The organism is Litoribacillus peritrichatus (genome assembly GCF_039537985.1).
GTDB lineage: Bacteria > Pseudomonadota > Gammaproteobacteria > Pseudomonadales > Litoribrevibacteraceae > Litoribacillus > Litoribacillus peritrichatus.
The window spans coordinates 57,672-103,287 of sequence record NZ_BAABBN010000006.1 but is presented as its reverse complement, the minus strand read 5'-3'; the positions used below and the strand labels follow the sequence as shown (position 1 = coordinate 103,287).

At 48.7% G+C, this 45,616-nt stretch carries 45 protein-coding genes (1 of these 45 running past the window's edge); 24 read left to right on the top strand and 21 right to left on the bottom strand.

Annotated elements, in window-relative coordinates:
- Positions 1–145 precede the first annotated feature (145 nt).
- Positions 146–2,968, bottom strand: a complete 2,823-nt coding sequence (gene uvrA, locus ABD744_RS09670; protein ID WP_344797944.1) for an excinuclease ABC subunit UvrA — start codon at positions 2,966–2,968, stop codon at positions 146–148.
- 100 nt (positions 2,969–3,068) lie between these two features.
- On the bottom strand, positions 3,069–3,749 hold the full coding sequence (locus ABD744_RS09665; RefSeq protein ID WP_344797942.1) for a LuxR C-terminal-related transcriptional regulator: 681 nt from the start codon (positions 3,747–3,749) through the stop codon (positions 3,069–3,071).
- Between the two features lie 189 nt (positions 3,750–3,938).
- Here ABD744_RS09665 and ABD744_RS09660 point away from each other — a divergent pair, with 189 nt between their 5' ends.
- From ABD744_RS09660 to mobA, 3 genes are all read left to right on the top strand, one after another.
- The gene (locus ABD744_RS09660; RefSeq protein WP_344797940.1) at positions 3,939–5,315 is read left to right on the top strand and encodes an MFS transporter; all 1,377 of its coding nucleotides are present in this window, start codon (positions 3,939–3,941) and stop codon (positions 5,313–5,315) included.
- 80 nt (positions 5,316–5,395) lie between these two features.
- A complete protein-coding gene (locus ABD744_RS09655) occupies positions 5,396–6,034 on the top strand; it encodes a single-stranded DNA-binding protein (RefSeq protein WP_344797938.1) in 639 nt (212 codons plus the stop codon).
- Between the two features lie 176 nt (positions 6,035–6,210).
- Positions 6,211–6,759 carry a molybdenum cofactor guanylyltransferase MobA gene (mobA, locus tag ABD744_RS09650; RefSeq protein WP_344797936.1) on the top strand — a complete coding sequence of 183 codons (549 nt, stop codon included), beginning with the start codon at positions 6,211–6,213 and terminating at the stop codon, positions 6,757–6,759.
- 8 nt (positions 6,760–6,767) lie between these two features.
- Here mobA and moaA read toward each other — a convergent pair whose 3' ends face one another.
- On the bottom strand, positions 6,768–7,751 hold the full coding sequence (gene moaA, locus ABD744_RS09645; RefSeq protein ID WP_344797935.1) for a GTP 3',8-cyclase MoaA: 984 nt from the start codon (positions 7,749–7,751) through the stop codon (positions 6,768–6,770).
- A gap of 227 nt (positions 7,752–7,978) precedes the next feature.
- Here moaA and ABD744_RS09640 point away from each other — a divergent pair, with 227 nt between their 5' ends.
- The 3 genes from ABD744_RS09640 (at position 7,979) to ABD744_RS09630 (ending at position 10,036) form a co-directional block, all read left to right on the top strand.
- Complete coding sequence (locus ABD744_RS09640; RefSeq protein ID WP_344797934.1) at positions 7,979–8,887, top strand: SDR family oxidoreductase; 909 nt, start codon at positions 7,979–7,981, stop codon at positions 8,885–8,887.
- 12 nt (positions 8,888–8,899) lie between these two features.
- On the top strand, positions 8,900–9,382 hold the full coding sequence (gene moaC, locus ABD744_RS09635) for a cyclic pyranopterin monophosphate synthase MoaC (protein ID WP_344797932.1): 483 nt from the start codon (positions 8,900–8,902) through the stop codon (positions 9,380–9,382).
- Between the two features lie 141 nt (positions 9,383–9,523).
- Positions 9,524–10,036, top strand: coding sequence for a hypothetical protein (locus tag ABD744_RS09630; RefSeq protein ID WP_344797930.1), 513 nt, complete (start codon positions 9,524–9,526; stop codon positions 10,034–10,036).
- A 21-nt stretch (positions 10,037–10,057) separates the two neighbouring features.
- Here the strand turns inward: ABD744_RS09630 and ABD744_RS09625 are convergent, their stop codons facing one another.
- On the bottom strand, positions 10,058–11,332 hold the full coding sequence (locus tag ABD744_RS09625) for an HD-GYP domain-containing protein (protein WP_344797928.1): 1,275 nt from the start codon (positions 11,330–11,332) through the stop codon (positions 10,058–10,060).
- 215 nt (positions 11,333–11,547) lie between these two features.
- Between ABD744_RS09625 and ABD744_RS09620 the strand changes: the two genes are divergently transcribed.
- Positions 11,548–13,050, top strand: coding sequence for an amidase (locus ABD744_RS09620; RefSeq protein ID WP_344797926.1), 1,503 nt, complete (start codon positions 11,548–11,550; stop codon positions 13,048–13,050).
- 81 nt (positions 13,051–13,131) lie between these two features.
- Here the strand turns inward: ABD744_RS09620 and trxA are convergent, their stop codons facing one another.
- Both trxA and ABD744_RS09610 read right to left on the bottom strand, forming a co-directional pair.
- On the bottom strand, positions 13,132–14,019 hold the full coding sequence (gene trxA / locus ABD744_RS09615; protein ID WP_344797924.1) for a thioredoxin: 888 nt from the start codon (positions 14,017–14,019) through the stop codon (positions 13,132–13,134).
- 169 nt (positions 14,020–14,188) lie between these two features.
- Positions 14,189–14,980, bottom strand: a complete 792-nt coding sequence (locus tag ABD744_RS09610) for a hypothetical protein (RefSeq protein WP_344797922.1) — start codon at positions 14,978–14,980, stop codon at positions 14,189–14,191.
- 183 nt (positions 14,981–15,163) lie between these two features.
- Here ABD744_RS09610 and ABD744_RS09605 point away from each other — a divergent pair, with 183 nt between their 5' ends.
- Positions 15,164–16,333, top strand: coding sequence for a MalY/PatB family protein (locus ABD744_RS09605; protein WP_344797920.1), 1,170 nt, complete (start codon positions 15,164–15,166; stop codon positions 16,331–16,333).
- Between the two features lie 38 nt (positions 16,334–16,371).
- Positions 16,372–17,253, top strand: coding sequence for a cation diffusion facilitator family transporter (locus tag ABD744_RS09600; protein ID WP_344797918.1), 882 nt, complete (start codon positions 16,372–16,374; stop codon positions 17,251–17,253).
- Between the two features lie 51 nt (positions 17,254–17,304).
- Here ABD744_RS09600 and mtnA read toward each other — a convergent pair whose 3' ends face one another.
- Entirely contained in the window at positions 17,305–18,366 is a 1,062-nt protein-coding gene (gene mtnA, locus ABD744_RS09595) for an S-methyl-5-thioribose-1-phosphate isomerase (RefSeq protein ID WP_344797916.1), read from the bottom strand.
- 53 nt (positions 18,367–18,419) lie between these two features.
- Positions 18,420–19,178, bottom strand: a complete 759-nt coding sequence (locus ABD744_RS09590; protein ID WP_344797914.1) for an S-methyl-5'-thioinosine phosphorylase — start codon at positions 19,176–19,178, stop codon at positions 18,420–18,422.
- 292 nt (positions 19,179–19,470) lie between these two features.
- Between ABD744_RS09590 and ABD744_RS09585 the strand changes: the two genes are divergently transcribed.
- Positions 19,471–21,402 (top strand): response regulator, encoded by a 1,932-nt coding sequence (locus tag ABD744_RS09585; RefSeq protein WP_344797912.1) that lies wholly within the window; start codon positions 19,471–19,473, stop codon positions 21,400–21,402.
- Positions 21,403–21,432: 30 nt separating this feature from the next.
- Here ABD744_RS09585 and ABD744_RS09580 read toward each other — a convergent pair whose 3' ends face one another.
- Positions 21,433–22,524 carry a hypothetical protein gene (locus tag ABD744_RS09580; RefSeq protein ID WP_344797910.1) on the bottom strand — a complete coding sequence of 364 codons (1,092 nt, stop codon included), beginning with the start codon at positions 22,522–22,524 and terminating at the stop codon, positions 21,433–21,435.
- A 214-nt stretch (positions 22,525–22,738) separates the two neighbouring features.
- On the opposite strand from ABD744_RS09580, the gene ABD744_RS09575 reads away from it, so the two are divergent.
- From ABD744_RS09575 to ABD744_RS09560, 4 genes are all read left to right on the top strand, one after another.
- A complete protein-coding gene (locus ABD744_RS09575) occupies positions 22,739–23,215 on the top strand; it encodes a hypothetical protein (RefSeq protein WP_344797908.1) in 477 nt (158 codons plus the stop codon).
- Positions 23,216–23,416: 201 nt separating this feature from the next.
- A complete protein-coding gene (locus ABD744_RS09570; protein WP_344797906.1) occupies positions 23,417–23,785 on the top strand; it encodes a response regulator in 369 nt (122 codons plus the stop codon).
- A 47-nt stretch (positions 23,786–23,832) separates the two neighbouring features.
- Positions 23,833–24,447: a histidine kinase gene (locus ABD744_RS09565; RefSeq protein WP_344797904.1), complete on the top strand. Its 615-nt coding sequence runs from the start codon at positions 23,833–23,835 to the stop codon at positions 24,445–24,447.
- Positions 24,448–24,449: 2 nt separating this feature from the next.
- Positions 24,450–25,427 (top strand): sensor domain-containing diguanylate cyclase, encoded by a 978-nt coding sequence (locus tag ABD744_RS09560; protein WP_344797902.1) that lies wholly within the window; start codon positions 24,450–24,452, stop codon positions 25,425–25,427.
- A gap of 76 nt (positions 25,428–25,503) precedes the next feature.
- Here the strand turns inward: ABD744_RS09560 and ABD744_RS09555 are convergent, their stop codons facing one another.
- The 10 genes from ABD744_RS09555 to zwf all read right to left on the bottom strand — a co-directional run bounded on the left by ABD744_RS09555 (position 25,504) and on the right by zwf (position 36,368).
- Positions 25,504–26,784 (bottom strand): permease, encoded by a 1,281-nt coding sequence (locus tag ABD744_RS09555; RefSeq protein WP_344797900.1) that lies wholly within the window; start codon positions 26,782–26,784, stop codon positions 25,504–25,506.
- The gene (locus ABD744_RS09550; RefSeq protein WP_344797898.1) at positions 26,777–27,199 is read right to left on the bottom strand and encodes a MerR family transcriptional regulator; all 423 of its coding nucleotides are present in this window, start codon (positions 27,197–27,199) and stop codon (positions 26,777–26,779) included. Before ABD744_RS09550 ends, ABD744_RS09555 begins: the two co-directional genes overlap by 8 nt.
- Positions 27,200–27,450: 251 nt before the next feature.
- Complete coding sequence (locus ABD744_RS09545; RefSeq protein ID WP_344797896.1) at positions 27,451–27,882, bottom strand: acyl-CoA thioesterase; 432 nt, start codon at positions 27,880–27,882, stop codon at positions 27,451–27,453.
- A gap of 61 nt (positions 27,883–27,943) precedes the next feature.
- Complete coding sequence (locus ABD744_RS09540) at positions 27,944–28,705, bottom strand: SDR family oxidoreductase (protein ID WP_344797894.1); 762 nt, start codon at positions 28,703–28,705, stop codon at positions 27,944–27,946.
- A 145-nt stretch (positions 28,706–28,850) separates the two neighbouring features.
- Positions 28,851–30,698, bottom strand: coding sequence for an anaerobic ribonucleoside-triphosphate reductase (gene nrdD, locus ABD744_RS09535; RefSeq protein ID WP_344797892.1), 1,848 nt, complete (start codon positions 30,696–30,698; stop codon positions 28,851–28,853).
- Positions 30,685–31,320: an anaerobic ribonucleoside-triphosphate reductase activating protein gene (gene nrdG, locus ABD744_RS09530; RefSeq protein ID WP_344797890.1), complete on the bottom strand. Its 636-nt coding sequence runs from the start codon at positions 31,318–31,320 to the stop codon at positions 30,685–30,687. Before nrdG ends, nrdD begins: the two co-directional genes overlap by 14 nt.
- Before the next feature lie 333 nt (positions 31,321–31,653).
- Positions 31,654–32,289 carry a bifunctional 4-hydroxy-2-oxoglutarate aldolase/2-dehydro-3-deoxy-phosphogluconate aldolase gene (locus ABD744_RS09525; protein ID WP_344797888.1) on the bottom strand — a complete coding sequence of 212 codons (636 nt, stop codon included), beginning with the start codon at positions 32,287–32,289 and terminating at the stop codon, positions 31,654–31,656.
- 22 nt (positions 32,290–32,311) lie between these two features.
- A complete protein-coding gene (edd, locus tag ABD744_RS09520) occupies positions 32,312–34,162 on the bottom strand; it encodes a phosphogluconate dehydratase (RefSeq protein ID WP_344797886.1) in 1,851 nt (616 codons plus the stop codon).
- A 14-nt stretch (positions 34,163–34,176) separates the two neighbouring features.
- Complete coding sequence (gene pgl, locus ABD744_RS09515) at positions 34,177–34,875, bottom strand: 6-phosphogluconolactonase (RefSeq protein ID WP_344797884.1); 699 nt, start codon at positions 34,873–34,875, stop codon at positions 34,177–34,179.
- Positions 34,876–34,901: 26 nt separating this feature from the next.
- Positions 34,902–36,368, bottom strand: coding sequence for a glucose-6-phosphate dehydrogenase (zwf, locus tag ABD744_RS09510; RefSeq protein ID WP_344797882.1), 1,467 nt, complete (start codon positions 36,366–36,368; stop codon positions 34,902–34,904).
- Between the two features lie 424 nt (positions 36,369–36,792).
- Between zwf and ABD744_RS09505 the strand changes: the two genes are divergently transcribed.
- The 3 genes from ABD744_RS09505 (at position 36,793) to ABD744_RS09495 (ending at position 38,979) form a co-directional block, all read left to right on the top strand.
- Complete coding sequence (locus ABD744_RS09505) at positions 36,793–37,206, top strand: hypothetical protein (protein WP_344797880.1); 414 nt, start codon at positions 36,793–36,795, stop codon at positions 37,204–37,206.
- A gap of 24 nt (positions 37,207–37,230) precedes the next feature.
- Positions 37,231–38,007, top strand: coding sequence for a PhnD/SsuA/transferrin family substrate-binding protein (locus tag ABD744_RS09500; RefSeq protein ID WP_344797878.1), 777 nt, complete (start codon positions 37,231–37,233; stop codon positions 38,005–38,007).
- Positions 38,008–38,160: 153 nt separating this feature from the next.
- Entirely contained in the window at positions 38,161–38,979 is an 819-nt protein-coding gene (locus ABD744_RS09495) for a flagellin N-terminal helical domain-containing protein (protein ID WP_344797876.1), read from the top strand.
- Between the two features lie 45 nt (positions 38,980–39,024).
- Here the strand turns inward: ABD744_RS09495 and ABD744_RS09490 are convergent, their stop codons facing one another.
- Positions 39,025–39,930 carry a LysR family transcriptional regulator gene (locus tag ABD744_RS09490; RefSeq protein ID WP_344797874.1) on the bottom strand — a complete coding sequence of 302 codons (906 nt, stop codon included), beginning with the start codon at positions 39,928–39,930 and terminating at the stop codon, positions 39,025–39,027.
- A 152-nt stretch (positions 39,931–40,082) separates the two neighbouring features.
- On the opposite strand from ABD744_RS09490, the gene ABD744_RS09485 reads away from it, so the two are divergent.
- The 3 genes from ABD744_RS09485 to ABD744_RS09475 are packed head-to-tail and all read left to right on the top strand — an operon-like array spanning position 40,083 to position 41,728.
- A complete protein-coding gene (locus ABD744_RS09485) occupies positions 40,083–40,640 on the top strand; it encodes a DJ-1/PfpI family protein (RefSeq protein WP_344797872.1) in 558 nt (185 codons plus the stop codon).
- A gap of 39 nt (positions 40,641–40,679) precedes the next feature.
- Positions 40,680–41,030, top strand: a complete 351-nt coding sequence (locus tag ABD744_RS09480; RefSeq protein ID WP_344797870.1) for a CidA/LrgA family protein — start codon at positions 40,680–40,682, stop codon at positions 41,028–41,030.
- Positions 41,027–41,728, top strand: a complete 702-nt coding sequence (locus ABD744_RS09475; protein ID WP_344797868.1) for an LrgB family protein — start codon at positions 41,027–41,029, stop codon at positions 41,726–41,728. The genes ABD744_RS09480 and ABD744_RS09475 overlap by 4 nt, the downstream gene beginning before the upstream one ends.
- Before the next feature lie 85 nt (positions 41,729–41,813).
- On the opposite strand, the gene ABD744_RS09470 is transcribed toward ABD744_RS09475, so the two are convergent.
- Complete coding sequence (locus ABD744_RS09470; RefSeq protein WP_344797866.1) at positions 41,814–42,134, bottom strand: DUF551 domain-containing protein; 321 nt, start codon at positions 42,132–42,134, stop codon at positions 41,814–41,816.
- 110 nt (positions 42,135–42,244) lie between these two features.
- On the opposite strand from ABD744_RS09470, the gene ABD744_RS09465 reads away from it, so the two are divergent.
- From ABD744_RS09465 to ABD744_RS09450, 4 genes are all read left to right on the top strand, one after another.
- Complete coding sequence (locus tag ABD744_RS09465; RefSeq protein WP_344797864.1) at positions 42,245–42,451, top strand: LrgB family protein; 207 nt, start codon at positions 42,245–42,247, stop codon at positions 42,449–42,451.
- 767 nt (positions 42,452–43,218) lie between these two features.
- A complete protein-coding gene (locus tag ABD744_RS09460) occupies positions 43,219–44,064 on the top strand; it encodes a helix-turn-helix transcriptional regulator (RefSeq protein ID WP_344797862.1) in 846 nt (281 codons plus the stop codon).
- 104 nt (positions 44,065–44,168) lie between these two features.
- A complete protein-coding gene (locus ABD744_RS09455; protein WP_344797860.1) occupies positions 44,169–44,729 on the top strand; it encodes a YbhB/YbcL family Raf kinase inhibitor-like protein in 561 nt (186 codons plus the stop codon).
- Positions 44,730–45,375: 646 nt separating this feature from the next.
- Positions 45,376–45,616: the start of a LysR family transcriptional regulator gene (locus tag ABD744_RS09450; RefSeq protein WP_344797858.1), read on the top strand. 671 nt of this gene lie beyond the right edge of the window; only the first 241 of its 912 coding nucleotides appear in the window; the start codon lies at positions 45,376–45,378; its stop codon lies off the right edge, out of view.

The window sequence follows — 45,616 nt, the reverse complement described above, 5'->3', positions numbered from 1 at the left end:
CTCGCAACTCGCAACTCGCAACTCGCAACTCGCAACTCGCAACTCGCAACTCGCAACTCGCAACTCGCAACTCGCAACTCGCAACTCGCAACTCAATGGCATAATAAAGTCATAAAAAAAGCGACCTAAGCCGCTTTTGATTTTGTTACTTGTTGAGCATGGGTTTGAGGTAGTGTCCGGTGTGAGACTGTGTAATTTCTGCAACCTCTTCCGGGGTGCCTTCTGCGATGATCATTCCGCCTCCTTTACCGCCTTCAGGCCCAAGGTCTACAATCCAGTCAGCGGTTTTAATGACGTCTAGGTTGTGTTCGATCACAACAACCGTATTGCCTTTATCGCGAAGTTTGTGGAGTACCGTAAGTAGTTGCTGAATATCGTGGAAATGAAGCCCGGTTGTCGGTTCATCCAGAATGTAGAGCGTGTTTCCGCTGTCGCGTTTGGATAGCTCTTTTGAAAGTTTGACTCGCTGTGCTTCACCGCCGGACAGGGTAATGGCGCTTTGCCCTAGCTTGATATAGCCTAAGCCAACATCGAGCAAGGTTTGAAGTTTTCGGGCGATGGCCGGAATGGCATCGAAGAACTCGCGCGCATCCTCAACTGTCATATCCAGAACCTGGTGAATGTTCTTACCTTTATAGGTGATTTCAAGCGTTTCTCGGTTGTAACGTTTGCCTTTGCAAACATCGCAGGGGACATAGATGTCTGGCAGAAAATGCATTTCTACTTTGATAACGCCGTCACCCTGACAGGCTTCACATCGACCGCCTTTCACGTTAAAGCTGAATCGGCCCGGTTTATAACCTCGTGAGCGTGCTTCTTGAGTGCCTGAAAAAAGCTCGCGTACGCCTGTGAAGATGCCTGTGTAAGTTGCAGGGTTGGATCTTGGGGTTCGTCCAATCGGGCTTTGGTCGATATCAATTACTTTATCCAGGTGGTCAACGCCGTTAATATTCGCATAGGGCACGGTTGTGGACTTATGTGCTCCGTTCAGCAGATGAGCCATGATCGGATAAAGTGTTGCGTTTACCAGTGTGGATTTCCCTGAGCCGGAAACGCCAGTAACACAGGTCATCAGGCCAATGGGTAATTTAAGGTTGACGTCTTTTAGATTATTTCCTGCGGCGCCATTCAATTCTAACCACTTATCTTGGTGTTGATGTCTGCTGCAAGGGACTTGGATGGACTTAACCCCAGACATATACTGGCCGGTTAATGAGGCTTCATTATTAAAGACTTCTTCCGGTGTGCCTTGTGCAATTACTTGGCCTCCATGAACTCCGGCACCGGGGCCAATATCAATAACATAATCGGCTGTTTTGATGGCGTCTTCATCGTGTTCAACCACAATGACGGTATTACCTAAATCCCGTAGCCTACGAAGTGTTGCCAGCAGGCGGTCATTGTCTCGTTGATGCAGGCCGATAGATGGCTCGTCGAGAATGTACATAACCCCCACCAGGCCTGCGCCAATTTGACTGGCTAACCGGATTCGTTGCGCCTCACCGCCTGATAAGGTATCGGCACTGCGATCTAGTGTCAGGTATTCAAGGCCAACATTGACCAGGAAATGCAGACGATCACCGATCTCTTTAATGATCTTGTCTGCAATTTGAGCCTTAGCCCCGTCTAAGATAATACTTTCAAACAGATTCTTTGCATCGCCTACAGATAAGTGGGTGACTTTTGGCAGAGTCTGTTGGCCGATGTAAACATGACGAGAAGATTCTTTGAGTCGTGCACCGTGACAGCTCGGGCAACGCTGAATACTTAAATAATTAGAAAGCTCCTCTCTGACCAAGGGGCTTTCTGTTTCTCGGTACCTTCGCTCCAGATTGGGAAGTACACCTTCAAACGATTGCTCTTTATGGTAGACGTCTCCTTTCGCGGTTACGTGTTTAAAAGGGACCTTTTCCTTTCCGGAACCGTTGAGGATGATCGTTTGATGTGCCTTACTTAATGACTTCCAGGGCGCGTCTAAACTGAAGCCGAAATGTGTGGCCAAAGAATCAAGCAGCTGGAAATAGTAGAGGCTGCGCTTATCCCAGCCTTTGATGGCGCCGGTGGATAAGGTGAGGTTTTCGTCGGTGATGATCTTGCTGTTATCAAAGAATTGTTTTGTGCCGAGGCCATCGCAGGTTTCACAGGCACCCGCCGGGTTGTTGAATGAAAAAGACCTGGGCTCCAGCTCTGCAATGGAGTAACCGCAGGTCGGACATGCGTGGTTGGCTGAAAACGTGATGTCGTTCTGATCACCGTCCATGAATGATACTAAAGCCACGCCTTCAGAAAGTTCGATGGTGGTTTCCAATGACTCCGCCAACCGGGTTTCGATGTCGTCTTTGACTTTAAGGCGATCAATTACCACATCAATGGAATGTTTCTTGTTTTTATCCAGTGAAGGCAGTTCATCCAGCTCATAAATGCGACCGTCCAGTCGAACACGGATAAAGCCTTTTGCCTGAAGGTCTTCGAACAGGTGGAGATGTTCACCTTTTCGGTTTCGAACGATGGGTGCCAGTAGCATGATTTTGCTGTCTTTTGGCAGCTCCATGATTTGATCAACCATTTGGCTGATGGTTTGCGCTTGCAAAGGTTGATCATGGGTTGGACATCTTGCTTCGCCGACACGAGCGAAAAGCAATCTCAAATAATCGTAAATCTCAGTGACTGTCCCTACGGTGGAGCGGGGATTGTGCGACGTTGATTTTTGCTCAATTGAAATGGCGGGAGACAGGCCTTCAATACTGTCGGTATCGGGTTTCTCCATCATGGAGAGAAATTGGCGGGCGTAGGTAGACAGGCTTTCTACGTAGCGACGCTGTCCTTCCGCGTAGAGGGTGTCAAAAGCGAGCGATGATTTACCTGAACCCGATAGACCAGTGATCACCACCAATTGATCGCGAGGGATATCGAGGTCAATATTTTTAAGGTTGTGGGTTCTTGCGCCGCGTACTGAAATCTTGTCCATTTATGCCTCTAGCCCTTACAATCGAACGAACCATTATAGGGCTTGGAGGCTGGAGTTAAAGCAGCAATTTTCTATCGCTTTTTAAAATCCGTTAGTAAAATTACGCAGCGTTTGAGCGATCAATAACAACGCTGTCCAGATTATCATTGGCCCAGTTAATCGCTTGAACTCGGTTGGATGCACCAATCTTCTTGAATAAGTTGTACATGTGGGTCTTAACCGTGTGCATGCTGACGTTCAGTTTGTCCGCAATTTGCGAGTTGGTGGCACCGGTTGCTGTTAATTTCAGAATTTGTAACTCGCGCTTGGTGAGGAGCTTGCTTGAGTCTTCTGCAGTGCGGTAAGCGGTACGGGTCTGCTGAAGATATTGCTTTAGTAGCTTACGAGGAATCCAAATGTCGCCGGTTAATAGGGCGTTAATGCCTTTGTAAACCTGACTTTGCGGTTGGTGAGCGTAGAAAATACCTGCAATGGTCGGGTGATCAATCAGTTTTTCAAATTTGGAGTCGGAAAGCACATTGATGAAGGCGACCGAAGTTGAAGAGTTACGCTGATAAAGTTCATTCAGAAAGCGAACGGCTTGCTCTGGTCTGATGTCTCTTGCATCCAAAAGAAACAACGACGATTTATCAGTGGATATGCGTTTTACGGCTTCAGCCTGACTGCACAACTGGGCTGTGATCTGTTGTTCGTTGGTCAAATAATTGATAATGACAGAGTTTTGAAGGTTCTGTTGACCAACTAATAAAATAGTTTGTGATTCCGCTACGACATTAGACATACATTAGGCACCTTGTTCCTTGGGCAAAAACTGGTAAATCCCTAATAACCCAGTTCAATTCCCTCTATTAAGCCATAAAAAAATAGCAGGTTCTTGAGGTATGTCTTATTTCCTACGTAGCATGAAGATATTGTCGTAAGCGCAAAGGTGATAAACTTGCGCTCGATCACAAAAGAGGATGGATACCGAATGAATTCTAGTGAGCGAGTCAGTACTTTTTCTCTGGCATTGCTTTATACGTTTCGCATGCTGGGCCTGTTTATGGTGCTACCAGTACTTTCTTTGTATATGTCTCCAGAAAGTACCGGGCGAACGATTGAAGGCGCAACCCCTTTGCTGATTGGTTTGGCGATCGGCGGATATGGTTTGACTCAGGCCATTATGCAGATTCCTTTTGGCACCCTTTCTGATCGCTTCGGGCGTAAATTCATGATTACCATTGGTTACCTGTTATTTATTGCAGGTAGCCTGATTGCGGCCATGAGTGACCACATTTATGGCGTGGTGCTGGGAAGAGCATTACAAGGTTGTGGTGCGGTAGCGGCTTGTATTATGGCGCTGCTCGGTGATTTAACGTCAGAGCAGACTCGGACCCGATCCATGGCAATGGTTGGGGCCAGCATCGGGATGTCCTTTGCGGTTGCCATTGTATTAGGGCCGATTGTTGATTCGTATTGGGGACTTAACGGGATTTTTTGGCTGACAGCCGTGTTGGGTGTCGTGGGGTTGGTTATTTTATGGGGAGTGGTACCTAACCCGCCGGTGGTGTTGCATTCTTTGGAAACACTTTCCACCCGAGGTGGTTTGAAAAAAAGTCTGATGAATGGCCAGTTGCAACGGGTTTATTGGGGTGTTTTGATTTTACACGCGTTACTGACTGCGCTGTTTATTATTTTGCCAGCTCGAATCATAGACGTGTTTGGGATCGAAGCATCAATGACAGGTTGGGTGTACCTTCCGGTTGTGGTGCTCGGTTTTCTACTGGCTGTGCCGTTTATTTTGGTGGCGGAAGTAAAGCGTCAAATGAAATGGATGATGGTTTTGTCCGTGGCATTGATGCTGTTGGTGGTAGCTGTTTTGCTGACTGAAGTGCATTCCGTGTATGCGATGATAGCTCTGCTTTTGGTTTTCTTTACTGCCTTTAATTTAATGGAGGCCACCTTGCCTTCACTGGTCGCAAAGTTGGCATCGGCAGGTACCCGTGGCAGTGCGATGGGGCTATTTTCTTCTCATCAGTTCTTTGGTGCTTTTTTAGGCGGTTGGCTCGGTGGCTTAGCGTTGCAACACGGTGGAGATCAATACTTATTGATGGGCTGTATTAGCCTGTTGGTTGTTTGGCTGTTACTGGTGAGCAGCATGAAAAAACCCAGCTTTCTGAAAGGGGTAACCATTTCGTTATTGGAAGGAACCGACTGTCAGGAAAAGATTCTGGGTCTAAAAAGCTTGAGTGGCGTACAGGAAGTGTTTCACTATGAACAAAAGCAAACTTTATACATAAAATACGACCCTGACCTGACGAATGAAGGGATAATTCAGAAAACTTTAGGGAGTCCTGGCTTGGCCTAAGTGCTGGCTAAGGCTACAATGGGCGACTTTATTTTTTCATTATACGAACCTTGCTATAATAAGATTTTCTGGAGAGATTCATGGCACGAGGAATTAACAAAGTCATCCTGGTTGGTAACCTTGGGCAAGACCCAGAAACCAGATACACCGCGAACAACAGTGCTGTGACCAATATTACGATTGCTACCAGTGAATCCTGGACAGACAAGCAAACGGGTCAGAAGCAAGAACGTACTGAATGGCACCGGGTTGTGATTTTTAACAAGCTGGGTGAAATTGCCGGTCAATACCTTCGTAAAGGGTCAAAAGTCTACATTGAAGGTGCATTGCGTACCCGTAAATGGCAGGACCAACAAGGCCAGGATCGTTACACGACTGAGATTGTTGCCAGTGAAATGCAAATGCTGGACAGCCGTGGTGCCGGTGATCAAATGGGCGGCGGCCAGCCTATGGGTGGTTATCAGCAGCAAGCGCCTGCAGCGGCACCGATGAATCAGAATATGAATCAACAAGGTGGCATGCAGCAAAATCAAGCGCCGGCCATGCAGCCTACGCCGCAACCCGCGCCAGCCCCAGTAAGCCAGCCTTACCAGGCAACGCCTCAGCAAACACAGCCAATGCAGAACCAGCCTCGTCAAAATCCTGCGCCACAATCTACACCCGCGCCAGCGCCGGCTGTTGGTGGTTTTGATGATTTCGATGATGACATTCCGTTCTAAAAAATACCATCAAACGCCCATGGCGTGTGTGATGTATAGAACCCAAAACCCTCTGTCATAGAGGGTTTTTTGGTTTTGGGAACTTGAGTGTTAAGTCTTAAGGCGGCGGAAGTGTTTGATCGTTGATAACACAGAGTATAATGCCGCCCAAATAGTTCAAAGGCATGTAAATTACAATGGATATAACAGGGTTGATTCTGGCTGGTGGACAAGGCAGTCGGATGGGAGGCGTTGATAAGGGGTTGGTGCATTGGCAACAACGGCCTTTGGTGTCGTATTGTTTAGCAGCACTTAAGCCGCTTTGTACAACACTGCTTATCAGCTGCAATCGGAATCAAGATCAGTACGCCTTGATGTCGGGTAACATTGTTTCTGATCAAAATCCGGATTTTCAAGGGCCATTAAGTGGTTTAGTCAGTGCCTTTCCATTGGTTCAGTCTGAGTGGTTGATGGTGGCTCCGTGCGACACGCCGAAAATTACTTCTGAGTTGATGGCTTTATTAACATCGCAGGCGAGTGACGCCGGAATTTACGCTTTGAAGGGAGAGCGTAAAGACCATCCTTTGCATTGCCTGATTCATCGCACTGCATTTTCGAGTATTGAAATGGCGTTTAACGAAGGCAAGCGCAGTGTTTATCGCGTCTTCAATGACCTTAGTGTGGAGTGGGTAGATGTACCGGAAGAAAGCCTGATGGCCAACATCAACGCGCTTACCGATGCTTAGCCGACGACTTAACCGCCAGTGGTGTTCATAAAGCGAAGGATTTGAGGTTCATCGTGCACATCAAACTCGTGACTCTTAGGTTTGATTTTCATGGCATCGATAATGATTTGTTGTAGTTCCTGGTCGCTGCAGCCATCACGCATGGGCGTTTTCAGATCCACCGAATGTTCATTGCCCAAACACAGTAAGAGTCGACCTTCCACCGTGACCCGAACCCGGTTGCAGTCGCCACAAAAGTTGTGACTGTGCGGCGATATGAAGCCGACCCGGGATTCACTGCCTGCTAGCTTGTAATATTTGGTTGGGCCACCTGTTTTGTAGGTGTCCGGGATGAGCTGGTATTGGCCTTCAATGATTGCCCGTACCTCATCACTGGAACACAGGCTTTCGCCCCGGTTGTGCTCGGTAATGACGCCCAACGGCATTTCTTCAATGAAACAAATATCAATGGCTTTCTGTTTGGCAAACGCCACCAGATCCAGAATTTCATCGTCATTACGACCTTTGATGATCACGCTGTTGAGCTTGATTTGATCAAAGCTCGCATTTTTCGCTGCGTCAATACCGCTCAATACCTGCTCTAACTTGCCGAAACGGGTGAGCTGGGTAAAGCGATCGGAGTTGAGACTGTCGAGACTGATGTTGAGGCGCTTTAAACCTGCGTCTCTTAAGTCCTGAGCCATGGTTGTTAATTGGCTGCCGTTGGTGGTGGTCACCAATTCTTTTAAGCCGGGAAGAGCGCCAAGTTTTTGGAACAGGGACAGAACATTTTGCCGAATTAAAGGTTCACCGCCGGTTAGGCGAATTTTGGTAACGCCCAGGTCAACGAATGCTTTGGAAATGCGTTCGATTTCTTCCAGCGAAAGTACCGACTTTTTCGGGAGGAAGGTCATTTCTTCGGCCATGCAATAAACACAACGGAAGTCACAACGATCGGTTACCGATATCCGAACGTAGTCAACGTGCCTGCCAAATTGGTCTATCAATGCCATAAACTTATCCTGTCTGAAATAACCGAACCTGATCAAATTCGTCGTACGCTTTACTGTTCTATATTGCGTAATTGCGTAACGGAAAGCTATTTTGAATATCTTACCAGAATATTAGGTGAGCCAGGTCAAGAAATTGTAAGATAGGTGATTACTGGCATTTTAAGGTTGCTTTGTTGATAGTTTTGCCTGTAAATAACATTATCTGTTAAGGGGTGAGGTTTTCATTAATGAAATTAATGGTGGTGGGTTCCGAAAGTCAGGTCGGACATGAATTGGTCGGGCTTCTGGAAAGTTCAGAAACAGAGTTTGTTGCCTTTGACTCGGATGATCAGCTGTTCATTGATCACCGGGATATCATGCAATTACTCGAAGAACATGCCCCTGATTTTGTGGTCAACACCACGCTTTATCCTTTTGTTGACAGAGCCGAAGCCGAAGTCGAGCGCTGTCGTTTGAAAAACCTTGAAATCCCAAGGGCGCTGGCCAAGGCGTGTCAGCAGTTGGATATACCAATGTTGCACCTGACTTCGCCATACGTGTTTGATGGGGATAAAGTTGGCCCTTATACGGAGAAAGATGCGCCTAATCCGGTCAATCTTTATGGCGAAATTCATCAGGCGTCCGAAGATGTCGTGGCCTCAACGCTCGAAAAACACGTCATAATTCGCTTAGGTTTGGTGTTCAGTGCGGGTGAAGATAACTTTGTTGGTCGTTTGTTGGCTCATGGCGGGCAGGATGAACGGATGGAAGTTATCGGTCAGCAATTGGCTTGCCCAACGTCCGCAGTAACGGCGGCACAGGTGGTGTTGGCAATATGTAAGCAGCTGTCTTGTAATATTAACCCCTGGGGCGTTTACCATTACTCCGATGTGGAAGCGGTAACCCGACGGGAGTTTTTAGAAGCGGTGGTGCAAGAAGCCGAACGTCATCCGGAACTTCAGGCTCGGCACGTAGATCAGGTCAGTAGCTCGCAACATAAAGGGTCCGCCAAACGACCGATGAATGCAGTGCTTAACTGCCAGAAGCTGCTGTATACCTTTGGCATCAAGCAGAAGTCGTGGCGGGTGGAGCTGTCCAAGGTTGTGGCGAAGTTGGCGGAAGCCCGGTTTTTGCCAGATTCAGAGTTGAAAAAATAAGTAGGAATCAGAATGAGTCAATTTACCCATATCGATGATAAGGGCAACGCAGTGATGGTCGATGTTTCTGAGAAGCAAGCGACTACCCGTACGTCACAAGCGGAAGGTTTTGTTTATATGAACGACAAAACTTTGGCTATGGTGGCGGAAGGCAGCCATAAAAAAGGGGATGTTTTGGCGGTTGCCCGCATCGCCGGTATTCAGGCAGCGAAGAAAACGCCGGATCTCATTCCTTTATGCCACCCTTTGATGTTGAGTTCAGTGAAAGTGAATTTTGACATTCAGCCAGAAGCTGGCCGCGTCCGGGTTTTGGCGGAGTGTAAACTGACCGGACAAACCGGTGTTGAAATGGAAGCGCTGACCGCAGCGTCTGTGGCGTGTCTGACGGTTTACGATATGTGTAAAGCGGTCGATAAAATGATGCGCATCGAGGGGATTCGGGTACTTTCCAAGAGCGGTGGTAAATCGGGTGACTGGCAAGTTGAAGACAACTGAGTGGGTCGCTTCATCGATTCGCTAAAATAATGAGTAAAGATGGCTGTAATTTTGCTTTGTATATGACTAAGGTTAATTAATTGGCTAAAAACTGTTCAGTTTGGCCAATTGCCGCCGATAAACTTCTTAAGGGGGTGGCTTATGTACGAAGTAGTTACAGACCGCACTCAGCAGCCAGTAATCTCGATTCTGGAGGCGGAGTTAGAGACCATTTATCATATTGGTTTAACACCGAACAGCGTTTCGGTGTCGTGTCCTATGGATGGTAATGCGGCCATGTCGGCCGAGCATCAGCGCCAGCAATATGACCTTTTACGGCAGTTTTTGACGAGTTCTGAAAAAGGCTTCTTCCTTGAAATGCGCTTTTCCCATGATGAATTTGCCTTTGTTGATGCGTTGACCCGCTGGCTGGCACGAATCCCAAGTATTGATTTGGCGTCGTTCCCTGATTTATCAGAGCTGGTGGTGCGAGAATTCAGACAGGGTGAATCCATTGAAATGTTGCCAATGACCGCCATCAAATCTTATTCAGAGCGATGGTCAAAATCCCTTTGGCAAACCATTCAGGCGTATAAAGTAATGACGCGCGATTTGCATGAGAACTATCAGTCGGCACTTAAAGAGTGGTCGCAAGCTGCAAAGGCACTGGACTGACCAACGCCTTTGTATCGCGGTTTACAGCCAGTCGAATTGTGATAAGTGAGGGTAAGCTTTCGGTTGACGGTAATCCATGATGTCCACGTCGTAACTACCATTGGTTAACGCTTTTTTGATCTCATAGAGCGAACCTTCTTCGGTGGAAGGGTTGTGCGCCAGGTTAATGATCTTTTCGGGTTGTGGCCGTTTGTATTCATCACGTACCAGCAGCACCTTCGGCTTCAGTTTGTAGTCCGGGTTGTTCGATAAGACCACACCCACCTCACCATTGTTCATTTCTACGATACTGCCGGTGGGAATGATGCCGACCATGAGAATGAAGTGTTGCAGTAAGTCCCCGTCAAATTGAGATCCGCGATTATCAAACAGAATCTTTAAGGCTTCGGCCGGGGTGGAGGCCTTTTTATAACAACGGGCACTGGAAATCGCATCGTAAGAATCGACGATGGTGATGATTCGGGTGTACAGTGAAATATGTTCAGGTCGCAGCTGACTGGGGTAGCCGGTGCCGTCCAGGCGCTCATGATGATGGTGTGCGACAGAGATGACGGCCGGATCAAGGCCGCTTTGTTCCGAAAGTAAGCGGCTGCCTTCTTCTGAATGGGTCTTCATGACCTCGTATTCTTCGGCGGTTAATCGACCTGGCTTATTCAGAATTTCATTGGGAATGACCATCTTGCCGACATCGTGCAGCATGCCGCACATACCCAGCAGTTTCAGTTCTTCTTCCGGCAGGCCCAGATGACGGCCGAACGCCATGGCCAAAATGGCGACGCGCAGACAGTGCTCGGCGGTGTATTCATCCCGGTCTTTGATGCGGGTCAGCCAAAGTAAGGCATTGGGGTTGGTGACCACGCTTTTCACGAATCCGTTGACGGTGTCTTGGATAGGCTCGACATCAATGTCTTCGGTTTCTTTGACCCGATTCAGGATTTGATGAATTTCAATGTCGGCTTTGTTGTAGAGTTCAACGGCTTCAGGAAAGGCTTGGGTAATGGGCGTGATAATCGGTTTATTAACTCGGGCTTCCCGTTCTTTTTGTTCGCCTAAGTGATGTTTTTGATAGGAGAACCAATAGTGCTCTTCGACTTCGATAATCACAAACTGGCAGACGGCACGGAGTTGTTGAAGTTCTCGGTCGGTGGTGATGCGAAACCCTTGAAACATAAAGGGGGTTTCGAGCCAGGGCCGATCCAATTTCTTAACTTGCATGCCAATCTCAAGTTGCGAAACCTCAAGCTTCACCTCAATGAGGTTGGTACCGTGGTACTGTTTCTTGTGATGCTCTGTCATAAACCAAGTATACAAACTAAATTATGTTTTTATTTATTTTCCAGTATAGCAACGGTTGAAATGATAACACTATGTCAAATTGCATTATTCCGCCTTGGCGAGACGCCCAAGGCCGCCATGCGAGCTTGCTTTATGCTATGAAATGCTCAGATTTTGATAGATGATGAATAAAAGCTCATGTATAAATAAGAACAAAACTTGCGGAGAGAGATGGCATGGTAGCCTTACCTGAATACGATAATATGGACGCCGTTGCGTTGTCAGAGGCGATTTCAAACAAAGAGCTTTCGATCAATGATGTGGTGGATGCAGCTGTCGCCCGGATGGAACAGAGAAACCCTCAGATCAATGCGGTGGTCACCCCCATGGTGGATCGTTGGCGACGAGACTTTGAAAAGCTCAATCCCCAAAGCCCTTTGTACGGGGTGCCCTTCTTGTTGAAGGATCTGGTGGCCGCCTATGAAGGTGTGCCGTTCAGTTGCGGCAGTCGAGCCTTGGCGGATTATATCCCGGAGCATAATTCGGAAATGGTGAATCGATTCCAACAGGCGGGTCTGATTCATTTAGGAAAAACGAATACCCCGGAATTCGGGTTGATGGGGGTGACTGAGCCGGAGTTGTTCGGACCAAGTCGTAACCCCTGGAATACCGATCACACCCCTGGCGGGTCAAGTGGTGGCAGTGGCGCGGCTGTGGCAGCCCGCATTGTGCCAGTGGCATCCGCAGGTGATGGTGGCGGTTCCATTCGAATTCCTGCCTCGTGTTGTGGTTTGTTTGGGTTGAAGCCTTCCAGAGGACGAACACCAACGGGGCCGGATCAGGGGCAACTGTGGCAAGGGGCGGCCGTTGAGCATGTGTTGTCTCGCAGTGTACGTGACAGTGCTTTGATGTTGGATTTAACCGCCGGGCCGGATCACGGCGCGCACTTCCCGATGGAAAAACCAGGGCAGTCTTACTTGGCTATGACTAAGGTTGCGCCTCGTCGTCTGACAATCGCTTTCAGTACAGAGAACCCAACCGGAGGGACTGTAAACCCGGAGTGTAAGCGGGCGGTTGAGAAAACCGCGAAGTTGTTGGAGTCGTTAGGGCACATCGTAGAAGAAGCCACCCCCGAGTACGACGCTACTCAGTTGTATCAAAGTTATCTGGCGATGAACCTGGGTGAAACGGCGGCCGCCATCGGTCATATTGAGCAACAACTGGGGCGTGCCTTAAAGCCGGGTAAAGACATCGAAATTATGACGGCGTTGTTGGTGAAACTGGGCGAAACCTATTCGGCAAAAGAGTTCGCACAAACTCTGCATGCGTGGAATATCTATGCTCGGACCATGGGTGAGTTTCATAAAAAATACGACCTCTATCTTACGCCGACAATGGCTGACTTGCCTGCCAAAGTGGGAGAGTTAATGCCGTCCTCGATCGAAAAAATTGTTCTGCGTGGCTTGTACAAATTACCGATAGCGACTTTGCTCAAGCGCAGCGGCATCTTTGAAAAACTCGCTTTTCGCCAACTGGAAAAATTGCCGTTTACCCAGCTGGCCAACCTGACGGGTCAACCTGCGATGTCTGTGCCTGTGCACTGGGCAGATAATGGTTTACCGGTGGGGGTTCAGTTTATGGCCCCAATGGCGGATGAGGTGACCTTATTTCAATTGGCCGCACAGCTGGAGTCTGAATTGAATTGGCAGGCGCACAAGCCGGCTTGGCTGGACAGTTAGTTCGGGCAAGGAAGGTGGCGTTCGATCCACATCGCCCGCTGAAAGGCAGGCGATGCGCTGGTGGTTACCTTACTTCGGTGATCAGTACAATAAGGTATAAAGTTTGCGCTGGTAACGGGCTTTCAACGGGTCGGCATTATCCAGTGCAGACAGCATGTCGGTCATGGTTTTTTTGACTTCGCCGTCTTCTGCGTTTAAATCCGTGCGCAAGCAACCGAGCGTCAGCTCAAGGGCTTCTTCGTTGCGATTGGCTTGCTGATACTGAACGGCCAGTTCGATAATCAGCTTGGCGTCATCGGGGGTTGCGGCAAGCTTTTCTTCCAAAATCTGAATTTCCGGAGAGTCGGCTGCGTCAGCCGCGAGTTCCAGTTTGGCTTTAACCTTGTTGTATTGGTTGTCCTGGTCTTGTAACGGAATGGCGTCGACTACCGCCTGGGCGGCCTCCAGGTTTTTCAGTTCGATCAACACATCGGCAAAGGTCAAGGCAATGTCGGAACGTTTAGGTTCTGCAAGGTAGGCGGCGTTCAGCAGCGTGGAGGCTTCATGGAGGTTGCCTTCCTGGATTTTCTCCAGGGCGTCTTTGTAGGCAATTTCGTATTCTTTGGGTAAGTGCTTTTCAAGAATCTGACGAATTTCGGATTCCGGCTGAGCGCCCATAAAACCATCAACCGGTTGGCCATCTTTGAGTAAGGCAATGGTCGGCAGAGAGCGAACGCCAAACTGAGCGGCGATGGATTGCTGCTCATCACAGTTCACTTTGGCCAATAAAAACTGGCCGTTATATTCGTTGGCAAGCTTCTCAAGAATTGGCATTAATGCCTTGCAAGGCGCGCACCAGTCTGCCCAAAAATCAACGACCACCAGCCGCTTCATGGACTCGTCGATCAGCGCCTGTTGAAAATTTTCAGGGGTGATGTCGATGATGTTTTCAGTAATCGCAGGTGTAAGTGGGCTGTCCGCTTCAATCATGAATGTATTCTCAATGGATTTAACTTTTGTATATCAATGTATTAATAATGGGGGCTGTCCGCGAGGATTTCAATTGGAGAGTTGCTGAAACCTACATGAGAGGGCGATTCCACAGCGCTGAACACCAAAAAGCCCTCATTAAGAGGGCTTTTTGGTGGTGTTGGGTGACTTACGCCGAAGCGTCTAAGTTCGTTCCAACACGCTGTTCCGCATTTTGTTGATCCACAAAGCTACTGACTAAGGTGTTTCTTGTTTGGTTTTCAGTGGCGTCTTCCTCTGTTTCAAGGAAGTTAGTATTCACTGTCGTGTTATCCGACGCTTCATCAGATGCGTTTGCAAACTGTTCAAATGCAAAATCAGCGATTTCGTTATTTTGTCGGGTTTCTACAAGACTAACAGCGGTTTCCCGGGCACCTTCGGTGGTATCTGAATTCTGAGTGGCTGAATTTTGAGCAACGGCGGTCGCTATGTTCTGCGTATTGCCCTGATTGCCCACAGTGGTTGTGGCGTCTTCTTCCTGACCGTTAGCGCGCTGAGTTGCGCTGATGAATTGTTCCGCTTGATCCTGTTGCTGCCTTTGGTCTACCTGATTGAACAGCTGTTCTCTGGATAGGGTCGCAGAAACTTCCTGATCATTTGGCCCGGACAGGGTGACAGTAACGGAGTTTTCAGATCGATCACCAGTGGTCTCGTTGCCTTCGTCGGGGGTCACCGTAATGTTGGAGTTTTGCTCAGTGGCATCGGTTAACGGATCATCACGACGGTTTAATTCATCTTGTGGTTCGGTTGAGGATTGAGAGGCGTTTCTGGGCGCAGATTCATCGGTAGCTTCTGGTGCCCGTGTCGCAATGTTGTCCTGATCCGGGTTTCGGGTGGTATTGGACACGCGCTCTTCTTCGCCTACGTTAAGAGGCTGAACGATGGGGTTGATACCGGTTGTCGTTGTATTGATGGAGGTCATCTACGCCGCTACCTTTTATCTGTGTGTACAATAAATATACAGTAAGAATGTCCGGATTTAAAGTTTCAGACGTCGTTAACTACAGAACGAAATGTACTAAAAATGAAACTTTTATAATGAAAAATTACGTGCAGAGTAAATCTGCATTATGCTGGGCGTTGTGTATCGGTTAGGAACAGGAAAATGAGTCAGAGATCAGAAAATCAGGTGTCCGTGGCGGACTTTGATACGCCAGTGGATCGACAAAAAACATCGAGTTTGAAGTGGGATAGGTATCAGGGAAAAGACATTTTACCGATGTGGGTCGCTGATACAGACTTTAAGGTGGCCGCTGAAATTACTCAGGCACTTAAGGCAAGAGCGGATCACGGTGTCTTTGGTTACACCTTAGTTCCTGATGAACTGAAAGACCTGATTATTCAGCGAATGAGCGATCTGTACCACTGGACTGTTGCCCGCGAAGACATTGTCTTTATACCGGGTTTGGTGTGTGGCCTGAATGTGGCATCCAGAGCGTATGCCGGTGAAGGAAAATCGGTTGGTATCCCCACGCCGATTTATCCGCCGTTTGTTTCAGCGGTGGAAAATGCCTGCGCCGAGTCCTGCTTCGTGCCTTTTGTGGAAGAGTCTGGTCGGTGGATGATTGATTGGTCTGCACTGGAAGCGAAGGCGGCTGACATTGATTTGCTGATGCTGTGCAACCCGCATAATCCGGGCGGCACGGTTTACCGGCGGAATGAACTGGAACGATTAGCGTCGTTGGCTGAGCAACACGACTGGATCATGTGTTCGGATGAAATTCATTGTGATTTGATTCTGGATGAGTTGGAACATATCCCATTTGCGTCTGTGTCTGAGGTGGCCCGTGAGCGCAGCTGTACGTTAATGGCACCCAGTAAAACCTGGAATATCGCTGGCCTTGGCTGTTCGTTTGCGATCATAGAAGATCCGCAGTTGAGACGCCGGTTCAGAAAAACCATGCAAGGAATTGTGCCGGAAATCAATCTGATGTCGATCGAGGCGGCTAAGGCGGCTTACCAATACGGCCAACCTTGGTTGAATGCTCAAATTGAGTACTTAATTGGAAATCGGGACTATATTGAGGCGCAGGTGGAGGATATTCCCGGGCTTTCGATGTTGCATACGGAAGCCACGTACTTGGCTTGGATAGATGCCTCTCAATTAGGGCTAGAGAATCCGGCGCGCTACTTTGAAAAATTCGGTGTTGGCTTATCGGCGGGCAGTGATTTTGGCGCCCCCCAGTTTGTGCGTTTGAACTTTGGCTGTACCCGGGCTTTATTGACGTGTGCCCTTCAGCGAATACGGCAGGCCGTTGATTCTCTTCCTGAATGACTCACAACAGGCCGTAATGACAGGAGATGACAGCGCCAATGAATGATTACGCTCGATGGACGATGCTGGCCGGTTGGGCTGCCACCGGTACCGCAGTCTTCTTGATTTTGATTAAGGTGGCGGCGGTGATGATGACGGGCTCCGCCAGTGTGTTGGCATCGCTGACCGATTCTTTGCTGGATTTGGCGGCCTCGCTGGCCAATTTGTTTGCTTTGAGACTGGCGATTCAACCCGCTGATAAAGAGCATCGCTACGGCCATGGCAAAGCGGAAGGCTTGGCTGGCTTGGCTCAGAGTGCCTTTATCTCTGGTTCCTGTGTGTTGTTGGTGATTCATGCGGTGGATCGGATCATTCATCCAAAACCAGTGACAGCGCCGGAGATTGGTATTGCGGTGATGGCCGTATCGATCTTGGCAACCGTTGCTTTGGTTGCTTTTCAATTGTGGGTGGCAAGAAAGACCGGCAGTTTGGCGGTGAAGGCCGATTCGTTACATTACCGAAGCGACATTTTAATGAATGCTTCGATTTTACTGGCGTTGCTGCTGGCCTGGCATGGTCACCATAACTGGGACGGTTTTTTTGCGTTGGGGATTGCGTTTTACATACTTTACAGCGCTTGGGAAATTGCGAAGGAAGCGGTCAAATCTTTAATGGATCATGCGTTGTCGGACGAAGAGCACCAGAAAATCCGTCAAACGGTCGAATCCCATAACGATGTGTTTGGCCTTCATGACTTACGCACCCGGCAGGCGGGCCCTACTAAGTTTATTCAGTTCCACCTAGAGCTGGACGACCTGATTCCGTTATTTCAGGCGCATAAAATTTCGGATCAGGTAGAGGCGATGCTAAGGATTGATTATCCCGATGCGGATATTTTGATTCACCAAGACCCGACGAGTGTCGTCAATAAACCCCAATAAACCTGCGCTTGACGGTTTGCTGGTGGGTCTTGGCTTCTAGGCTTCTTGGCCTCATGCTTCGAAATGCGCTTTCAGCTTTTCCTTGTTTGGCGCTAAGATCACGCCTCGTTCGGTCACGATGGCATCAATCAGTTCGGCGGGCGTGACATCAAACGAGGGGTTAGTGGCGACAACCTCACTTGGCGCAATTTGATGCTCTTTATAACGGGTGACTTCTTCCGGCGGTCGCTGCTCAATAGGGATGTCGGCGCCGGACTGGATGGATAAGTCGAAGGTCGAACTGGGGGCGGCCACCATCACTTTACAACCGTGGTATTTGGCGAGAATGGCCAGGTTATAGGTGCCGATTTTATTCGCCGCCGACCCGTCTGCGGTGATCCGGTCTGCGCCGACAATGACCCAATCCACCTCATTGGTTTTCATGGTATGGCCTGCGGCTCCTTCGGTGACTAACGTGGTGGGAATGTTTTCCTGAGTCAGCTCCCAGCTGGTCAGCCGAGCGCCTTGTAACCATGGGCGTGTTTCCCCGGCGTAAACGTGTTCAATTTTATTTTGTTTGAAGGCGGTCCGGATGACCCCCAACGCTGTGCCATGCCCTCCTGTGGCTAAAGCGCCTGCATTGCAGTGTGTGTAGACCCGGCTCTGCACGGGCAGTAAGCTGGCGCCATGTTCGCCAATTTGATGGCAAAACATGATGTCTTGCTGGTGGATTTGAATGGCTTGCTGCGCGAGTGTTTCGATCGAGTTTTTAGCCAAAGCGGCTTTCATTTTGTCCAGCGCCCAAAACAGGTTAATGGCCGTGGGACGGCTGTCAGCGAGGGTTTGGATGTCGGCCAAGATGGCTTGATGATCCCCTTGTTCCAATGAGGATCGATGCTGAAGCGCGGACAGCACTACGCCATAGGCGGCGGTGATGCCGATGGCGGGCGCGCCGCGTACAATCATCTCTCGAATGGCGGCTGCAACTGACACGGCATCGGTGAATGTCAGCCATTCGCTTGCTAATGGCAGAATCCGTTGATCCAACAGTTCAAGGGTGTGATTGGTCCAGCGAATCGGACTGAATTCCGAAGGCTGGAATGTATGGGTATGGTTTGACTGTGTTGATGACATCAAAGGCTCTCGCTGAATGTTTGCTGCGTTATCTATGGGCTGGTGCACTCGGTTCAGGCGTGCAGTGCGCTGACGGTGTGGGTAATTAAGGTGGTGACTTGCTGCATCCCTTTATCCACCACAGCGCGAATGTCTTCCATTGTAATTTCTTGGTCGGCTTTGCCGGCGGCCGGATTTACCACCAGACAAACGCTGGCGTAACGGATGCCCAGTTCTTTGGCCAGTGCCGTCTCGGGCATGGCGGTCATGCCGACCAAATCACAACCGTCGCGTTCGTATTTGGCAATTTCAGCGGCGGTTTCTAGCCGAGGCCCCTGAGTGACGGCGTAGGTGCCGGAATCCGCGATCGGTAATTGCAGGGCTTTGCCTTGGCTTATGAGTGCGTTTCGGATTTCTTCGTTGAAGGGTTGGCTGAAATCAATGTGTTGAACGCTCAGCAGCGGGTCATTGTTTTCCTGTTGAGAATAGGTGTGTGCCCGTCCCCATGTGTAATCAATCAACTGATCTGGAATGCTTAGGCAGCCGGTTGGGGCTTTATCTGTGATGCCGCCGACGGCATTCACGGCAATGATGTCTGTGATGCCCAGCTGGTGAAGGGCATGAATGTTCGCCTGGTAGTTGATTTGGTGAGGCGGTAAATTGTGTGGTTGGCCGTGACGGGCGAGAAAGTGCACTGCGCCGGATGCGAGCGTTAACTTTTCGATTTTTCCGGAAGGCTTGCCATAAGGCGTGTCGAGTTCAATGGATTCTGAGTGGGTGGCTCCGGGAAATTGATTCAGGCCTGTGCCCCCAATAATAGCGATGGACTTCAACGTAATACTCCGTGTTTTGAAAGGTCATTGGTGAAGAGTATACCTGATGTGCAGAGCGCTGCCTTCCCTCTATCAGGTGGTTGATTTTCTATTTGTGTTGCCATAATGGCGTTAACATCAGGCTCAAAATGCTCATTGATAACCATAATACCCAAGGGGCACGCGGACTCCGCGTTTTCGCCTGATTTTGCCTTGTTCGTCCTGCTTCGATGATGAAACCCAGTCGCCTGCTATGGGTGGATAAATCACTGCTATACTGAATCCGCGCATCTCTCTATCTGAAGGAACAAGCATGGTGTCTAGAGTCCTGGCCATTGAAGGCAGTAAAGCGTTTCGTTTGGTGTTGAAAGGTTTGTTTACCAATGCCGGCATGGAAGTCACAATTCTGGAAAATTCGGACGCTCTGGAAGATTGTTTAGAAAACACCTCGTTTGATTTTGTGTGTTTGGGGCTACACATTCCCGGAAGCCTTGATGGCCTGGAAGTGTGTCGAATGTTGAGGGATCGGCCGGGATATCGATACACCCCGATTGTTTTATTAACGTCGGAAGCCGGTCAGGCCACTCAAACCGAGGCCTTCAGTTCGGGTTTTACCGATATATTTCATCGTCAGGAATTGGATGATCTGGATGCCTACCTGAAAAGGCATCAGGAAATGTCCCGCTCGGTGGAGGGGCGGGTACTGTATATCGAGGATTCTGTCAGTCAGCAAATGTCGATGGTGGCATTTCTGGGTCACTCCGGGTTAACCATTGATGCCTTTGATAATGCAGACGAAGGTTGGAAAGCGTTTCAGGCGCAAGATTATGACATTGTGCTGACCGACATTGTTCTGCCGGGTACGATGTCCGGTTTGCATTTAGTGCATCGGATTCGCCGGCTGGAGGGCCCGAAAGGTGATACCCCGATTTTAGCCATCACCGGTTATGATGACCCTTCCCGCCGGGTTGAGTTATTGCAACGGGGCGTGAACGATTACGTTTCTAAACCTGTGGTGCCGCAAGAGGTTTTGGTTCGGGTCAGAACCTTGCTTAAAAATCGGTATTTGGTGAAACAACTGCAGGAGCAGAATCAGCAAATCGAAGCGCAAAGCCGCAATCAGCTATCTTTTTTAGCGAGCATCAGCCATGACGTTCGGACGCCTTTAAATGGCATCTTGGGCATCATGGAATTGATTCGTTCGGCGAAACTGGATCAACAGCAGTTGCATTGGTTGCAAATCGCCATGCAGTCGGGCGAGCATTTGGTGTCCATCATTGATGATGTGCTGGATCTGTCCAGGGCGGAAGTGGGTGAGTTTGTGATTGAACAGCAGCCTGTACTGCCGTTGCAGGTGCTGCAAAATGTTGCGTCCAATCTGAAGCCTCAGGCCGACAGCAAATCCATCAAACTGAACGTGTCGGTGTCTGCGTCGTGCCCGGACGTGGTGGAAGCCGATGGCAGACGTTTCTATCAGGTGGTAACAAACTTAATGAGCAATGCGGTTAAGTTTACGGACAACGGGGCTGTTGACGTTCATCTTGACTTCATCGAAAGTGCGGATGCCAGCGCTGACGGTATGCTGATCGGGACAGTGGTGGACACCGGTGTTGGTATTCCGGACGTTTTATGCGATGCCGTTTTTCAAAAATTCAGGCAGGTGGATGCGGTGGCTCGGAGTAAAGGCGGCAGTGGTCTTGGTTTAGCCATTGTTCGCACCATTGTCGAATCCTGGGGCGGTTCATTAGGCGTGGAATCTGAGGTCGGTAAAGGCTCTCGGTTCTGGTTCAACTTGCCGGTTAATGTGCTGGAAAACGACCCCTTGATGGGGGAAGCACACCTGGAAACGCCCTCATTTAAGCCCGAGGATCTGAAAATTTTATTGGTGGAAGACAATCGGATAAATCAGTTGGTGGCCGGTGGCCTACTGGCTAAATTATCGTTACAGCACGATTTGGCCGAAGACGGACAACAAGCCTTGGATATGTTGGCTCAAAAAGACTACAACCTGATTTTAATGGATTGTCAGATGCCAGTGATGGACGGCTACGAAGCGGCGGCCTACATTAGACATTCTGACCAGTCTTTCCAGCACATCTACATCATTGCGTTAACGGCTTCAGCAATGATTACCGAGGAACGAAAGTGTTACCGGGTGGGCATGAATGACTTCATCGCAAAACCAGTACAACTCGATTCTCTGGTTAAGGCTTTGAATAAAGCGCATGGCGCTATTGGTGCTTAGCGCCATGATGGATCGGCGGTTGGTTGCGAGTTAACTGGCTCGAAGCTGAACAGAGTCGATTGCATCACTGACGTTGCCGGAGGGCTGGGTTTTGGGCAACACGGTTTCTGCCAGAGGTGCTTGCTGATTGTCCAGCTGGTTTTTCAAATAAGAGACTTGCTCTTCCAGCCCCTGAATGTGTTTGATCAGTTGTTTTACAATGCTTTCCACGTCGTTTTTTGACGCCAGTTTTTGTGTGGCATGCTGGACATCTTGTTTGGTCGCTTGTGCATCCGTGATGTCGGAGATGTCGCTCCGTGTAGCAAGCTGGGTCATCAGGAGTTCAATCTTGGTTTGATGGGTGTCGAGTTGTGTGGACAAGATATTCTGTAAGGCTTTGACGGATGCTTCTTTGGCAATGGGGAAGAGATCTTCCTTGTGAGCCAGGAGGTCGACTTTTTCGGTCAGCAACGGGATTTTATCGAGCAGCGCCAGGTCTTCGGTACGCGCCAAGGTTTCCAGTTGCTGGCTGGTGGCCAGGCGATCTAAATCTGCCCGTTTAACAAGGTTTTGTAATTGTTCCGCTTTGGCCAATCCGGCTAATTCCTGAGACGTTGCAAGCGGCGTTAAATCTTCGGACTTGGCTAATGGCGCTAAATCTCTGCGATCGGCTTTATGGGCCAGTTTTTCACGGTGTTCTTTCAATTGGTAATCAATGCTCTCATTGAACTGAACCATTTTGGTGGCAAGGGCATTGATGTGACCGACTTTGGCGTTGTGTTTGACATCTTTGTGGGTCGCAACCCCGGTAATTCGCAATACTTGATCACGACGGGTGTCGGCGGCCTCTTCGAGGGACGTTTGCACTTTATGGAGGGCTTGTTGTGAGGTTTGTACACCCTGCTGCAGTTGCTGTTGTGTGCGTTCTACCAAGTGATTGGCGGAGTTCTTCAGTTTTCGGTCAACTTCGCTGCCTCGTTCGATCAGTTCGGCGGTGGTCAGTTGGCTTTTTTCTAGCATTTTTTTCTTACTTTGTTTTCTTTTGTCATTGAGATAAATGGCGATACCGAGGGCGGTGGTGGCCGTTTTAAACAGCAATGACGGTTGTTCCTGGGCTGGATCTTTGGCGTGCGTGGTTGGCATGGTATTGCTCCAAACATAGTAATTTACATGCTTAGAAGGGTATTTCGCCCGGTAATCAACCGGGCGAACAGGCAATACCCAATCAAGTCAGAATGAATTTGATTGAATGTAAACTTCTACCTTAGAGAAAGGTTTTAGAGTATTCATTCAATTATTCCGTTTTTTATAACTTTCTGTGATACTCTCAAAAAATTTACGGGATCAGGGTTATCGAATGAAAAAGCAAATGATTGCGGGGGCTGTATTGGCCTCATGTGTTGTGCTGCCAATGACTGTCGCTGCGGAAACAAAACCGTTGGATGCAATGGAAAGTGATCTGTTTAAATGTTTTGCAATGACCGACGAGCAAAAACGCCTGGTATGTTATGACGATATCTCACGTAATCTTGCTGAAGCTAAACCTGAAAAAAAGGAATTAGCTGAAAAGCGAGCGGTGGCGGATTTTGGTTTAACGCATCAAACCCAGTCGTTTGATGAGCTGGAGTTGCAGGCCGTCAAGGTGGAGAAGAATCCGTCGGGTGACTGGGTGATTACCATGGAAAACGGTCAGGTTTGGGAACAGACCAAAGAGCAGGATTACCGTTTCCGTTCCAATCAGCCGAAAGTCAGAATCTTTAAGCTGTTGTTCGGGTCTTACGCGATGACGGAAGAAGGTCGAACCAAAAAATTACGTGTTAAGCGCATTAATTGATGAATTGGAAAGGCTGTAATCATTACAGCCTTTTTCTTATCCGCTGAAAAACTGTCCTAAATTAGTAATTCTCCCTATTGCCCGCCTTGAAAAACAGCAGGTTAACGACTTTACTTGTTGGAGTAATCTTCAGAAGATTTTCTGAGGTTTAGATGATGATCTACGTTTTTATTTGATTCACCTGACAGAAAAGTTGGAATTATGTCAACACCGGTTCTTATTTGTGATGATTCAAGTTTTGCCAGAAAACAGATGGCAAGAGCGTTGCCCAAAGAGTGGGACATTGAATTGTCGTTTGCTGGTAATGGTCAAGAAGCGCTGGAAGCAATTCATGAGGGTAAAGCCGATATTCTTTTTCTTGATCTTACTATGCCTATTTTGGATGGTTACGGGGTGTTGGAAGCCATACGGGCTCAAGACCTGCCGACCATGGTGATTGTGGTCTCAGGGGACATACAGCCGGAGGCCCGCGAGCGGGTAAGAGGCCTGGGCGCGTTAGAGTTCATTAAAAAACCCATAACCACCGACAAGATCAACGAAATTTTAACCGCCTATGGCATCATCGCGTAGTGCACCTTGTGCTATTTGAAATGACTCAGCTCTAAAACGAGGTATTTGTGAGCGATAATGAATTAGTTCTTGATGAAGAACTTAGAGATGTTTATCAAGAAGTCACCAATGTCGCCATGGGGCAGGCAGCAGACAGCCTTGCACGTTTGCTGAATGTATTTGTGGTGTTGCCCATTCCGAATGTGAATATTCTGGAAGCCGGTGAGTTGCAAATGGCGTTGCAGTCGGCGTCGGACAACGAATCCGTTTCGGCCGTTTGTCAGGGGTTTATTGGCAAAGGCGTGGCGGGTGAAGCCTTGCTCATTTTTAATGATTCCAGCTTTCAGGACATTGCCAAGCTGATGAAGTATGAAGGCGAAATCGATGACGCCGTTCAGCTTGAACTTGAAATGGACATTGCCAGTATTTTGATTGGTGCTTTTTTAAATGGTTTGGCCGAACAGTTGGATATGTCTTTCAGCCAGGGCCACCCCGTTGTTTTGGGTCAGCATTGTGACATATCGGAGTTGATTTCTTCGAACTCCGCACGTTGGTCGAAAGTACTGACTTTAGAAATCAATTACACCATTAAGGATTACAATATTAATTGTGATCTGTTGTTGCTGTTTTCCGATGACTCAATCGATCGGTTGAATGAAATTGCTTCGTATTTATTGGAATAATTATGCCGTCTGAAACAAAACTCGATATCTCAGAATTCCATTGGATGATGGACATGCTCCAAACCATTGATGTGGGTTTGGTGGTACTGAATGATAAATACGAAATTGATATCTGGAACAGTTTCATGGAGAACCATTCCGGTCTGGAGCCTACTGCGGTGAAAGGAAAAATCATGTTTGATTTATTCCCTGAAATCCCGCGAGACTGGTTTTGCCATAAAATTGATTCGGTCTTTCAGTTACACAGCCGTGCTTTTACCACCTGGGAGCAGCGGCCTTATGTCTTTAAATTTAAGAATTACCGGCCCATCACCGGCACAGCGGATTTCATGTTTCAGAACATCACCATCATTCCCTTGGTTTCACTGAGTGGCACGGTGGATCATGTTTGTATTCTGGTGTATGACGTCACGGATGCCGCGACCAACAAAGCGCAGCTCGAACAAGCGAATGCCAAACTGGAAATGTTAAGCCGAACGGATCGTCTGACCAACTTGTACAACCGTGGTTATTGGGAAGAGTGCTTGGAAGCCGAATATAAGCGTTGCTTACGCAGCCGAAACACCAGTTGTCTGATTATGTTTGATATCGATCACTTTAAGAAAGTGAACGATACTTACGGTCATCAGGCGGGGGATGAAGTCATCCGGGTGACGGCTCAGGCGGTACGTGATAATTTGAGAGCAACCGATATTGCTGGCCGATACGGAGGTGAAGAGTTTGGCATTATTCTGGTCGATACGGACTCCATGGACGCTCACGCGTTTGCTGAACGTTTGAGGACCCATATTGAATCGATGACGGTCATGCATGAAGGCGTTGAGATTAAATACACCATCAGTATCGGTATTGCTGAAATGGGTTCAACACTGAAAACCTATACCGAGTGGTTAGAAAATTCTGATAAGGCTTTGTATCACTGTAAAAGGAATGGCCGCAATTGCTCGACCATTTATCAACCGGGCATGGAAGGCGAATAACGCCTTCCGGTTTTTGGCTTTGGTCGAGTACCGCAACAGATGAAATGTGTTGCGATACTCTTCCGCGATCAGCTCATTAGCTTCCCGCCATCATGTTCATCACCCAGCCAATAAATAACACCTGGGGAACCGTGATCAACGGTAAGAACAAGGCAATTTTCCAGCTTTTCATGGTGTCTTTGATCACCATAATTTCGGTGTAATCGGTGGATGCGCCGGCCATTAGGAAGGTAAAGCCGTTCCCTGGTGCACTGGCCCGGTTGACCAAATCGGCGGCAATCGGGGTTGACCCTTCGGAACAGACTTCAATCACAGTGGCCGCCAGTAAGGTCAGGAATAGCCCTCCGACGCTTGCGCCGAACCAGGTCTCGAAAATTTCGAGCGGTACAAACGCTCTTAACAACGCGACCAGCACCACACCAAACATAATCCAGCGGATGACCATGCGTGCCCCTTTTAAACCGTCCAGTAACATGGCACCGGTGGCTGCGGGCGAATAGTCGGCTTCTTTGGTTAAGGTTTTGAGTGTGCTACTTAACTTAAAGTCTTCCGGCAAATCCATCATGTTTGGATTCATAGGCAGACGACCGGTTTTCTCGAAATGATCAAACAAGTGGCCGCTGATCCAGGCGATGACCATAGAGAATACAATAAAGGACAGTGTCCAGGGGATGCCAATCAAACCGAACAGAATGAGGGTCAGGGTAAATGAGTTCCAAGGGCTGGCGATCAAAAAGGCCATGACTTGTCCCAGGCTGGCACCCCGTTCATAGAGTTTCATGGCGACCATTAATATGCCGTGATTACAAAGATCAAGTAACACGCCGGCAAGGGTTGCCCGGAAGATGCCTCGCTTGGTATGGCCAGGCCCTAATGCGGAAACAACGACTTCTCTGGGGATTCGGTTCAACCAACCCACCAATACGATGCCCAGCAATACGCCCCACCACATGGCATTCATCATTTCAAAGGAGGTAGAGGCCATAGTGTCGAGCCAGCTGATTTGAGTACTGTCGGTCAACAAATAGAGGCTGTAGAGACTCAGAACTACGGCACTGGAAACCCATAAAATCCAGTCGATGTTCTTGTTATCGTCGGTATCACAACAACTGGAAGCGGTATTGCCTGAGGTGCCGTGATCATGAGTCTGACCTTCCGAGCCACAACAGGAACCGCTCGCTTTGGCAGTGTCTTTTTTCGAAGCGGGAGCGCAACATGATGATGCCGTCGTTGTTGATGTTTCCGACGCAGCGCAGCAGCTATCCGTAGCTGCGGTCATAGCAGCACTGTTCTTCTCCTGCGAAGCATTGATTTGTTTCGCTGTTGTCTGGTCAGACGAATTGCAGCAATCACTCATGGCAGCATCCTTCTTCACTGAATCCTTCGATTAAATGACAAATGTGATCCCCGGTGGGAATGCAATTGGGCTGTGTTTCCCAGCGTTTCATGGTTTTTTGCATGGTGTCATAGGTTTGTTGCATTTGAGCAAGCTTATCGGCCACTTCCTGCATTCGTTGCGTCATGATTTCACGCACCTGCGGGCAAGGAGATTCCCCGTGACCTGCCTGGTCAAAAATGGTTTGAATGTCGGGTAACGAAAACCCAAGGGATTTGGCTTGAATAATAAAATTCAAACGGTGTTCGTCGGTGGCAGAAAAACGCTTGTAGCCATTATTAGGATCACGTTTGGGCTCAAGAAGCCCGGTACGAACATAATGTCGGATCGTGTCTGCGGTCACTCCGGTTCGTTTGGCCAGTTCTGATACGGTCATGAGAAACCCCTCTCTCTGTGTTTAGCTTATACCATAAAGCTGGGTGTTACACACAGGTCAAGAGGGGTTGTCAGATATTTTTAATGACGTTGAAAGCGCAACCGATCAAAAGCCGAAGGTGTCTTTGATTGCCTGTTCGAATGCCTCAGGGGTGAGCTGGTGGCTTTTTTCAAGTTGCGCTTGGGTTGATAAGTCAGCAAAGGCAGTCATGTGATTGCTTAAATAACTGGTCGATGATGGATTGTGGTGCGTTAATGACTGGCTTGGTTGTTGGCCTGAATTTTTTGAAATAAGCTCAGCAGTTCTTCTGGCGGGCTGGTAAATCTTCGGGTGTCCAGGTTGATCCAACTGCCTTCCACTTTGACGGTGGCCGCGAGAGTGCCGCTGGCAAGCCAAAAGTTGTGTGCGAAACACCACTTTTTACCGGTTTTGCTTAAACTGATGACTTCAAAATCCACAGTAAAGCCTTCGGACATGCCGATTTCTTTGCGAAAGGTGGTTTCTTCCCGAAAAATGACCGGCCCGATATTGAGCTGGCGGAATTGTTCTTGGCTGAAGCCGTGTTCGTCGAGAAAAGTAAAGCGCACTTGGGTTGCGTGATCGTTGTAGGCGGTGTGTCGTAAATGTTGGTTCGGATCAAGATCGGACCAGCGCGGCTTAAACTGCATTTCGAAGATTTTCATAATATTCCTAAGCGGCTTAATGAAAGCCCGTAACGGGCTTTGAATATAAGATCCGGGTGGCTCAGTTGTCGTTTTTATGGATGGCCAAAGGTGACCAGCTTTGATTGGTGGGCATCACTTCCAGAGTATTAACGTTGACATGCGCTGGGGTGTTGGCTGTCCACAGAATGATGTCGGCAATGTCATCCGGTTTCAGGTGTTCTGCGTCTTGGTATAGGGTATCTGCTCGTGACTCGTCGCCTTTAAAGCGTACCAGTGAAAACTCAGTCTTAGCAAAGCCGGGTTCGATGTTGGTGATTTTTACGCCGGAGCCGTGAACATCGGAACGCAGATTTCGGGAAAACTGTTGCACAAAGGCTTTGGATGCACCATAGCAGTTACCGCCGGGATAAGGCCAGTTGCCTGCCATGGAACCGACGTTAATGATGTGACCACATTTACGCTCCACCATGCCAGGCAATAACGCTCGTGTGCAATACATCAAACCTTTACAGTTGGTGTCGAGCATGGTTTCCCAATCGTCGAGATTGGCTTGATGCGCAGGCTCAAGGCCTAATGCCAACCCGGCATTATTGATCAGAACATCGGGTTTATTGAACGCCTCGGGTAACTCGTAAAAACCATCAAAGACCGTTTGGCGCTCTCGCACATCCATCACCAAATAATGCACGTCGGTTATTTGGGACAGTTCGCTTTGCAGTGCTTCGAGCCTTTCTTTTCGACGACCCACGATAACCAACTTATAGCCGTCGTGTGCGAATTTGCGAGCGCAGGCCTGGCCAAAGCCTGAGGTGGCTCCGGTAATGATGGCGGTTTTAGTCACGGGATCGTCTCCTTGAATCCATAGAATGTGGGTGACGTTGTACCATAGAATAGTCGTACATTCATGTTTTTACAGAGACTTTTGTGGTGGTTGTATCAGCAGCCAACGGGATTGACTGCTGCTTTTGACAGATGGTCGGAAGCGATTAAACCCTGAGAGTATTAGTGTGTAGCCCCGCTTGAGGCTGTACTGGATGGGCTGGCGCTTGCCTGTGGTAATGACGAATGCCATGTTCTTTCTGGCGCGCCTGGCTGAACGCTGATACGCGTTTCAGATAACCGATGACCCGAGTGCCATAATCTATGTTTTGACTGTGACATGACGGGCAAGCGTGTAAGGTGCGTTTATCCACATGATTGCATTCATTACAAATGGTGATTTTGACGTTAATACAGAAATAATTACAGCCGGTGGTGGCGGCAATATTAAATAACTGCACGTATTGTTGTTTGGTCAGTGCTTCATCGAGATTGAGGTGTAACGCCGACCCGCCGTCCAGATATTCAGTCATTTCCCGGCCATGGAGGATGAATTTATCCAGGGCATTGCTCAGCTCATTTTCTACGATGTAGAAGTATGAGTTATAGCAATCGCGGGCGACCTGATAACCGTCGTTTTTGTCCCACTTGGCATTTTTTACGCCGAGGTTTTCAGCGGGCACGAACTCGGTGTTGAACAGGTAACCCGTTTCTTTTTTTGCTTTCTGGTTTGCCTGGTAGATGACTTGCAAGCGGGATCGGACAAACGCTTTATAGTCCGGATTATTGCCCACGGTAATGCCTTTACTTTCGGCGGCTTCGGCCATGCCGTTGATGCCGATGGTTAAGAACTGCTTATTGAGGCTGATGAATCCACTGTCGTAGACCGGCAACATGCCGTTGTCCTGATATTCTTCCATCAATGCCCGGTAGGCCATTTGATATTTTTGAATTTTAACAATGGCTTCATTCAGGTCGCTGCCGTCTTGCTCCAGACGATTCATGTTTAAGGTAATGACATTAATTGAACCCGTGGCGACACCTCCGGCGCCCAGCGTGTAGGAAAAGGTGTTTTCGGTAATTTCATTGCGCAGTCGGCAGCAGGAGGCCAGCGAATCGGCATTATCCGATTGGTACACAAAGAAGCTGTTGCCGTCCGCCATTTGTTGAGCGCAAAACTCGGTGAACTCGGTATCCCTACATTGGCCTTCGTTGGTCAGCATTGCGGCCGTCACCACAGGGAAGGTCAGAATGGCTTTTTTACGTTCTTCGTTAAACCAGTTCATGAAGAATTCTTGCAAGCCTTTGACGGACTGCCACTGGGGTTTGACCATATCGCCATGTTTGTTTGGTGGGAACACAAAATCACCAAACATGGATTCAAAATAATATTGATCGTAGAGAGAGATGTTCCAGAACACACTTTGATAACCGCGAGCGGCAGCGGGTTGGTTTAATGCATAGACCACATGCTGGAGGTGATTGCCAATTTCTTTCGGGTGGGTGGTCAGGTAATCGTTGCCATAATCCTGACGGGCGAAGTGATCGAAATAAGTCAGGAATTCAACGGTCGCGACGGCACCGGCAAATTGGGCACTGATCGCAAAAATCAGATTCACGAAAGACCCGCAGAAAGACTCCAGGTGTTTAGGGGCTTTGGACTCGCCTCCCAACCCTTTCAAGCCGTCCAACAGGAAAGGGTACATGGTGATGGAGGTGCAGTAAGGTTTTAAGCTGGTTTCATCGTGCACATAGATTTCGTGATCTTCAATTTGGCGCAAATATTCTTCGGCCAATGGTTCACCAAACAGCTCTGCGATTTTGTTTCTTACTCGTGCCCGGTTCACTTGAATGATGGCGTCTTTCATCAGCTCGCTTTCCAGCGTGGCAATGTTCTTATGAGTGACGTTGGCATTGGCGTCGACCGCAGAACCTTCCGCCGCATTATTTGCGTGGATATAAGATTCGATGAAATTAAGCTTATCGTTCACTTGATCTGTATTAAGCCGAAGCATGAGTGACTCCTTGGTGCGTGTTAGTCAAATATGGGGTTGAATTGATGTTGTTTGAGGATTTTCTGAAGCAGTGAGTAAGGTCTTCAACCACTTCTCCGTGCTCCAGTTTCAGAAATTTTTGATTGGTCGTGGTTGCATCTAATCCGCCCAACTCAGGAATCCAGCGACCGGTTTTGACGAAATCCAGATGGGGCTTTAATAGTCGGGAGACTGAATCAAGCCCAGTGTATAAACAGGTTTTCAGGCCATGGGCCTGAGCAATTTTTAACTTGGCCTGCAATGCCAATGGATGCCATTCGCCACCAAAAAAAACCACGGCATTGATTAAGCCCTGATAAGTGACCAAATCTTCAGTAAATGATTGATCGGACAATGCGTGGCCCTGACGTTTGTCCCAAGTGTCTTCACTGTGGCAACCTTTGCAGGCCAAAGGGCAGCCATAAATGGTATAGGCCAGTGAAATGTGTTCAGGTAATTCCTGAAATACGATTTGGGCTTGAGAGCTGTTGAAGGGTTTTTCCTTCACTTTTTGGTGGTGAAACTCGGGCGCCTGAGGATGTGGTTTGGTGGTTCGAATTGGTTGATGTTCCGTCGAGGGATAAATCAGATGATCGAGTTCCATTGGATACGTCCTTCAAATACCCATAAATAATATATGTCTATATATGGTGTGGTGTGTTTGTGTTTAGATACAATATATTGTGTTTGGTGTGGGTTGCCAGTCAAAGTGATTGATCTGGATCAATGCTTTGGATGAATCCGTATAGGTGGTGGCTGAGTGATTTATATGTACGACGATGAAGGATGTGAGGGTGAAACGATGGGGGTTTTGGAACGAAACGGTCTTGAATATTTCGGGAGATCACTCACGCTTTGCAATGACCGGAGTGATAGTTCTGAATGGTTTTGGAATACACGCCGGAGCAGAGAATATTAAACTCCGGCGAAGCTGGAATCAGCGATGGCTGAGTAAACATAAATCGGTAATGGCTTGCCATTGGTTGGCTTGAATAAGCTCAGAAGGGCAAATCCAGCTGCCTCCCACCGCCATGACGCTGTTGAGTGTCAGGTATTGTTTGGCGTTATCGGCGTTGATGCCACCGGTTGGGCAAAATCGGATATCAGGAAAAGGCGCGGACAGCGCTTTAAGCATTTTGACTCCGCCGGCTTGCTCCGCCGGGAAAAACTTGAGTTCGTTCAGCCCGTATTCCTGGGCCAGCATCAACTCGGACGCTGAGGCGATGCCGGGCAAATAGGGCACCGGAGTGTCCTCTGCGTATTTGGCCAGTGTTGGTGTGATCCCCGGGCTGATTAAAAATTCGGCGCCTGCATCGAGACAGTTTTCAAAATCACGTTCGTTGGTGACGGTTCCGGCCCCGACACAGGCATGGGGGACTTCTTGTTTGATGCGTCTAATGGCTTCCAGCCCGTGTTCTGTGCGCAGGGTGATTTCAAGAAAATGAATACCGCCATTCACCAGTGCATGAGCCAAGGGAACGGCGTGTTCAATGTCTTCGATCACTATGACGGGTAAAACCGGTTTGGACTCCGGGCTGTATTGTTCGATGAGTTGCTTGAAACTGTTGCTCATATGCGTGCTTCCTTAGCGGCGTTTATGCTTCTTCCCATTGGATGCTGATTGCTCCTTGGCTGGTTGGCCCGACGGAGTGTCGGAATACGGAAAACAGTTCTCGGCCAACGCCCTGAACGTGACCCGAGGGGGGTTGCGCAAATGGTCGGGTGCTGAGATCGCAGCCGGTGACTTTGAGAACTCCCTGATGGCAATCCAGTTCTATCATGTCGCCTTCCTGAATTTGGCTGATCGGCCCCAGTTGCATGGCTTCCGGACAAATGTGCAGCGCGGCAGGTACTTTACCCGATGCGCCGGACAATCGACCGTCCGTGACTAACGCGACTTTCTGACCTTTGTCCTGAAGACTGCCTAACAAGGGCATCAGTTTATGCAGCTCGGGCATTCCGTTCGCTTTTGGCCCCTGAAAGCGCACTACGGCGATGAAGTCACCCGTGAGTTGCTCGTCATGGAAGGCTTTAATGAAGTCGGCCTGATCATGAAAAACGCGCGCAGGAGCCTTGATGACCCACTGTTCTTTCGGTACGGCGGAAACTTTGATGATGGCATCCCCCAGGTTACCCTTCAGCCGTTTGATCCCGCCAATGGCATCAAAGGGGGCATCGGCGCTGCGGATAATATCGTTTCCAGTTGTATTGGCGTTGTCGGTGTCGGACGGGGGCGAGTGGTAGACGATGGTTTGACTCTTCAGTGCTGCGCGTCGGGCGTAATCTCGTAGCGTATCGCCAACAACAGTGGTGACGTCATCATGCAATAAGTCTGCGGCCAATAATTCATGGATGACCCGGCTGGTGCCGCCCGCATGATGGAATTGGTTGACGTCGGCTTGACCATTGGGATAAACCCGGGCGATGAGTGGCACCACGGAAGAGAGTTTATCGAAGTCGTCCAGGGTAATGTGAATACCGGCACAACGGGCGATGGCGGTTAAGTGGATGATTAAGTTGGTTGATCCGCCAGTCGCCATCAAGGTGACCATGGCATTTACAATGGTTTTTTCTGATACGACATCGGCAACGGGTGTGTAGTGGTTACTGAGGCCGGTAATTTCGGAGATACGCTTTGCGGCTTGTTCAATGAAAGCATGGCGAAGACCTGAGTCCGGCGGTGTGAACGCCGAATCCGGGAGGTGTAAGCCCATCACTTCCATCAGCATCTGGTTGGTATTGGCCGTACCGTAAAAAGTACAGGTGCCTGCACTGTGGTACGACTTGGACTCTGAGTCTAATAATTCTTCTTGTGAGGCTTTGCCTTCGGCAAACAGCTGACGGGTTTTGGCCTTTTCCGAATTGCTGATGCCAGAGCCCATGGGCCCGGCAGGGACGAAAATAGTGGGTAAATGCCCAAAGCGTAGGGCCGCCATGAGCAAGCCAGGTATAATTTTGTCGCACACCCCTAAGCATAAGGTGCCATCAAACACATTGTGGGACAACGCCACAGCTGTGGAAAGGGCGATGGTATCCCGGCTGAACAAAGATAATTCCATGCCCGGCTGACCTTGGGTGATGCCATCGCACATCGCTGGAACGCCGCCTGCTACCTGAGCGGTATGGCCCAGTTTTAACAGCGTTTGTTTGATCAGTTCCGGGTAATGTTGCAAAGGTTGGTGAGCCGATAGCATGTCGTTGTAGGCGGTAACAATGGCGATGTTGGCCTTGCTGTGTGCCTGCTTGAGTATGATTTTTTCTTCTTCGTCCGAGGCAGCAAAGCTGTGGGCAAGGTTGGTGCAGCTCAGTTGTGATCGGTGGGGTTTTAATTGTGCCTGGCTGCGCATCTGACTCAAGTAGCGAGTTCGGCTGGTGCTGCTGCGTTCAATGATGGTGTCGGTCACTTCCTGAACGACGGGATTCACGGTTTGCATGAGGTTGTTCATATTATCTGAGTTCCTTAAACATCGGGACTCCAACATACGGTCAGAGGGCATGTTGCTTTGTGCAGTAAATGGCCGATGGGTAATGATAAGCTGCTGGGCGATTCTTTGGCTTTTTTGTAGACGTGCCACTTTTCATTGCCGGTGAACAACAAAAAAATGTGTTCGGCATTTAATAACGTGGGTAAGGTTAAAGTGACCCGCGCCCCTTTGGACTCGGATTGAATGGTTGAAACCGGCTCAGAAAGCGGCGCCGATAATGCGTGCTCCAATTCATTGGCATCGGGAAATAACGAAGCAATGTGACCGTCATCCCCCATTCCCAGTAACACTATATTTAATGGCTTGGATAAGGCCTGAACCGCAGGGGTGAGACTCATGGCGGCATCGCTGAACGCCTGATCCGACTTGAGGCTTAACAACGATGCCTTGTCGGCGGCGTTCTGCAACAGTGTGTTTTTCAGCATCTTGTAGTTGCTGTCGTCGTGATCTGTGGCCACCCATCGCTCATCCGAAGGGCAAATGGTTACGTGATCCCACGCCAGATGTTGCTGACTCAATTGTTTGTACAGTGGTTTTGGGGTGTTGCCGCCACTGACCACAAAGCTGATGTTGCCGTGGTGTTCAATGGCCCCTCGCAGATGGTCCGCCAGTTGTAAGGTCAGGCTTTCAATCAACTCTCGGTGTGTTTGGTAAATTTGTTCATGCAGCTTCATTTGCTAACTCTCCCAGCCATTTTGTATTAATGACTTTCTTGCCAGAGGCGACCGTCTTTTGCGAGTAACAGCGTGGCGGCCGCCGGCCCCCACACGCCGCCGTGGTAAAATTCGGGACGAGCCCCGCTTTGTTGCCAGGATTGAAGAATCGGATCAATCCACTTCCAGGCGGTGAGTAGTTCATCCTCACGCAGAAACAAAGTGGGGTTGCCTTCGATGGCGTCGGCCAGTAATCGTTCGTAGGCATCAGGGACGCGATCTTTTTTGGCGTGTTCTGCGGTCAGGCTAAGCAGCACAGGCTTGACACTCATGCCTTTGCCCACCCGCTTTTCACACAATTGCAATTTAATGCCATCGTCCGGTTGTAGTCTAAAGATTAGTTTATTTGCCATGGCGGAGGCATGTTGAAGCTCGAAGACTGAATGCGGCACTTCTTTAAATTGCACGACAATCTCACAGGCCCGGTCGGGTAAGCGTTTACCGGTTCTTAAATAAAACGGGGTGCCGGCCCAACGCCAGTTGTCGATTTCAACTTTCATGGCCACGAAGGTTTCGGTGTCACTGTGGGGGTCGACGCCTTCTTCATCGCGGTAGGCTTTGGTGGGTTGGCCATTACGGGACCCTTCCTGATACTGTCCCCGAACCACGTTTTCACTGATGTGCTCACCAACCAGAGGTTTAAGGGCTTTCAGGATCTTAACTTTTTCATCGCGAATAGACTCAGCATCGAGCTGAGCCGGAGGTTCCATCGCCACCATACAAAGCAGTTGCAGTAGGTGGTTCTGCACCATATCCCGCATGGCTCCGGCGGATTCATAAAAGCCGGCACGTTGTTCCACGCCCAGTGTTTCACTGATGGAGATCTGGATGTGATCAATGTAGCGCTGATTCCACTGGTGTTCAAAAATGGAATTGGCAAAACGCAGTGCTAACAGATTTTGGACGGTTTCTTTGCCCAGATAGTGATCAATCCGGTAGATCTGCTCTTCGTTGCAGTATTTGTCCACTTCTTTACAGACTTGTAAGGCACTTTGGTGGTTCATGCCAATGGGCTTTTCCAGAACCACACGAGCATCGCCTTTTAACAGCTGATGGCTGTACAGGTGTTGGCATATGGTGCCGTATAAGTCGCTGTGTGTGGCCAGATAATAAACTTTCGCCACGTCCGGATTGGTTAAGTAATGCTTGAGTCGGTCCTGATAGCTGACGGGGTCGGTGATGTCCATCTGAGCGTAGCTGACCCGCTTTGAAAAACTTTTCCAGGTGTCTTCATCGAAAAGGCCATCGGCCAGAAATTCTTCAAGGGAGGATTTGAGCAGTTCAAGGAAGCCTTCCCGGTCATAATCGCGGCGCGCCACGGCGATGATTCGTCCGTCCGGATGAATTCGGTTGTCGAGGTGTAAACAATACAGGGATGGAAACAATTTACGCAGTGATAAATCGCCGGCTGCGCCAAACAAAACTAACTCAAACGCTTGTGCTGGTAAGGACATGATGTCTCCTGACAGGTAATAAAAATCCACACGTCTTGCAAAGACCCGGGAGGTATTACCGATGGTGGACGTACATCTAATTCTAAAAGCTAAGCGCGGCGCTGTTTCAGTTTGGATGACCTGGAATCGGCCGACACGGTGTTAGCTCAGAATTACTCGTCGCTAATCTCGGTTGTTAAAACTCGGTTGTTAAAACTCGGTTGTTAAATACGGTTTCTGAAATAAAGCTGTTTAAATAAGTATTTGATTACCATGCCATAACTGAAATGCTTTGGGCAAGAAATGGTTCTCAATTTAGGCACAATTCATTGATTGTACATTTTTGCACGAAGGGCTCTATCGGAGAATTGCTGATGTATATCAGCTGTGCCGCCGGGTGGCTTTGTTAGTCTGGGGTATCCATATAATTTTCCGGGTGGTGCGTATGAAACTAATACCAACGGCTATGAAAAAGAGACTGGGCTGTGTGATAACGGCCAGCGTGGCAGCAACTTTGGTGGGATGCGGTGGCCATCCGGCTGCTGGTAACTGGGATGCCGAAACGGTTTCGAGCAATGAATACCTGCGGCTTGAAGTGGCGTTTGATGGCACGGGGGAACTTTACCCAAAGGAGTCTCAGGTCTCTGCTTTACGATGCTTGTGGCAGGCGTCGAGTGCAGAGACCATCGGAATTAAATGTCGGCACGAGAATGAAAACATGGCCGAAGAAGAGTTTGAACTGATTGTGGAAGAGGACGCTCAAGGGCAACGGAACCGCGCGTTGCTGCAGTCTGCCAATCGGGTTGTTGCTCGGTTTGCTCGTGCTGAATTTACCAAAAAGTCGTTGGGTGTTGAATAGTCGGCAGGTCGAGTGATCAGAACAATGGTTAGGACTTTGGTGGTCAGAATATCGCTTTGCTTGTGGGGTGCATGGTGGGCCGGTGGGGCTTTGGTTGCTTCGGAAATCGTCGAGCCCAAGCCCTTGTGGTGGATTAGCCCTCATGAAGGCGGTGGGGCGAAACCTCATCATCAGCAGGCGTTTAGTCATTGGCTGGCAGACCGGGGTTGCCCGGTTCGTATCTCCCAAACCGGTGCCGATAAGAGCGATGCGGCTCTGGTGTTTGAAGTGCGTCCACTTGCTGCCGGGATGCCTTGGATGGTTGCGGATACAGAGGGCAACCAGCCTTTGACGGTGCGCTGGCTGGTCAAAGGCAGCCGCTCTGTAAAGCACTTGGCCAGCCTGGAAGGCGAGCGGGTCGCCTTGCTGGGCAAAGCTTCATTATTGGGCCACCAACAGCCCGTTCGTTTGCTGGAGCAGGCGGGGGTGACTTTGACTGATGTGACGGTCTTTACGGCTTCGAAATACCAAGGCGCTATGGCGTTGTTGCTGCATGGTGATGTGTTTGCGGCGGCGTTTCCTGCTCCGTTGGCGACTAAATGGAGCAAACTCAATGAATTGGTGACGCTGGCGGAAAGTGATGCCCGCCTGGTTGCCGGAGTGTGGCTGTCCTCCTCTTCTACAAAATCGCAGTGGATGGAGGGTAAACAAGGGCCGTGTGCCCAAGGTCTTTTGGCGATGAGCCGTGCCAGCCGAGGAGATGCGAAAATGCAGGTGTTTCCCGAATGGTTAACGGGCTTCCGTTGGCCGAATCAGCGCTGATATTGTCTTTAGTGCAGAAACAGTAACATCATAGGAAAAAAAGTAATCACCGCTTACATTTTCATAACGAACTGTTGCTAACCGTCTCTTGTTGATTGTCTGAATAAGGTTCACACTTATTATTGTACGTTTTTTATACGATTGAGGTGCAGTATGGCGATCGGTTTCAATGCGGACGCCCAGCAAGCGGCGTTTGCTCGTAACAGAATTCAGAATGATCCGACTCAGAATTTTCAGCGAATCAGCTCGGGCAGTCGAATCAACTCGGCCGCAGATGATGCGGCGGGTTTATTGATTTCAACGGGATTTACCGCCTCCATTTCCGGCACAGAACAAGCCATTCGAAACAGCAACGACGCCATTTCCCTGAACCAGACGGCGGAAGGGGCGGTGAGTTCGGTTCAGGACGATTTGCAGCGTATCCGTGAGTTGTCTGCACAATCATCCAATGGGACGTTGACGGATCAGGACCGGCAAGGTTTGCAGGCCGAAGTGGATCAACTGGTGGAAAACATCAGCGAAACCATTTCCGGCAGTGACTTTAACGGCATTTCGTTGTTAAACGATGACTCAGACGTGAATTTTCAGGTTGGTCCGGATGCAGGAGATACTCTGACTTTAGAGCGGGGCAATCTCGAACAGCAACTGGCAGATCTGGGCATCAATGACATCAACATCAGCACTCAGGCCGGTGCCCAGTCGGCACTCGGGGTGGTGGATGATGCTCTGGACGTAACCTCTCAAGCGGCCGCCAACTTCGGTGCCAATCAGAACCGCTTGTCTTCGACCATTGATAATCTAGCCAACACCGTAGTGAATGAGTCGGCGGCTAATAGCCGGATTGCAGACGCTGATCTGGCCAAAGAAATTTCAGAGCTGGCTTCTAGGTTGGTGAAGGAGGAAGCGCAGAATTCGGCTCAAGCCCAGGCCAACAGTAACTTTAAAATCATGTTGCGTTTGTTTGAAGGCTAGTGATACCAAACGATGTTTTCTGTGAGTATGTCGGGCCTTTTTCTATTAATGGAATAAGGCCGCTTTGCGGGCATAGCCTTGTGCAATGTAGTCCATGAGCAATCGGGTCTTTTCTGGCAAATATTTACTGTAGGGATACACCGCATAAATGGGCAACTCCTTACTGGAAAAGTCGGCCAATAACTCCACTAATTTCCCGGTTTTTAGCCCTTCGTGCGCCAGTAGTTTCGGCGTATAAATCACTCCGTGACCGGCCAATGCGGCATTTTTCAATGCGATCTGATTGTTGGAACTGATGCTGCCCGATACTTTCATGCTGTATTGCTGACCTTCTTCTTTGAATAACCAGTCGTTGGTGCCGGTTTCCATGTAGGTGTAGGTCAGACAATTGTGGTTGACCAAATCCTGAGGGACTTGAGGGGTGCCGTGTTTTTTCAAATAGTCCGGGCTGGCGCTGACCACCCATTTCGACTGTACCAATAATTTGGCGATTAAGCTGGAGTCCGGCAGGCTGGCGGTGCGGATGGCCAAATCGACGCCTTCGGCAATTAAATCCACTTGATGGTCTTCCAGGCGGAGTTCTACGCTCAGTTTCGGGTACTGCTGGCAGAACTCGGCAACCAGCTCTGTGATTAAATATTCGCCCGATATGGTCGGAACACTCAAGCACAAGGTGCCGGTTGGCTCGCTGCTGAATTCGGTGATGGCATTGATGGCATTGGCCACAGACTGGTCCACATCCTGTGCATGACGGAAAAACAGCCGGCCTTCTTCGGTCAGTTTCAGCTTGCGTGTGGTTCGGTGCAGTAATTGTATGCCTAAGTGTTGTTCCAGTTGGGCTATGTGCTTACTGACGACCGAGTTGGTCATCCCCGCGCGCTCGGCCGCCTGACTGAACGAGCCGGTTTCGACCACTTTATGAAACAATAAAATGCGATCGGCCAGATTCATAGACAGTCCTTGGATTTTATTATGGTGATTTTGGAAATAATGAAATTCTTTATATCTATATATCAATGAATTGAGTCTGCGTAAAGTAGCGTCACCCAAGTGAGGCAGAGCAGACGCTTTGTGAACTTAAACAATGGTTAAGAGAGCACCTAATGAAGAAAATATTATTGTTGGCAGGCGATTACGTTGAAGATTATGAAATCATGGTGCCATTTCAGGCATTGCAAATGGTGGGTCATCAGGTAAGCGCCGTGTGTCCCGATAAAGTGGCTGGCGATACGGTCATCACCGCCATTCATGATTTTGAAGGCGATCAAACCTACAGTGAGAAGCCGGGTCATCGTTTTGCGCTGAACGCGACGTTTGATGATATCAATCTGGATGAATTCGATGCATTGGTCATTCCGGGCGGTCGCGCGCCTGAGTATTTGCGTCTGAATAAACGCGTGCTCGAAATTGTGGTGCACTTTTCAGTAGCCAACAAACCGATTGCAGCCGTGTGTCACGGCACTCAGTTATTAACAGCCGCAGGTGTGTTGGAAGGTCGTAAGTGTACCGGCTATCCAACGGTGGCTCCGGAAGTGGTTTCTGCGGGTGGCCAATACCATGAAGTGGCTGTGGACGATGTGTATGTGGACGGTAATCTGGTGACGGCACCTGCCTGGCCTGCGCACCCTAAGTGGTTGGCGGCGTTTTTGACGTTGCTGTGATGAAGACTTAAACGATTGAAGATGGTTCGGAGGTTCGACATGTTGATCGGGTTTGCCCTGATAGTAGGTTTTTATGGGTTGGGCGAGTTAACTCAAAACGTGTTGGGCGTCCCTGTGCCGGGCTCTATTCTTGGTATGTTGTACCTTTTCGGTTTTCTGGTGTGGCGTCGGCAGGTAGCGGACTCGCTGCACCGAAGTAGCAAGGTTTTGATAAACAACCTGGCGTTATTGCTGATACCAAGTTCAGTGGGTGTGATTACGTGCGCGGCCTTGTTGGAAAGACAAGGGGTGGCCATCGTTTTGACTTTGAGTATTTCCATTGTGTTTTCTTTGCTGTTAACCGCATGGTTGTTAGCCCGGCTCAGCCGTTCACAAGGAACTGACCAATGATGCCGGTGTTCAGTGGTCAAAACATCGGGTTATTTGCACTAACGGTGGGGGCCTTTCTGGTGGCTCGGTTCGCTTATCAGAAAAGTGACCAGCATGTGTTATTCCAACCTTTGTTGATTGGCGTTGTGTTGGTGGTTGCTGTGTTGGTTTGGTTTGATATTCCATATCGACAGTATTTTGAAGCCAATCAACCCTTGCAATGGCTTTTGGGGCCGGCGGTGGTGTCTTTGGCTATTCCTTTGTATCACAATTTAACCCAGTTGCGTCGATGGCTGCCTGTGATTTGTATTTCAATCGGTGCGTCTGCTTTGGTGGGCGTGCTACTGACCGGAGGCTTGGCCTATCTATGGGGCTTTGATTTTAGTACCCAGGTGGCTCTGGTGACGAAGTCTGCGACGACCCCCATTGCCTTGTCCATTAATGAAGTAATGAAAGGGCACCTTGCGTTGGCGGCATTGGTGGTGATGTTCACCGGATTGTTCGGCGCCATGATCGGGCCTGCTTTGTTAACACGTTTCGGGTTTGATGATCATCGGATTCAGGGGGTGGCGCTGGGTTTAACCTCTCACGCCATTGGCACCCAAAAAGCATTGGAAATAAGTCCGGTCTGTGGCGCGTTTTCAGCGTTGGCGATGATTGTGACTGGTGTATTTTTGTCCGTTTTATTGCCGTTGTTGGGTTATTTTTGGATGGCGTGAGGTCGGTTGTGTTGTTGAGGATCATTTATCAAGAGAACAAACAAGGGCGACTGTTTTTGTTTGAAACAGTAAACGCTTCCATACATCACTTCGGTGGCTTTATTTCTGAATGATCGCCCTCAAAAACTAACTCGACAATCGAGGGGATGTCGGTTTCGACACTACCAAGAAGATTGACCGAAACGATATCGGGAGGAGCGTAGTGTTCTGTGATCGGTAGGTGTTCTGTATTCGGTATCTGCATCCAGCCAATAACAGAAACGCCTTCTGGAAGGTTGAACCATTTGCCGTCCACTGCGTAAGTATCGGTAATACCGCCATTACCACGTCCAGGCCAGAGTCCAAGATATAGGGCAATTACAACTTCCATATCTTCTGGCATTTTTTCTTTGCAGTTAATCCACATGATAACTTCCTAGTATTGAGGTTGGTTGAAAATACCACCATCGAGCAGGACTGATCAAACCTATGTTTCCTGCCCAAGAAGAGTCCTAGAGCTAGATATGTTGTTCACATATGTCGACGAATGGCCTAACAGGTTTCGGGTTTGATGATCATCGGATTCAGGGGGTGGCGCTGGGTTTAACCTCCCACGCCATTAGCACCCAAAAAGCATTGGAAATAAGTCCGGTCTGTGGCGCGTTTTCAGCGTTGGCGATGATTGTAACTGGTGTATTTTTGTCCGTTTTATTACCGTTGTTGGGTTACTTTTTGATGGCGTGAGGTCGGTTGTTGTCTGTTGTTGATTGCTTAGTTTTTCTTGAAAGTGAGTTATCCACCGATTTTGTGGATAAAATTGTTGGTAAGTTATTAGGAACGCGCTAGACGCTTGTTTTTAAGGGCTTTTAGGGTTTTGTTTCAAAAACACTCAGTTTTATTAAAATTCAATAAAAACAGCTGTTTATGAGATTTTGTTGGTTTGGTTATGTTGTTTTGAAAAATAACTCTAAATAATAATGAAACATCAGTTTTAATGTTAATAAAGATAAAAATAACCATTGACATTGTCGGATTTATTTCAGTTTTTATCGGTTTTTAGAACAAATTCCAGGGCAAAGAGTCCACAGTGTCTGTGGATAACCTAGTTGATAAGCTTGGGTCAAACCTCTGGGAGACTTATCGTCATTGATGTTGATGAAATTGCTCCATTATTGTTCAGCTGTGATTAACGTTTGGTTGCTTCGCTTAACTCAAGCGAGATTGTCTTATTTTTGAGGTCAATGGTGGGAGGCATTGGTTGGGTTCAGTGTTTGCAATTGTGCTCTGTTAAAAGCGGCATTGTTCAATGTCCAGATAAGGTTTTCCACAGCGGTATCACGAATCGATGTTTTTTCCTCCGTTAACTTTATGGATGCTTTTTGTACTGAAATGAGTGATGACAACTTGGTGGGTGAGTGGCTTTGAATGAAGCTTGGATGGTGAATTTATACAAGCATTTTTCAGCGTTTTTTATTAGTCTATTGCGACGATGGAGTGTTTGAGGGCCACCAGTGGATATTTGTCGATTAACGGAACGATTACTGACCTTAATTTACCAGGATAAAGAGAGTGCTCCGGTTCAGGGGCTGAACCTGTTTCATAGCCAAAAAGATCAGAATTTACGGTCGGTGCCGATTGTACATCCCTCGGTGATCTTAGTGCTGAGTGGCAAAAAGCAGGTGACGAATGCTCAGGGCGACGTGGTGATGGTGTCTGCCGGTGAAGGCATTTTAGTGCCCGGTAACAGTCAACTGACCATGGTGAACTTTCCGGACCAAGACATCCATCATTATTTGGCCGTTGCGTTAGCCATTCAACCCGAATTACTCGGCCGTTTTTTGCGAGACTATGCGCCAGAGTCTGCAACGGCGGTATCGTCGTTAGTGTCTGTTACCCCAGAGGTGATTCTGCACTTGAATCATTGGTTGCAATTGAGCGAATTAACCGACATGAACGATGCTCAAATTGAATTGTGCGTATTAAGTTTATTGACGTTTTTGCATACTCAGGCATCGCTTGAGCCGATGATGGTGGCAGCATCCAGCTGGAAACAGAAACTGTTTAATCATATTAACAGTGACCTATCGAAAAACTGGACACTGGAAGAGGTGTGTGCAGATTTAGGAACCAGTGCTTCCAGTTTGCGGCGTCATCTTCAGCAGGAAGGTTCGGGCTTTCGTGAATTGTTGGAGGACACGCGTTTGGTGTCTGCGTTGTGTATTCTTCAGGAAACGTTCTGGCCCATTTCTCAGGTTGCACAATCCGTGGGTTATCAAAGTCAATCGCGGTTCAGTGAACGTTTTAAATTGCGGTTTGGTTTGTCACCCAGTGAGTTACGCAAAACTCGCGGCCGTTGATGGCTGTCGGGACATTGGTGTTTTCAGGCAAAAAATTGGTGTTTTAAAGCGAACTCTGCATTTTTATTGGGGTTAGGATGGTGTCTCGAATTAAGGAGGCACTTATGAAACCGCTTATTACATCTGCTGCAATGATGGCAGCCATCTCTTTTTCTACGCTGGCACCTACGGCCGGAGCTTTTGATCTTCAAAGTAAGGATATTCAGCCAGGAAAGCCTATGCCGAAAGCTCAGGAGTTTGTCGGTTTTGGTTGTGACGGTCAGAACCTGTCCCCGCAGTTGCAATGGTCGAACCCACCTGAAGGTACCAAGAGTTTTGCGATCACGGCCTATGATCCGGACGCCCCGACCGGCAGTGGTTGGTGGCACTGGCTTGTTTATAACTTACCTGAGTCCACGAATCGCTTGGCTTCAGGGGCTGGAAAAGGCGACTTGAGTCTTTTGCCGACCGGCGCAGCGCACGGCCGAAATGATTACGGCCAATACGCATTTGGTGGCGCTTGCCCGCCAGAGAAACACGGCGTCCATCGTTATCAGTTTAAGGTGGTGGCGTTGGATGTGCCAACGCTGGAATTGCCGAAGGAAAGTTCGGCGGCACTCATTGGCTACATGTTGAATAGCCACAAACTGGGTGAAGCCAGTATTGAAGCTTTATATCAACGTTAGTGGTTCGTTTTTGTTTGTTCTTTGTTCTTTGTTCTTTGTTCTTGGAACTTGAGTGGAGAGGGTGTCATTGCTTTTCACTCGCTCACCCTATGAGATGTTCCCTTCAGGCCCGGTTTTCGGGCCTTTTTTATGTCGAGCAGAATGTTGATTTGCTGTCTGTGTTGCCTTGTTAGTCCTTTCTCGATAACAAAACTCAACAGCCTGTCAGTGGATAAGTCTGTTGTTTGCCTTGAACTTACGGCTTATCCACAAAAAATGTGGATAAGCCAATGAGTAACTTCTGATGAGCAGCTGGTACTGCTTATGGTTACTGCGTTCTTCGGTTATGGCAGTTTTTTGATCAAATGCATTTTAGCCGATGGTTTGGGCGGTTAAATGCTGTGTTTCGACGCACTTTTGTGTGTTGGAATGCCGTTTTTCATAATTGAGACAATATTGTTCCGTATTTATGGTTCGCCTGTACTCTGCGGGGGCTGTGGGCTTTCGATGAATGGAGTATTACTCTGATACGAAATTGATCTGAATCATAGCGAGATTAATAGAACCATTTATCCTAAATGCAGTCTTCAGTGATAGCCGTATAAAAAATTAACCATTGAGTTATAAATTTGCTTGAAGCTGGAGGTGTTTTATCTTTGGGGGAAATATGGATCTAAATGAACTTGCTCTCTTTGTTGAGGTTGTGGATCAGAACGGATTTACAGCGGCAGCAAAACGTCTTGGTTTACCAAAATCAAATGTCAGTCGACGAATCTCGCAACTGGAAGATTCGTTGGGCGTAAAGTTGCTCGAACGGACCAGTCGGTCAGTGGCCATGACGGAAGTAGGGGAAGTTGTCTATGAGCGAAGTAAACAGAATATTCGGGACTTACAAGAAACCGAATCGC

Coding starts and splice junctions, on each gene's coding strand:
- uvrA (WP_344797944.1), bottom strand. CDS start 2,968: ATGGACAAGATTTCAGTACGCGGCGCAAGAACCCACAACCTTAAAAAT.
- ABD744_RS09665 (WP_344797942.1), bottom strand. CDS start 3,749: ATGTCTAATGTCGTAGCGGAATCACAAACTATTTTATTAGTTGGTCAA.
- ABD744_RS09660 (WP_344797940.1), top strand. CDS start 3,939: ATGAATTCTAGTGAGCGAGTCAGTACTTTTTCTCTGGCATTGCTTTAT.
- ABD744_RS09655 (WP_344797938.1), top strand. CDS start 5,396: ATGGCACGAGGAATTAACAAAGTCATCCTGGTTGGTAACCTTGGGCAA.
- mobA (WP_344797936.1), top strand. CDS start 6,211: ATGGATATAACAGGGTTGATTCTGGCTGGTGGACAAGGCAGTCGGATG.
- moaA (WP_344797935.1), bottom strand. CDS start 7,751: ATGGCATTGATAGACCAATTTGGCAGGCACGTTGACTACGTTCGGATA.
- ABD744_RS09640 (WP_344797934.1), top strand. CDS start 7,979: ATGAAATTAATGGTGGTGGGTTCCGAAAGTCAGGTCGGACATGAATTG.
- moaC (WP_344797932.1), top strand. CDS start 8,900: ATGAGTCAATTTACCCATATCGATGATAAGGGCAACGCAGTGATGGTC.
- ABD744_RS09630 (WP_344797930.1), top strand. CDS start 9,524: ATGTACGAAGTAGTTACAGACCGCACTCAGCAGCCAGTAATCTCGATT.
- ABD744_RS09625 (WP_344797928.1), bottom strand. CDS start 11,332: ATGACAGAGCATCACAAGAAACAGTACCACGGTACCAACCTCATTGAG.
- ABD744_RS09620 (WP_344797926.1), top strand. CDS start 11,548: ATGGTAGCCTTACCTGAATACGATAATATGGACGCCGTTGCGTTGTCA.
- trxA (WP_344797924.1), bottom strand. CDS start 14,019: ATGATTGAAGCGGACAGCCCACTTACACCTGCGATTACTGAAAACATC.
- ABD744_RS09610 (WP_344797922.1), bottom strand. CDS start 14,980: ATGACCTCCATCAATACAACGACAACCGGTATCAACCCCATCGTTCAG.
- ABD744_RS09605 (WP_344797920.1), top strand. CDS start 15,164: ATGAGTCAGAGATCAGAAAATCAGGTGTCCGTGGCGGACTTTGATACG.
- ABD744_RS09600 (WP_344797918.1), top strand. CDS start 16,372: ATGAATGATTACGCTCGATGGACGATGCTGGCCGGTTGGGCTGCCACC.
- mtnA (WP_344797916.1), bottom strand. CDS start 18,366: ATGTCATCAACACAGTCAAACCATACCCATACATTCCAGCCTTCGGAA.
- ABD744_RS09585 (WP_344797912.1), top strand. CDS start 19,471: ATGGTGTCTAGAGTCCTGGCCATTGAAGGCAGTAAAGCGTTTCGTTTG.
- ABD744_RS09580 (WP_344797910.1), bottom strand. CDS start 22,524: ATGCCAACCACGCACGCCAAAGATCCAGCCCAGGAACAACCGTCATTG.
- ABD744_RS09575 (WP_344797908.1), top strand. CDS start 22,739: ATGAAAAAGCAAATGATTGCGGGGGCTGTATTGGCCTCATGTGTTGTG.
- ABD744_RS09570 (WP_344797906.1), top strand. CDS start 23,417: ATGTCAACACCGGTTCTTATTTGTGATGATTCAAGTTTTGCCAGAAAA.
- ABD744_RS09560 (WP_344797902.1), top strand. CDS start 24,450: ATGCCGTCTGAAACAAAACTCGATATCTCAGAATTCCATTGGATGATG.
- ABD744_RS09555 (WP_344797900.1), bottom strand. CDS start 26,784: ATGAGTGATTGCTGCAATTCGTCTGACCAGACAACAGCGAAACAAATC.
- ABD744_RS09550 (WP_344797898.1), bottom strand. CDS start 27,199: ATGACCGTATCAGAACTGGCCAAACGAACCGGAGTGACCGCAGACACG.
- ABD744_RS09545 (WP_344797896.1), bottom strand. CDS start 27,882: ATGAAAATCTTCGAAATGCAGTTTAAGCCGCGCTGGTCCGATCTTGAT.
- nrdD (WP_344797892.1), bottom strand. CDS start 30,698: ATGCTTCGGCTTAATACAGATCAAGTGAACGATAAGCTTAATTTCATC.
- nrdG (WP_344797890.1), bottom strand. CDS start 31,320: ATGGAACTCGATCATCTGATTTATCCCTCGACGGAACATCAACCAATT.
- ABD744_RS09525 (WP_344797888.1), bottom strand. CDS start 32,289: ATGAGCAACAGTTTCAAGCAACTCATCGAACAATACAGCCCGGAGTCC.
- edd (WP_344797886.1), bottom strand. CDS start 34,162: ATGAACAACCTCATGCAAACCGTGAATCCCGTCGTTCAGGAAGTGACC.
- pgl (WP_344797884.1), bottom strand. CDS start 34,875: ATGAAGCTGCATGAACAAATTTACCAAACACACCGAGAGTTGATTGAA.
- zwf (WP_344797882.1), bottom strand. CDS start 36,368: ATGTCCTTACCAGCACAAGCGTTTGAGTTAGTTTTGTTTGGCGCAGCC.
- ABD744_RS09505 (WP_344797880.1), top strand. CDS start 36,793: ATGAAACTAATACCAACGGCTATGAAAAAGAGACTGGGCTGTGTGATA.
- ABD744_RS09500 (WP_344797878.1), top strand. CDS start 37,231: ATGGTTAGGACTTTGGTGGTCAGAATATCGCTTTGCTTGTGGGGTGCA.
- ABD744_RS09495 (WP_344797876.1), top strand. CDS start 38,161: ATGGCGATCGGTTTCAATGCGGACGCCCAGCAAGCGGCGTTTGCTCGT.
- ABD744_RS09490 (WP_344797874.1), bottom strand. CDS start 39,930: ATGAATCTGGCCGATCGCATTTTATTGTTTCATAAAGTGGTCGAAACC.
- ABD744_RS09485 (WP_344797872.1), top strand. CDS start 40,083: ATGAAGAAAATATTATTGTTGGCAGGCGATTACGTTGAAGATTATGAA.
- ABD744_RS09480 (WP_344797870.1), top strand. CDS start 40,680: ATGTTGATCGGGTTTGCCCTGATAGTAGGTTTTTATGGGTTGGGCGAG.
- ABD744_RS09475 (WP_344797868.1), top strand. CDS start 41,027: ATGATGCCGGTGTTCAGTGGTCAAAACATCGGGTTATTTGCACTAACG.
- ABD744_RS09470 (WP_344797866.1), bottom strand. CDS start 42,134: ATGTGGATTAACTGCAAAGAAAAAATGCCAGAAGATATGGAAGTTGTA.
- ABD744_RS09465 (WP_344797864.1), top strand. CDS start 42,245: ATGTCGACGAATGGCCTAACAGGTTTCGGGTTTGATGATCATCGGATT.
- ABD744_RS09455 (WP_344797860.1), top strand. CDS start 44,169: ATGAAACCGCTTATTACATCTGCTGCAATGATGGCAGCCATCTCTTTT.